The sequence below is a fragment of the Thiorhodovibrio winogradskyi genome (genome assembly GCF_036208045.1).
GTDB lineage: Bacteria > Pseudomonadota > Gammaproteobacteria > Chromatiales > Chromatiaceae > Thiorhodovibrio > Thiorhodovibrio winogradskyi.
This window is the reverse complement of the sequence record NZ_CP121472.1, coordinates 2,466,440-2,521,688: the sequence shown is the minus strand read 5'-3', so window position 1 is coordinate 2,521,688 and position 55,249 is coordinate 2,466,440. Positions and strand designations below refer to the sequence as shown.

Below are 55,249 nucleotides of genomic sequence, written 5' to 3'. Positions count from 1 at the left end.
CCTTGGCGGCGGCTTTCATGTAGCTGAAGGCCTGCAGCGGATTGGGCATCATGCCGAGCCCGTTTTGCGCCATGATCGCCATGCGATACTGCGCATCGGGGTGGCCGGCCTCGGCCAGGGGCGAGAGCAGCCCCACGGCACGGGAGAATTGCTTGCTCTCGAAAGCAGCAATGCCGCTGCTGAGTTCCATGTCCTGATCGGTCAGGGTGTCTGTCATCGGGATCTCCTGGTTTTTCATGTGTGAATAGATCCTTGAGCGCGCCTTGCACGCCAATGCGGAATGCAGCCGCGCCGCCATCAGTCCTGCCAGGGCAGGCCAACATGCTCCCACCACTGGTCAAACAGCGCCTGATGGGCCGCCGCCAGGGCCAGGCGCGGCTCGAGCGTGAGTTGCTCGGTCGATTCGGCCAGACCCGGCGGCAACAGGCGCGTCACCACTCCGGCCTCGGCCGCGATCAGACGCCCGGCGGCGTAGTCCCACAGCCGCTGTCCGCCATGGAGGTAAACCTGGGCGCGGCCAGCCGCGAGCCAGCACCAGTCGAGCGCCACCGAGCCGAGATTGCGCTGGGAGCGAAAAGCCCCTTTGCGCAGGAGGCCCGAAAGCCGCCCTGGTGGGATGCGTTTAAAATCCATCAGCGCCATGGCGTCCGCCAGCCGCTCGCAGTTCTGAGCGCTGTTAAGGGGGGTGCCATTCAGCCAGGCGCCCTGCCCCAGGCGCGCGCTGAAGCATTCATCCCGCACGGGATCATGGATGATGCCAAGCTCGACCCGGCCATTGCGGAACAATGCCAGGGAAATGGCGAAAGCCGGGAAACCGCAGGCAAAATTGCTGGTCCCATCGAGCGGGTCCAGCGCCCAGAACGCGCCCGCCTCGCCTGCGGCAGGATCCCGCGGCGAGGCCCCGGAGAGCAACCGCTGCTGCGCGCTCTGGGTCATTTCCTCGCCAAGCACCGGAATGCCCGGCGTCAGCCTCTCGAGCGCATTAATGAGACGCTCCTGCACCGCCAGATCCACCTCGGTCAGCAGGCTGCCATCGGCCTTTGACCGAGCCTGGACACGACCGAAGGCTGGGAGGATTTCAGCCCCGGCCAGCTCGCGCATCAAGGCAGCGAGCGACTTCAGCGAGGGATCTGATTGACTGGGTTCCGGTGACATGATTGCAGGTGGCTCCTGAAAATTTTTTTCATCCAAGGTGTATGACTCAGTTGCAAGATGGGCCCCGAAGCGCGTCGATCCAAATACTCGAGCGGAAAATCCCGTGATCGCGACCGCGTGCCAGCGCGCCAGCATCCCCGAACGCCCAACGCGAGCCCGGCTCGCAGGACATCTCATGCGCTATCGCAAACTCATTCTTGTTGCTCTGTTCAGCTTCAGCGGCACCCTCTTTCCGCTCGGCGTCGGCGCGACCTCCCCGGGCGAGGCGGATTTACCCGCCGCGCGTGATCGCTTCCAGCAGGCGGAATGGGCGCTCGCACAGGGTGACATGGCGCGCTTTGCTCGGCTTAGTGCCTCTTTGAAGGACTACCCGCTCGCGCCCGACCTGGCCATCGCGGCCCTGGTGCGCGGCTTGGATCAGGCACAGACCAGCGAGGTCGAGGCGCTGATTGCCGCTCAGGCCGGCACCGCGCCCGGCGAGCGCCTGCGCCGGCTATGGTTGGGACGGCTGGCGCGCGAAAAACGCTGGACCGAGTATGCGCGTCTCTATGTCGACAACGGCTCGGAAACGCGCGAATGCCTCTATCGGCGCGCATTGCTTAACACCGGGGATGCCGCTGCCGCCTTTGACGGCCTGGCCGACCTCTACCTGACTGGCGGCTCCCTGCCCGATGTCTGCGATCCGCTGTTCGCGACCTGGGCGCAATCCGAGAGCTTCAATCCAGACCTGGTCTGGCGGCGCATCGAGCTGGCACTGGCGCGCGGCAATAACAGCATCGCGCGCTTTCAGGGCAGGTATCTGCCCACGGCCGAACAACCCTGGCTTGACTTTCGGTTGGCCGCCGGGGCCAAGACCAGCCGCTTTCCGACGCCGCCTGCTGGAGAACATCCGCGCCGGGCGCGCGTCATCGCCGCTGCCCTGGCGGATTTCGCGACACGCCAGCCAGACAGCGCCCTTGATCTGCTCGCCGGGCGCTTCAGCGACCTGCCACCCGCGCGGGCCGGACTGGTCCATGCCGCCGCTGGTCTGGCACTGGCCCAGGGCGGTGAATCCGCGCGCGCCCTCGCCGAGCTCGACCGCCTGCCGCCCGGTGCCGGCAGTCTGACCCTGCAAGAGCAGCGCCTGCGCGCCGGGCTTAAACTCGGTGCCTGGCAGCTCTTGCCGGCTTGGATCTCTGCCCTGCCCGATAAAGAGCGCCGCCGCGCCCCGTGGCAATACTGGCTGGGGCGCGCGCTGGAGCAGACACAGGACACTGGGTCGCCCGATCCACTCTCCCAAGCCATCGCCGCCTATCGCCGCGCCGCCGATGATCGCAGCCTGTGGGGTTTTCTGGCCGCCGAGCGGCTCGGCATCCCAAAAAAAATCGACCACAAAGCCATCCCGATCTCTCCGCAACGACTCCAAGAACTCCTCGACTCGCCGCGCGCCGCGCGTCTGCGCGAGCTTGCCGCGCTTGAGCGTGATGTCGAGATTCGCCGCGAGTGGCGCGAATACAGCCGCGCGCTTGAGCGTGCCCATCAGGGCGAGGCACAGGCCATCGCCCTGCGTGAAGCCGCCGCCCTGGCCCAAGCCCTGGGCTTTCGGATTCAGGCCATTCTGATCCTCGCCAAAAGCGGCTATTGGGATGACCTTGAGTTGCGTTTTCCGCTGCTCCATACCGACCACGTCAGCGGGGCCGCCAGGGCCACCGGGGTGCCGGAGTCTTGGCTGCTGGCAATCATCCGCCAGGAGAGCATTTTCAGCCCGGATGCCATTTCCCCGGCCAATGCCATCGGGCTGATGCAGCTATTGCCGAGCACCGCGCGCGAGGTCGCCCGGCGGCTGGAGCTGGCGCCGCCGGCGACGGAGGATTTAATCGATCCGGCGCTCAACATTCGCTTGGGCAGTGCCTATCTTGCCCATCTCGATAAGCACTTTGGCGGGCATGACGCCCTGGCCACGGCTGCTTACAATGCCGGCCCCACGGCGGTGCGGCGCTGGTTGCCTCAGTCGCCATCACAGCAGCCAATAGCAGCGGATGTATGGATCGCGACCATTCCGTATCACGAAACCCGTGCTTATGTGGATCGGGTGCTGACCTATCGGGTGCTGTACGATCATCGTCTGGGGCATCCACTACCGATGCTGAGCGACCTGCTTGCGCCGGTGGGGCCGCGCTGAGTCAGCGCGCGGGCGTGCCTCGACCTGTGCAATTAGGAATAACAGACACCTCCCATGCTGAACATCACCGCCAGACTTGCCCACCCTGCCAATTCAAACTCCTTCCGCCCCACGCGGGCGCGCCCAAGCAGCGCGCCGAGAGGCCGCAAGCTGGCTCCAATGCTGCCCCTGATTGTGGCTGCATTCATGGCACCCCCCGCCATGGCCGAGGACGGGCGCGGCGGCACCGAACGCATGGCGGAGGCCATGACGCGCATGATGGAGGCCTTTGGCTTTGGTGACTCCTGGAGCCCATCGGACAGCCAGCCCGGCCAAGGGCTCGATGATGCCATGCCAGACATGATGAACCCGCGCGGCGTCGGTTGGGCCGCGGGCTTTGGCGATCCGGTGCGCGAGTTTGGCCTGCCAGGGCCGCTGCAACAGTTCGGGCGGGCCTTGGGCGCCCTTCAGCCAACCAGTCTCGACGGCATTTGGGAGGGGCGCGACGGCGGATTGCTGATCGTGCGCGGGTCGCGCTTCCGGCTCTATCAGCTCAATGCCGGCTTTATCGACGGCCTGATCCAGGAGCGCGGCCAGCGCATCGCGCTCTATGATCCGAACACCGACAGCGCCCGTCCCTATGAGTTCGCACTGCAATCCGGCCGTCTGGCACTGCGCGACGCGGCGGGAAAGGTCTATCTGTACCGCCGCCTGTGGTTGGAAAAAGACCTGCCGAATGACTCTTTCAGCCAGCCTGGCCCAGCAACAGACGCGCTGAAATAAGGATCAACAGGGTTCCGAAAATGCGCCGCGGCAGGCGGGTCGGCAACCGATGCGCCATGGCCGCGCCAACCGGCGCCAGCGGCACACTGCCGAGCAACAACACCAGTACCGCCGGGTAGTAGACAAAGCCCAGGCTGTGCGCGGGCAGCCCGTCCCGACCAAGCCCCGACCAGACAAAGCCGATGGCGCCAAAGAGGGCGATGGGCACGCCGCAGGCACTCGAGGTGCCCACGGCCTGGCGCATGGACAACCCCAGGCGCGCCAAAAAGGGCACTGTCATCGACCCGCCGCCAATGCCGATCACCGCCGAGACCGCACCGATGCCCGTGCCGGTCGCTGGCAGCAGCCAACCGGAGCGCGTCTGGCCCATCGCCGCGCGCGGCTCGGGGGCCGCCCGCCACATCCCAATCCCGGTGTAAAGCAAAAAGGCGCCAAACAACCGCTGCAGCCAGAATGCCAGAATGCCGGAATGGCCGCCGCGACCATGGCACCCAGCCAGGCTCCAAGCACAATGCCCGGTGCCAGGCGCGCGAACAGATCCCAACGCACCCCGTCGCGGCGCTGGTGCGCCAGGGTCGCGACCAGCCCGGTGCCAATAACAGTAGCTAGCGATGTCGCCACCGCCTGATGGGGAATCCAATCGCTCGCGGTCTGAAAGTGCGCGAACAAAAAGATCAGCGCCGGCACCATGATGGCCCCGCCACCCACGCCGAGCAGCCCAGCCATCAGGCCAGCGGCGGCGCCAACCACCAAATAGGCGATCATATAAGCGAGTTGAGCGCCAGGAATCTCCAGCAGCGGCATGGCACGGACTCCTTCAACAATCGATTACGTCGTAAACTTAACAAACTTTTCAGTCTTGTCGCTGACGCGGCTCAGAAGACAACCAGATTAAGATGCGACCAAAGGGCCACGTTAACAGGTGTCGCCACGGCTTTGCGTTATCCGCGGCATCTTCGCCGCATTAAGTTCATGGATCCAGCAACGAATAAAGAACTGGTGTTCTTAACAAACACATTTGCTTTGTCCGCATTCACGATCACAGAGCTATATCTGTAATCGCTGATACGCAGAGTTGTTTTTTTAATGGATCAAGCAACATCCGCGCATAAAAGCTTTCTTCGTTACGACTGAAAATGCAGTGAAATCGCAACTTTGAGGTGTAACGATGTCACCACGAAAGGCACAGTCTGGCCATCCTTTGTCAGGCGAGGCAGTGAGCGATGTGGCATCAGGAAGCCAGGCTCGCCTTGGGAAACCCACGCCCCATCCGTCAGCCCCAAGTCCTTCAAACTTGCTGGCTCGCACGCGCCAGGGAGCGGGCGTATTTGTCCTTCTTGTCAGGGGGGCAAAAACGGAATTTTGCACACTTAAACTGTAAAATGTACACTTTTAATGGAACTTGCATAACGACCACATCAGCTTCTGCCCGACAAGGCTCCAGTAGGGGTGTACTGCAGCGGCCGGCGCTCAGGATAAGGGCGCTACACGCGAGATGATTAAGGCGCGGATTCCAGCAGCGTCATTTCTCCCTCGAGAATTCCCGGTTGCCATGTCTTGTCGGGCAGCTCGATGGTGTATGAGATTCCGCCATCAAGAGCAATGTCAAGGGTGACAATCACACCGCTTCCCGTGCCATTGAATTCGGAATCGAACGCCACCCGATCATTGAACTTATATCGCGTGTTAACGCAAAGCCTATACCCATCACGAGTCGGTTCCAAAAGCATGTCGTTCTTCCCTCTCTGTTCCGCGGCGGTAGCGCAGGATGGATTGCCGGCGGCCAGCGCGAACAGACAAAACAGTGTTGCGGTGACACGCATCAGGATTCTCCTTTGACTTAGCAGGTTTAACGTTCTTGTATCAATAGACAGCAATGGCTATTTCGCTCAGGCTGTCATGCCATTGTAGACTTGACTCCACACTTGGTGGTGTTTATGGGGCCAGGGTCGGATAGTTTCTGTCATGCTGGCAAAACAATTCGAGCCAGGGAAAACAATTCGAGCCAGACACATTTAATTCAACCCGGCGCCTTTAATTCCCTTTAATTCTTGGCCTGATGTTCGATGCCTCGCGCATGAGACATCCTGCTTCGCCTATGCAGCCTGTGCAAGCTCAAGTCCTTTCTGAATCACCGTGTAGGCCATGATGTCGAAAATGGCGCCGGTGTCGGTGTATTTCGGATCGGTCAACTGGTCGTAGAGTTGAATTAAAGGTGCCTGGCTCGAATTGTTTTTCGAGCCACCAGTGCAAGACTCCCGCTAACCTAGCTCGTTTCGCTTAGTTTCAGGCTTTCAATATACAGCCCCCGGGCTTCGTTCCTCGGGGGCTTTTTTGTGCGGCACCGAAGTCCATGCGCGTATTCAAGCCGCTGGTGCCCCATGGGCCAGACTCACCGCCGTGCCATCCGCTACCCAGCGGAGACCAACACCAGCCACCCGATAACTCGCCGAAACAACCGAACTCTCGGTTTTGGGTCGGGTCGGGTGACGGGCGCGGGGAGTCTTGGCACCCCGGGATCTGATCGGGCGATGCCGCCATGAAGCCCACAGGGATGTATTCACGGCGTTCCCCGCGACCGTCACCCGGTCCAAAACTCATGGCTTAACGCCATTCAAGCGCCAAGATGCGGTGCTGGCAGCCATTGTCCCGCGACCACTGGCGCGCCGATCAGGACATCAGCCGGTCAGCCGCATCGCCAGGTCGCGCGCATTCACCGCTTGCAGGCCATTTCCCAGAGGGTAACTCTCCGACCCCGGATAGACGACAAAGGCTTGCTCGGCCGCGACATCTTCAATCGCCTGACGAAACCCGCGCGTGACCTTGGGTGCCGAGCTGCGTTTGATTTCAATCGCCCAGCGGTGCTGCCCAGGTAACTCGAGTAGCAAGTCGATCTCCGCGCCCGCCGCGGTGCGATAAAAAAACGCCTGGGTATGCGCGGGAGTGGCGGCCAGAATGGTCTCGATCACGCAACCCTCCCAGCTCATGCCCGCCACCGGATGGGCGAGCAAGTCTTCAAGATCGACGATGCGCAGCAGGCTATGCACCAAACCGGAATCACGGACATAAAGTTTTGGCGATTTAACCAGTCGCTTGCCGATATTCACGTGATAGGGCATTAGCCGCCGAACCAGCAGCAGGTCTTCCATCAGGTCCAGATAGGTCGCGGCCGTTTTGCCATCGATCCCCAGACTGCCCGCCAATTGCGAGAGATTGCTTAACCCGCCCTGAGCATGCGCGAGCATGGTCCAGAAGCGTCGTAATGTCGTTGCCGGAATCCGCGGGCCGAGCTGGGGAATATCCCGTTCCAGATAGGTGGCGATAAACTGCGCCCGCCATTCATTGCTCACCGCTTCGTCCGACGCCAAAAAACTGCGCGGGAAACCACCGCGCAGCCACAGTCGATCACAATCAGGAGCGCCGATCTCAAGCGCGTGAAAGGGTGTGAGCTCGCAGTAGGCAATGCGTCCCGCCAAGGATTCGCTGGACTGGCGCAGCAGATCAATCGAGGCCGATCCAAGTAGCAGGAATTGGCCTACTCCGGCTCCGCGCAGTGCTCGTTCGTCGATCAGACCGCGCAGGACTTGGAACAGACCCGGCGCCCGCTGGATCTCATCGATGACGACCAGCTTGCCCTGAATGCTGGCCAGGTAAGCGGGGGCATCGGCAAGTTTGGCGAGATCCTGGGGATTCTCGAGATCGAGATAATGCATCTCGGAATCCGGCATCAAACGGCGGGCCAGGGTGGTTTTACCAACCTGGCGCGGTCCGAGCAGGGCGACGGCCGGAAATTGTCCGAGCAGAGACGCGAGGCGGGCAGAGAGGTGGCGCGGAATCATCCTTGCATTTTCGGAGAACTGCCCCGGATTTGCAAGTTACAGAAGCCGCAATCGGCCGCAGGCAATCATATCCGCGGCTGCGCTCGGGAATCTATGGGGCCAGGGAATCTATGGGTAGACTGACTGTTGTTACTGCGAACGGCCAGGCTCGAATTGTTTTGGAATTGTTTTGAGCTGCAAAAATAAAGACTCCCGATAATCCAACCTATTTCGCGTGAATCCAGGCTTTTACCATCCAGCCCCGAGGTTCGCGCCTCGGGGTTTTTTGATTTGAGGCGCCTATAATTTATACTCGGTTCCATGATGATCTCGAACTGCCTGATGTCAAACCCTCGCAACGACGATGAGACGGGTGCTCAAGGTTCTGATGCGCCGATGGATGACGTTCCAGACAACGCCTCATCCGAGGACGGTTCTCCGGAATTAGCTAGGGCGAAGATCGTCGATTCCATCTCGATTGGCTGCATTTTCGCGCCCTATCGCCCGCGCGTCGCCGGGATGTCAAAAGCTGCCTATGCCGAATTCCTGGAAGATCTGTGAACATCGACGAGGTGCTGCGCTGGCTTGAACATGCCGACGAGGAGCTGACATTGGTCGGCGGACAAGCCGTGGCGCTTTGGGAGCATCTGCTTGGATTGCCCATCCTGACCGAGACGCTCGACATCGACTTCCTTGGCGATCCGGCGCAGGCTGAAGCCTTGGCCGAGATACTGCACTACCGCTGCCAGATTCCGGAACCGAGCGATCCGCCCCCCAACACCGCAGTGATTCTCGACGACAATAACCACGTAGTCGCCGACTTTCTCGGCATGGTCGCTGGGTTAAACGAGACGGACATTCTGCGCCGACGTGTTCCAGTTGTACTGACCGGCGGGCATCTTGTGCAGGTGCTGCATCCATTTGATTGCCTGGCCAGTCGGCTCGCCAATGTCATGCTGCTACCGGGCAAGCGTTCGCCGCGTGGCTACGATCAGCTGCGAGCGGCGATTGGCGTCTGTCGGGCTTATCTGATTCGGCTCGCTGATCAAGATCGACAGCAAGAGGCCATCAAGATGGCCAACCGTATTTTCGATCTGGCCGTCAGCGATGCTGGCAAGCGGGTCTATTTTGGGCAGCAAATCGACCTTGTGCTGGCCTTACCCGAACCGGAAGTCTTCCGCACCCCAGCCTTTACCGAAGAAAATTTTCCTCGCCAGCTCGAACGAGTGCACCAGCGCCGAGAGCGGTTTGTCTTGTTTCTCAAGCGTCGTGGGCTGCTGGGATAGAACCGCCTGGATCGATAGAGGCAGATAGGCCCATCACAAATGTGGAAACTGAATTCGAGATGCTGCGGGGAGAGCGATATCCGTGGCATTCCCTGAGCGTGTTTATGGGACCAGGGTCGGATTGTTTCTGTCATGCTGGCAAAACAATTCGAGCCAGGCACCTTTAATTGACTGGCACCATGCAAGCCTGGCCAAGCGTATGATGTCCAATCATGTCCACAGCCGAGCGAAATCCACATCCACTTCGCACTCGGGCAGCTCAATGGAGCAGCGTTCCCGATGAAAGTCGCCGACTTTGCGATAGTCGCCATCGACGAGCCGATAGACCTTGGCTTTGGCTTGCTTGGGGTACAGTAAAAGGTAATAACTCACACCTTCGTCGCGATAAAGTTGAAATTTGCTCTGCTCATCACGCCGAGCAGTGTTCGGGGAGACGACCTCGGCGATCAGCGTCGGCGCCCGCGTAATGCGATCGCCATCAAGCGGATTGCAGACCACCAGGACATCCGGGCGGGTGACGGTATCAGCCGAAAATTCGACATCAATATCATAAAATACTTCGCACTGCGGGCACTGATCGAAGGCTTCATCGAATTGACGCTGAAACCGCCGCGCGACACGCTGATGCTCGACCCCTGGCGACGGCGACATCGCCAGCGGCACGCCATGAATCAACTCCCAATCGCCCTTCCAGTGGCGATAATCGTCAAGTGTGTAGTATTCCAGCGTAGCAACTGCGGACATGGTATTGCTCCCGATTTCTTTCTCCCAGCGTGAGTGCAAGCAGAATTCGACGCGACAAGCTCTTTGGAAAACACCATCTCATCGGTCTCGCGCACGAAGTCTTTTTAGGGTTTAGGCCATCTCGGGCACCTCGCGTTGAAATATCAGGAGAAGACGCTCAAAAAGTTTGTCGCCATCGTCCTGGTGCCTATCGTGCTGGCGTGCGCGATAGTGCGCAAGTCCCTGGCGCATCCGATTCTGCTCGCTGGCAAAGAGTTCCCAGGAGCATTGCGCAGGCGTGATTCGATCCGATTGAGCACGATGACCCACACCAGATGTCTCGACGAGCTTGACCGGATAGCAGAAAACGCCCGCGAGCCTTCTGCGCTAAGGTGCTACCCATCGCCGCCTGAGTGCCGGTCATGGCAAGACGCTTCATTCCTAGCGCCTGCCAAGGCGAATATCCCGCAGTGGATCGGTAGGATATTATAGATATCATGATATCCAATTGCATGATTATTTCGTTGTTTAAGATACCTCTATATCCTTTCCAAGCATGGGCCAACTTTCCTTGTACTCGACTGTGGATGTGCAGCTTGCCTTGTCCGCTTGGATCAAGACGCAACGCAAGACGCTGAAACTCTCGCGCCAGGCGCTCGCGGCGCGCAGCACCGTGCCGGCGCCGACCATCAAGAAATTTGAAACCACGGGTCAGATCTCGCTGCGCCAATTCCTGCTCTTATGGCAAAATCAAATAAGCCAGGGTGGAATTATTTTCCAGGCAGGTAATTAACGCAGAATCAATTGCCTAACGATGGCCTCCAGTCCGACCGCTCGCTACGCTCGCGGCGGCTGAAGTCGGCCTTATGTGCGCACAGAACGATGACGAACTGTCAATTAACATAGGTTTCTTCATAGATCCTCAGACGGATGCACCGCACATCTACGAGCATCGTGTCTCTAGAGATCGAAATTGAAGAAATCTTGCACAGCCCCGCCGAAGATAGGCCTGGTAAAGATGGGTCGCGGGTCGCTCTCGGACGCACGTCAGGTGGAAGATTCTTGAGGGTCATCTATGTTCCTGATCCAGAAACAATTAGCGTCTTCGTAATCACTGCTTATGAGATCAGTGGCAAACCACTGGTTGCCTTTCGGCGCAGGCATCGGAGAAAACAGAGATGAAAGAAAATACTTTTCCTCCAGGTTGGGACACAAACCGAGTGACTAGAGTTCTCGCACACTATGAAACCCAGACTGAAGACGAAGCGCTTATCGAAGATGAGGCTGCATTCGAAATGCGTGGTCAAACAATGATGGAGGTTCCAACTGAGCTTGTTCCGGGGATAAGGCAACTTATCGCAAAACACAAGGCAGCGTGACCGCTAACAGAAAACCGAGACACATCATGTTAAATTTGCCTAACGAGTTGCACCAGCCGAAGCCGGTTTCGCTCTCGCTCAACCGGCTCGGCTGGAAAAACTGATTGCAGGCATTGAGCGCGGCATAGTAATCCTGGCGAGCGTCGCGGATCAGGCTTCCCACCGGCATGTTAACGCAATAACGCTATAGCCCTGATAGACACAATCGGCGCGTCACCTCCTTGCCCGTTTGCAAACAAAAAAAGAGCGGCAGAGCCGCTAAAGAGAGTGCCGAGGCGGAGCCTCGGCACAAGGATAACCCCCTTTCCTCCGGACTTAGCCCCCCTCTCCCACCCTATCCACCAAATCGGCTAAACTCACCCCATGACAGCCGACACCCAAGCCACTGACACCAGCGATAAACCCGACTACGACAGCCCCTGGAAAGAAGCCCTGGAGCGGTTCTTCCCGGAGTTTCTCGCGCTACTGTTCCCGGCCATCCATGCCCAGATCGACTGGAGCGTGGCGCCGGAGTTTCTTGACAAAGAACTCCAGCAGATCGGCGGCAACAGCCCGCGCGGTCGCCGCTATGCGGATAAACTGGTTCGAGTGCGCGCTAAAGATGGCAGCGATCTGTATGTGCTGATCCATGTCGAAGTTCAAGGCGATGCTGAAAGCGACTTTAGCGCACGGATGTTTCTGTATCAGACCCGCCTGCGTGATCGTTACAACATCGATGTCGTCAGCCTGGCGGTCCTGACCGACACCAGCCCCAGTTTTCGCCCCAAGTCATTTCGCCACGCTCGCTGGGGCTGCGGGATCGTCTTTCGCTTCCCCATGGTCAAACTGCTCGACTACGCTGAACCTGAGCGCTGGGCTGAGCTGGAAGCGAGCGACAATGTCTTCGCCCTGGTGGTGATGGCTCAGATTCGGGCCAAGGTCACCGATGATGCCGAGACACTGAAACGCTGGAAATTCCGCTTGATGCGTTTGATGTATGATCGCGGCCACGAGCGTGCGCTGATTGAAGAGGTGTTACGCCTCATCGACTGGATGATCCGCCTGCCCGCAGCGCTGGAGGCGGAATTACGCCAAGAACTCTATGCCTACGAGGAGCAATACCACATGCCTTATGTCACCACGTTTGAACAAGCCGGGATTGAGAAGGGGAAGATTCTGGGGATGGAGCTGGGTGTGCAGCAGGGCGAGGCCAACATCTTAATGGCCCAGCTGCAAGAGAAATTTGGTGCAGATTCACTCGACGCCCACCGCGAGCGCATCTCCACTGCCGCCCCTGAAGAACTCCTGCAATGGTCCAAACGTATCCTCCGCGCTGACAGCCCCGAGACCATCTTTCAATGAGGCTTTTGCTATTTTGTGAAAACCCGTTGAAACCCCGGGCAGACCACGTTTTCATTCATTTTGTGAATAGAATTTACCCTTGAGTATGCACCATTGGCGATCTGGTGGCTGCACGAAAAAAAACCGGGACAGACCACGTTTAATATCGCCTAAAATCAAATGGGCCAGTTCGGCCTGGCAAGGCCGCGTGTTCTAGCGGGTTAGAGTCCCGCCTGGGTAATCGTGAGCCGCGAGCCCAGTATCAAGCCTTGCGGCGCGAAGGGTAACTGACGCGACGATGCGTAGGCGTGAAAACAGGCGAGGTGCAAAGGTAACGGGTGAAGCCGACCCTGAAGGTGTAGAGCCCCGAAAATTGAATTGGAGAGTGCCGACGGGTTTGGCCCCCCGGCAGGCAACAATGCATGTCGCGTCACTGGTCAGTGGCATGGATACTCCCCGGGGTCCGAGGCCGTGTCGAGCCTTATATTGAGAGCACGTGGTAACCAGGGAGATCCGTGCATCGGTCCGCTGGAGGCGGGCACCGGCGAACAAGTGTAAAAAGCGAGGACGCCGGCGGTGGTGCACGGAAGTCGGAGCCACTCGTAAGAGCGATGACGCCCGGTAATGCGGGTCGAGCATAAGGGGTGGCGGTCTGAGATAACGTGACAGTGACACACGTCCCTACGCTGAGAGGACTAAGAGCGTGACAACCAAACTGAAACGTTTCACACTGAAGGCGCGCGAGGAACTGCGCACGCGGTTCACCTCCCTGATGGGGTTGTTGTTTGATCCCGAGGGGTTGCTTGATGAGCTTCGGACGCCAAGACGGACGCCCCGATTGGGCACAGGGCGCCCGGAGTTGATGGGGTAAGAAAGGAGGACTATGCCAAGGGCCTATTGGCTCGCTTGGAGGACTTGTCGGCACGGATACGCCGACTGGGCTATCGGCCGCAACCGGTGCGGCGAACCTACATCCCGAAAGGGGACGGACGCATGCGTCCGCTGGGTGTTCCGAGTTTTGAGGACCGTCTGGTGCAGGATCGCCTCAGCCAAATCTTGCAGGCCATCTGGGAGCCGGAGTTTCTGGACTGCTCCTATGGCTTTCGCCCTGGGCGCAGTGCGCATGATGCGCTTCGTCGGGTCGCGGAGGTCATCACCAACGAACGGACGTTGCGGGGTGGTTGAAGCTGACATCAAAGGCTTCTTCGACCACGTCTCCCATGCCCACCTGCTGCGCTTTCTAGAACATCGCATCGGCGATCCGAACCTTCCACGGATCATCGAGCGGTTTCTGAAAGCCGGCATCATGGAAGATGGCGTATTTGCAGCCAGCGTCGAAGGGACGCCGCAAGGCGGATTGGTCTCGCCCGTACTGAGTAATATCTACCTGCACTACGTGCTCGACCTTTGGTTCGAGAAGCGTTTTGCAAAGCAGTGCGCGGGCAAGGCCTACCTGATTCGCTACGCCGATGACTATGTGGCCTGCTTCACGCACGAGGTCGACGCCCGCGCCTTTCTCACCGAAATGCAAAAGCGCTTGGCCGAGTTCGATCTGGAGATCGAGCCGAGCAAGACGGCGCTGCTGCAATTTGGCAGTGCCCTGTTGACATCAAGAGGGCTTGGACGCTCGCGGGTGCAATACCAAGGACCACGCACCTTCAGCTTCCTCGGCTTCACCCATTATGTGGGTCGGAGTCGGACGGGGCGCTTCGTTGTTGGTCGCAAAACCGACGGCGAGCGCCTGCGCAAGAAGCTCAAGGCCCTCAACGACCGCCTGCGGGAGATGCGTACTGAGGGAGGGAACGCCATGGTGGCGTTTCTTGCGAGGCATCTGCAAGGACACATTCAGTACTATGGTGTCAGCGGTAACAGTCGCGGGCTGTCGAGCTACATCTACTTTGCCCAACGGCTGCTGTTTACGTGGCTAAACAGGCGAAGCCAGAAGCGCTCGCTTAACTGGAAGCAATTCTCGGCCTACATACGCCGCCTCCTGCCCAAGGCAGAAATTCGCCACAACCTTTACCCCGTCCCTTGGTGGATGACTCAGACTGGGAGCCGGATGGTGTAACACTCCAAGTCCGGTTCTGCGAGGAGCCGGGTAACAAAGCTGCGCATGGTCATAATATTGTGGCACCGCCGGGAAACCAGGCGGAAACAGAGAAAACAAACCTTGACCTAAACGCGGACAAGTTCCCGGCTTACTCTCCGGGTGGAATTATTTTCCAGGCAGGTAATTAACGCAGAATCAATCGCCTAACGATGGCCTCCAGTCCGACCGCTCGCTACGCTCGCGGCGGCTGAAGTCGGCCTTATGTGCGCACAGAACGATGACGAGCTGTCAATGAACATAGGTTTCTTCATAGATCCTCAGACGGATGCACCGCACATCTACGAGCATCGTGTCTCTGAGATCGAAATTGAAGAAATCTTGCACAGCCCCGCCGATGATAGGCCTGGTAAAGATGGGTCGCGGGTCGCTCTCGGACGCACGTCAGGTGGAAGATTCTTGAGGGTCATCTATGTTCCTGATCCAGAACCAAATAGCGTCTTCGTAATCACTGCTTATGAGATCAGTGGCAAACCACTGGTTGCCTTTCGGCGCAGGCATCGGAGAAAACAGAGATGAAAGAAAATACTTTTCCTCCAGGTTGGGACACAAACCGAGTGACTAGAGTTCTCGCACACTATGAAACCCAGACTGAAGACGAAGCGCTTATCGAAGATGAGGCTGCATTCGAAATGCGTGGTCAAACAATGATGGAGGTTCCAACTGAGCTTGTTCCGGGGATAAGGCAACTTATCGCAAAACACAAGGCAGCGTGACCGCTAACAGAAAACCGAGACACATCATGTTAAATTTGCCTAACGAGTTGCACCAGCCGAGCCGGTTTCGCTCTCGCTCAACCGGCTCGGCTGGAAAAACTGATTGCAGGCATTGAGCGCGGCATAGTAATCCTGGCGAGCGTCGCGGATCAGGCTTTCCACCGGCATGTTAACGCAATAACGCTATAACCCTGATAGACACAATCGGCGCGTCACCTCCTTGCCCGTTTGCAAACAAAAAAAGAGCGGCAGAGCCGCTAAAGAGAGTGCCGAGGCGGAGCCTCGGCACAAGGATAACCCCCTTTCCTCCGGACTTAGCCCCCCTCTCCCACCCTATCCACCAAATCGGCTAAACTCACCCCATGACAGCCGACACCCAAGCCACTGACACCAGCGATAAACCCGACTACGACAGCCCCTGGAAAGAAGCCCTGGAGCGGTTCTTCCCGGAGTTTCTCGCGCTACTGTTCCTGGCTATCTATGACCAGATCGACTGGCGCGTAGCACCGGAGTTTCTTGACAAAGAACTCCAGCAGATCGGCGGCAACAGCCCGCGCGGTCGCCGCTATGCGGATAAACTGGTTCGAGTGCGCGCTAAAGATGGCAGCGATCTGTATGTGCTGATCCATGTCGAAGTTCAAGGCGATGCTGAAAGCGACTTTAGCGCACGGATGTTTCTGTATCAGACCCGCCTGCGTGATCGTTACAACATCGATGTCGTCAGCCTGGCGGTCCTGACCGACACCAGCCCCAGTTTTCGCCCCAAGTCATTTCGCCACGCTCGCTGGGGCTGCGGGATCGTCTTTCGCTTCCCCATGGTCAAACTGCTCGACTACACCACTCCCGAGCGCTGGGCCGAGCTGGAAGCGAGCGATAATGTTTTTGCCTTGGTGGTGATGGCTCAGATTCGCGCCAAGGTGACTGATGATGCCGAAACCCTGAAACGCTGGAAATTCCGTTTGATGCGCCTGATGTATGAGCGCGGCTATGAGCGGGTGCTGATTGAAGAGCTCTTCCGCATCATCGACTGGATGGTGCGCCTGCCCGAGAAGCTGGAAGCCGAATTTCGCCAAGAACTCTATGCACTAGAGGAGCAATACCACATGCCTTATGTCACTACGGTTGAACAAGCCGGGATTGAGAAGGGGAAGATTCTGGGGATGGAGCAGGGAGTGCAGCAGGGCGAAGCCAGGACATTGCTGCGCCAACTTGATCAAAAATTCGGCCCGGAGGTCGTGCAAACGCACCGCGAGCGCATTGAACAAGCCGAACTTGCGCAACTCGACACCTGGCTGGGCCGCATTCTCAGCGCCGAGACCCCCGAGACCATCTTCCACTGAGACTTTTGCGATTAACCTGGCGCCGAGGCTCTGCCTCGGTGTCCCGTGTTGCGGCTCCGCCGCGAACGCAATAACGCTCACTATAGCCCTGATAGACACAATCGGCGCGTCACCTCCTTGCCCGATTGCAAACAAAAAAAGAGCGGCAGAGCCGCTAAAGAGAGTGCCGAGGCGGAGCCTCGGCACGAGGAAGCCCCCATTGCATTCACTTGATCCAGCATCGGGCCACGAGCAACAGGGTTCCCGCCCGGTGCTGGTGGTCTCGCCGACAGCGTTCTGACGGCTATGGGATGCCCCCCCGACAGGCAGGGATTCAGCCAATGTCCACCCGCTTGCCGTCCATGCTCAGCTTGCCCTCGGCCTGGAGGTTGGCGGTCCCTGTCTTGAGCCGGTAGGCGTCTTGCACGGTAATTCGCATCTGGGCGCAGTGGGTGGTATCCATATCGCGCACGCGACGCAGACTCTGATGCAGGTCTTGGATCAGCGAGCGCGCCTTGATGCGCATGCTGTCGACAAAAGCTCCCATCTGAGCGATGCGCGCCGTCAGGCGGGAGAGGGTCAGATCCAGATGCAGAAAGCCGACCCGCGCGCGCGCTCCAGTCAGGTCAAGCTCGGGTGCCTGCAAGGAGAGATTGGCGCCGCCTTCGAGGCGCAGACGCGGCGCCTTGAGCACCAGTTCTTCAGTGGTCTCCAAGGCGCGCTGCGTCCGCGCGGACTCCAGCACGCCGAGGACGAAGGCTTGCTTGCGGCTCGCGACATAGGTGAGCACCATGTCACCAGCCTGCGGCGGGGTGAGACAGCCATAGGCCAGCCGTGCTTCCACCAGGCGCCCATCTTGCAGGCGCACCAGGCTGTGGTTTTCACCCAGGCTTTCCACCCGTCCGTGGGTGATAGGCGGCTGTTCGCCCGAGACAAGAGCGGACGCGGGCAGGGGTTGAACGAAGGGCAAGACGGTGCAGTGTTGCATGGGGTTATCCTGTGGTATTTCGCATTTTTTAGTCATTGCCGCGCGACGGTCGAGGGGCGGATCAGGCTGGCGCGACCCAGATTTCGGCCTCGGTGAGATCCTTGTCGGCGGGGCGAATGTGGGAGAGCTTGCCTTGTCCGAGGCGGACTTGGTCGAGGTCGACGCGATGCATACAGGCCAGATAAAGCTTGGCCCCGTTGAAACGGGCACCGCTCAGATCGCCGCGAGAGAAGTCGGCGTAATCCAGGTTGGCATCGGTAAAGTCGACGCCGATGCAGATGGCGTCGCTGAACAAGGCACCCCGCAGGTGGCTGGCCGTGAATTGCGCGGCGCTCAGGTCGGCGCCGGGAAAGACCGCGCTTTCCAGATCGGCTCCGCCGAATCTCGCCTGGCTGGCACGGGTTCCGGCGAACTGAGCATAGCGCCCCTGGGTGTTCTCCAGGATCGCGCCCCTGAGGTCGGCCCCGGCAAAGAATGCCTGGGCGATAGTGAGGCCGCTAAGGTCAGCGCCGCTTAAATCAGCCTCGTCGAGCATTGCCTGGGTGAGGGTGCAACCAGGAAAACGCTGCCCGGCCAGTTTGGCTTGGCGCGCGAAAGCCAGGGTCAGATCAGTCTGCTGAAACACGGCGGCGGTCAGGTCGGTTTCCGCCAGGGCGACCCGAAATAAAAGCGCCCCGGTGAAGTCTGCATGCCCTAGGACGCAGCCGGTTAGCTCAGCACGACTCAGGTCCGCCCGGTGGAAGCGCACGCCGTCGAGCGCGGAGCCGGAGAAGTCGGCTTTCTCTGCTTTCACCTCGCTCAAATCGGCGCCATCAAGGATGCAGGAGGTAAAGCGCGCCTCCTCGAGTTCAGCCCCAATCAGGCAGGCGTCCTTGAGCGAGCAATCCTTGAACCAGGTCTCGCGCAGGTTTGCGCCGGAGAGATTGGCGCCATCAAGCCTCACCTCGGTGAGAAACAGCCCGGAGAAATCCGCCCCGCTTAGATCCTCCCCGGTCAGATCGATATCTTTGAGTTGGCCAGTGTCCCGGGCCTGGGTCAGGAGGTCAGCGTGGTTATGCGAGGGCATCAAGCATCTCCAGATCCAGCAGGGTGCGTTTGAGGTTGGCCTGATCCAGGTCCGCCCCGCCGAGAACTGTCTTGCGCAAATCCGCCGCGAAGCAATTCGCGCCGGTCAGCCGGGCTTCCCGCAGGCTCGCCAGGGCGAAAGAGGCTTCCATGAGATTAGCCAGTCGCATGTCGGCCTGGTCAAGCACGGCCTTGGAGAAGTCCGCGTTCTTGGCCAGAGAGCGGGCAAGCTTGGCCCCGCTTAACCGGGCTCGGGACAGGTCGGCGCCCGTGAGCGTGGCGCGTTCCAGGTTAGTTGCGGTCAGGTCCGCGCCGCTCCATTGGGCGCGCTCGGCCTGGCTATCGCGCAGGTCGGCGTCGCGGAAGGAGGTTTCCGCGTCGGCGCGCGACTCGCGCAACAGCGCTTGGGCGAGGACGCTGCCGCTGAGGTCAGCGCCGCCGAAACGCGCATTGACCGCCCTGGCCTGGGCGAGGTTGGCGCCGCGCAGCACGGCCTGATCGAAGTCGGCGTTGCTGAGATCGGCCTGCTCCAGCAGGGCGTCGGTGAGATCCGCCCGGCTGAAGTCGGCATCTGGAAAGCGGCTTTGGCTGGCCTGAATGCCGGTCATGCGTGCTTGATGAAAGCCAGCGCGACTCCCCTTGGCTTGACTGAGGTTGGCGCCGGCAAAATTGCCGCTGGTGAAATCCGCCTCGGCGAGGTCGGCCCCGCTAAGGTCAGCCTCCTGGAAATTGGCCCTCCAGGCATCCGCCTGGGCAAATACGGCCCCCGCGCAGCACGCCCGGGTGAACACCGCCTCGGTCAGCACCGACTCGGTAAAAAGCGCGCCGCTGAGGTTGGCACCGTCAAAGCGAGCCCGCTCCAACAGGGCGCCAGAAAAATCCCGTCCGCTCAAGTCTTGGCCAGAGAAGTCCCGCCCGGACAGGTCGCGCCCGGCCGGATCCGAGGTCGTCTCGTCCTGGCCCAAATCGCCCTCCCGCGTGCTCCCGTCTCGCGGCGCGCTTTGGTTCGCGCTTGAGGCTATCGGCTTTTCGGCGCCCATGGTCGCCAGGAAGGCGAGAAAGCCCGCGAGGGCGGCATGGGCTTCGCGCATCTGACCGGCTGCCTCGGGGGTGATTTGTCCCTTGGTCAGCATGGCGTCGATCTCCTCCAGGCTCGGCGGCTGGGGCTGATGGCGTTGCGCGGCCGCGAGCGACTCTTCCGGGGTAACGCACTGTTTCGCGGTGAAGGCTTGGGTCTGAATCCGCGCTTCCTCCAGCATTTCCTCCAGGCTCTTGTCGGGCAGGCTCTTGTCGGGCAGGCTCTTGGCCATCTCCTTGGCTTGCGCCTCGTACTTCTGAACCAATTCTGCCATCTGCTCCTGGTTGTAGCCCATCTTGGCCAGCATCTCCCGACTTTCGCTCTGAATGCGCGCCATTTCCGCGTGGAAATCCGCCATCGCCGGACTCTCCACTGGAGGCTCGGTTGGTGGCGAAGCCCCGGGTTCCGCCGCGGGCGACTGATCCGGCTGCCGCGCATCCTGGGATGCAAAGGGTTCCTCATCCGGAGGAAAGAGCGCGGCACGGGCTTGCTCCAAATAGTGATCCGCGGGCAAGGGTGCGACGGCGAGGGACTCCTGCCCAAGGATCACATAGCCAATATCATCGGCGTCTTCGTCCTCGATCATCAGGATGCCCCGATAACAGATGATGCCGATATCCAACTCGGGTAAAAACCACAGGGTGTCAGCGACCGTTTCGACTTCGCGCAACTGGTCGGGCTGCTTGCCGGGGCTGGCCACGAAGGCCCTGGTGCGCAATCCGGGCAGGGTTCCCGAGATTATCGGACGCGACGGATGCAGATGGGTGAGTTCAAAGTCCTCATCGCCGGTTAGAAAACCCTCCATCCACTGATCCGGAGATGCGCTCATGTGAACGAGCGGGTTGGTCGTCATGGGCAACTCGCGCCCGCCGGCGGCGAGCCAGCGCGCGTTGAAAGATCCAAGATGCTTGCTGCGTGAAGGCCACCAGACCGGCACCGCTTGCAGGCTGGCTGGACTTGGATCCCGGCCGGGCGACAAGGGATGCTCGGCGGCCAGGATGACATTCGGCAGCGGGCGGCGTCCGGATGCGTCCAGATCGCGTCCCTTGCCAAAGGGATTGGCGGGCATTTTCGCGCCGCCGAAGGTGCTCTGCCAACTGAGCGGAATGCGCTGGAAGGGCTCGGGCTGCCCTGGGAGCCCAAGGGCTCCCTCGCGAAATCGCTCGCCAAACACCATGAGTTCCTTGACGACCTGGCCCACCCGAACCCGAACCGGGCAGATTTCGATAGGTTTAGGCGGCACGCAGGCGCCCTGGACCAGGAACTCGGCGCGCGGCTTGGGCCGTCCGGCATCGAAGACATCTCCTTCGCCCAGCGCCGTCGCCAGGGCTTGCCAAATGTCGGCTTCTTCCATCAGCGCCGGTTGTCCATGCGCATCGCGCGCGGCGGAGAGCGGAAAGCCAGCGAATAGAGAGAGCACCAGGCGCGACTCCCCAGCAATGGCGTCAATGGTGGGAAGCAGGGAGAGGTGGTCGGGCTTGATAACCTTCATGGGCGTCTCATGCTACGGCGGAATACGTGGGAGAAAGCGGGTCTTGAACTTGCCAGGGCGCATGGCAGACGGGCTTATGCAAGATGGATGGTCTTGCCATCGATCTTAATACCTTGGCGAGCTGTTGCTTTTAGAGTATTGCATTGCTGCGTCAACTCATCGATTATCTCCTCTGAATGTTGGAGTTGAACTCGTTGGTTTTCACCGATGTGTTTAAAGTTTTCTACTGCTTGCGAAAGCGTGCCGATATGACGCGTTTCCTGTTCAATGTCTGCAATTCTATTGTTGATTTGCTCATGAAATTCAGGCCCTTGCAAAGAAATCCCTTGACCATGCACAGTGATGCTCGAAACTTCTTGTCCGACTTGGTTAAGAACTTGAATAACAACCTCTTTGGGCGATTGAATCTTCACCCCATCGACATTCAAGGTGATTCGTCCCTGTGCTTGGGGTCCGGTTTTCGCCTTCCAGTCTTTTAGAATTTTGGCGATCCAAACTGCCGTGCCAATAGTCAAGCCCACGCCCACACTGGAAAGGGTGATACCCAGGGCCGCGCCAGTTTTCTTATCCGAGATCATGCGTTTGGTATAGGGCTTGGTGAATGCATCCGTTGTCAGCACGCTGCCGGCCGCGCTGGATGCAGAGCCGAATAGTCCCAAGACCAGCGCGCCATAGGCTTGCTTCAGGGGCGCGGTCAGCGCCTGGCTGTAACCGCCGCTGATTTCGACACTTTCAAGCCCGGTAATGGTTTTTTCCTTGGAGAAATCCTCGGAACTGCCATTCCCCAAGGAAATCATATCGCCATGGTTATAGGATACGCCCGTGCCATAGCCCGCGGAGAAGTTGACGCCAACAGTGAGACTGTTGCTTGAGCCGATACTAATGCTATTGCTATAGGAACCGGAGATGCTGGTATTGGTACCGGCGAAAACGCTAAAGGCATCGCCGACACCATAAAAGACAGACTGACCCGTTGTATGTTGCACATAACTGGGTTCATCGTCGGGATCGCCCGATGGCGCACTGCCGAGGCTGATGCTGCTGTCCGAACTTGGAGAATACAGGGAAATGAATTCCTTGCCCCGTTCATCGCCCATGACAATCTCGTTGCCACCGGGCGTGCGGATAATGTTGATTGCCGCGTTCTTGTCCGTGACAACATTGGGCTTTTCGGGGTTGAACACCGCTCCCGCGATAAAGGGACGATCAATGTCGCCCTGCTCGAAGCCGATCATCACTTCCGCGCCCTTGAGCAAGGGAAAATGCAGACCGTGGCCTTCGCCAGCATAGGGAGTCATCATGCGCAGCCAGCAGGAGGCCTTGCCGCCGTCCCGCCCTGATAGATCGAAGGGCATGATGACCTTGTAGCGGCCATGTTCGTCGATTTCGGCATACTGGCCAGAGCCGGCGGCGTCGATCTTGGCGACCAGATTGCCCGGTACCACCGGCTTTTTCATGCGCACCAGCGGCCGGTACTGAATGGTGCTGGGGATGCACTCAAAGACGTTACGGTAATAGAGAGCGTCTTTGTCCTCCAACTGATCGAGACCCAGGCCACTCACCAACCAGCGCTCCTGACTGCCTTCATGGCGCACCGAGGTGGTCAAATATTGGCGGTTGAAATCCTGACGGTAATGTCCAGTCAGGGTGAACAGATAGCCGGGTCGAATCCCTGGGATGGAGGATGTTCCATGAAAGACCTTTTCCATGCATTTGAACATTTCCGCTCGGGCCTTGGCCAGATATTGGCCTCCGGCGAGATAACGAAAACGGTCAGCCCAAAGATGAATCTCGCCAAAACCCTGGTCGTCATCAATCCCCGCTTGAGCTTCCATATTCAGGCTCGGACGCATGTAGTTATAATCGTGCAGCATGACCTTTTGTGGCAAGGGCCGCTGCTTGAGCGTGAAGCTGCTGATGCCATGGTTGCCATGCGCATGCAAGCCAGCAGACGGGGAAAAACTCAAGGTTTCATAACCCGGGAGCGGCACGTGGGCGATCAGGCTATCGGAGCAAATAATTCTTTCAGCAATCGTGCCTTGCTCAAACCAATAATAAGCCCCGCCATGTTCGGCCCAGCGCGATGCAAAGTCGAAATGGGACTCGCCATATTGGCAGGCATAGTCGTAAGGCGGAAATTGCTGCGTCAGGCGGATGGCAAAATCCACTTCGGCTATAAGTCCGCCGTCCTTGAGCACGGCGGCAACGAACTCATCCGCGGGCATGTTGAGAAAGATCTGATTCTTGCGCGTAATCGTCAACCACCACATTTTTGGTCGCAGTTCCGCCCGGTAAAAAACGTAAGGACCAACTTGATGGAGTTGCTCAAAGGACGTCAGAATGCCGTGAAAAGGCTGGTCCGCGAACCCCTGTGCCCGGGATTTAATGGTCAAGGTCGCGGGGTTGGCCAAGATCGGCTCGATATCAAGATCATTTAACTCGGAAACCAAAAGAACGTCGAAGCTGTACAGGCTGGAGAGCGCCTCTTGCCCGGTAAACTTGACCACGCTAAAGGTGTTTTCCGCAAGGCCGTGGCTGATGAAGGTAAAAGCGTTCTGGGCAAGTTCTGGCATGATGAACTCCTGCGGGGGGTGGGACGGCACTTGGGCGCCCCAGCACCCGCTGATGGCGAGCGGCTTGAAACGACACGGCTTGGGATAGACGGCCAGGATAGAGAGCGCGCGATTTTAACCTTGGCTCATCTCCCAGGCGAGAAAAAACAGCCCCCAGGAGAGCAGGTATTGCCACAACTGCCACTGGTTCTGTTTCAGCACGCATCAATCGGCGGCATAATAGCGCGTCATCGGCGTCTCGCGGCCAGCCGCCAACGGATGCCGGCAGCACAACCACCGGCAGCAACCACCAAAGACTCATGAAGAAACAACTCAAGGCCTGCATTCTCGGCGGCACCGGCTTTGTCGGTCGCGAACTGGTTCAGCAACTGCTCGTGCGCGGCTACCAATGCCGACTGCCGACACGTCGCCCACATCGCCATCGCGATCTGAAGCTGTATCCCGGCGTTGTCGTCACTCCGCTCAGCAGGCTCGACACTGCCAGCCTAAGGGAGCTTTTCAACCACTGCGACCTGGTGGTCAATCTGGTCGGCATTCTCAACGAAAGCGCCCGCTCCAGCTTTCAGCAGGTCCATGTCGAGCTGGTCGAACGGATGCTTGAGGCAGCGCGCGCCGCCGAGGTACCGCGTCTGCTGCACATGAGCGCGCTCCATGCCACCGTACCCGGACAGGAAACGGCCGAGACCTCCGCCTATCTCAAGTCGAAAGGGGCGGGTGAGGCCTTGGCGCTGGCCGCGGAAACACCAAAGGCCACGGCCTTTCGACCCTCGGTGATCTTCGGTCGCGGTGACAGCCTGTTCAATCGCTTCGCCGGGCTGATCGACTGGGCACCTGGCTTTTTCCCACTCGCTTGTCCTGGCGCCCGTTTCGCGCCCGTGTGGGTGGGCGATGTCGCCGAGGCCATGGTGCGCGCGCTCGATCACCCGGAGAGCATTGGCCGCGCTTACGACCTCTGTGGTCCACGGGCACTGAGCCTGCGCGAACTGGTGGAATACACCGCCAAGGTGCGCGGGCGCCGGGTGCGCGTTATAGAGCTAAGCGACAAGGCCGCACAACGCCAGGCGCGACTGTTCGAGCGCCTGCCAGGCAAGCCCTTCACCATGGACAATTACCGCTCCCTGCAAATCGACAGCCTCTGCGCAGGGGACAATGGTCTGGTCGAACTTGGCATCGCCCCGACTGACATCGACCTGGAGGTGCCGCGCTATCTTGGCACTGGCTGACGCCCAAGGCGGCAAGGGGTTGTGCGCTGTCCACCGCTATTCCCAGGCGCCTCCCGCTGGGCCATTGACGGCTATTGTCGCGCGCCGATCCGGGGCTTAAGATGGGTTTTTGTCAGGTACCTCTGCCAGGCGGCCAATCCTGGTCCATAACCGGGTCCCATCATCCCCGCATATCATCAGGCACCGCCGTGGGAGTCCGCCGATGCAACTCGCCAGTGATTACTTCGAGCTTCAGCAGCTCACCGGCAACCGTGGTCTGATCTTTTCCTTCGTCGGCTTTTTGTCCGAGGGCATTCTCTACTCCCTCGGCGAAGCGCTGAAACAGAAAATGACCCTCGACGAAACCGACGCCAACGTCACCCGTCGTGTGTTCTCGGTCTTTGTCGAGCAGGTGCAAAATATCCTGCGCTATTCCTCCGAGCGCGTCATCAGCTCGCCGGGGCAGTCGAGCGCGCTCAGCTCCGGCATGATTTCCGTCGGCCGCGAGGCGGATGGCTTTTTTGTGCTATGCGGCAATGTCATGCGCCAGGAAGAAGCCATCACGCTGGATGAACGCCTGAGCGCCATCGCGAAACTGGACAAGGCGGGACTCAAGGCACTCTACAAGGAAAAGCTCCGCGAACCAACGGACAGCGATAGCGGCAACGGCAATGTCGGCCTGATCGAAATCGCGCGCCGTTCGAGCCGACCCATTGAATTCGACTTCATCCCGGTCGCCGAGAGCAAGACCTTTTTCTGTCTCAAGGCCTATATCTAACGCATGGACACTATTCACCGAGAAGCCACCGAACGTTCGCCCGAACTGCGCTTCGATTTCGCGAATCATCGCTTCTCCCTCGCCGGGGAGTCCTACCCCGAGGATGCGGCGGCTTTTTTTGGTCCGCCAATCAAGGCCATGGCGGATTATCTCCAGAGCCTGTCCGAGACCAGCGAGCCGGTGGTGCTCGAGTTGCGCATGCGCTACTTCAACAGCAGCAGCGCCAAGGCACTGATGAACATCTTCCAACTCCTCGAGCGCGCCGCCGCGCGCGGGGTACCAACTCATGTACGCTGGCTCTATGACCCCGAGGACGACGCCATGGAGGAATTCGGCGAGGATTTTGCCGAGGATTTCGAGCATGGGCGCTTCGAGATGGTGCCGCTCACCCAGAACGGGGGTTCATCGCCATGATCCAGTACGCGAAACCACGTGAGGACGGTGTCACCCTCTTCCCCTACGAAGAGCAAATGCTCGACCTCGCCGAAACCATGCTGCACAGCCTTGATGATGTGCCCGATGGTCTGCCGGAAGGCTTCAAGACGTTGCGCGACGCCTATCGCCAGAGCTATCGCGAGGCGCGGCGACTGCTGCGCATCAGTGACCGGCTCCAACTCGACCTGCATGACGCCAATCGACGCCTGTCCGAGCAGACCGTCCAGTTGCAAGCGCTAAACGATAAGCTGCACCAGGAGATCCAGCGGCGCAAGACACTGGAGCAGGAATTGCGACGGCTGGCAACCATCGACGAGCTGACGGATATTAGCAACCGACGCCATGTCCTCGAACTCGGCGAACACGAGGTACGTCGACATCGCCGCAGCCAAAAACCCTTGAGCCTGATGCTTTGCGATCTTGACCATTTCAAAGAGATCAACGACCGCCATGGTCATGCCGTCGGCGATGATGCCCTGCGCTTTTTCGCCCAGCTCTTCCGCGCCGAACTGCGCGAGGGCGACATCGCCGGGCGCCTGGGCGGCGAGGAATTTCTCGCCATTCTGCCGCAGACCGATCTTGACGAGGCCATGCTGGTCGCGGAGCGCCTGCGCGCGCGTCTGGCCGCCTCCCCAATCCCCGGCTCCCAAGCCAATCCTCAGGGCCCCATCAAGCTGTCGCTGAGTATCGGCGTGGCGGCCTTGACCAAAGACACCCCTCTTAACCGCGCCATAGCCCGAGCCGATCATGCGCTCTATCGTGCCAAGCATCATGGCCGCAACCAGGTGGTTGCGGACTCGCCGGACTTCCCTTGCCCGCTTGAGGCCAGTCACTAGCCGGGCACTGGCCGCTCGTGGTGGCAAAGCCGCGCGCCAACGCGGCGGTCTTGGCCAGGCGCCCGTCCAGGTGCTTGGCCTGGGCCTGTTGGCGCTGCTGGCCTGGCCGGGTTCAACGCTGGCGGCGCAACCCGAGACCTACAGCATTGGCGTCGAGGACATCGACTATCTGCCCGTCAGCGCCTATCGCGACGGCGCCTGGGTCGGCGTGCTACCAGAGTTGCTCGACGCCTTTGCCGCCGACGAGGGACTCCGCTTCGAGTATCGCCCGCTGCCGGTCTCGCGCCTGCTGCGCAGTTTTCTCAATGGTGAGATCGACTTCAAACTGCCCGACCATCCCGATTGGCAGAATGACAAGCGCAAGGATCTGGAGATTCACTACAGCCACCCCCTGCTCGCCTTCACCGATGGCACCCTGGTGCGGCCCGAACGCATGGGCGAGGACCAAGCCGCCATCCGGACCCTGGCGACCGTCATCGGCTTCACACCCTGGGCCTGGCAGGAGCCGATCAACCAGGGCCGGGTGCGCCTGCGTGAGAGCCTGGATCTGACCAGCCTCTTGCGCCAAACCCTGGCCGGGCGCGTCGATGCCGCCTATGCCAGCATTGAGGTCGCCACCTGGCAGCTCGAGCATGACCTGGACCAGGCCGGCGCCCTGGTGTTCGATCCCGGATTACCCCATGCACGCGACCATTACCATCTGTCCACGCTGAAACACCCGACCGTGCTCCGGGCACTTGATCGCTGGCTTGAGCGTTCCTCCGACAAGGTCGCCGCCATCAAGGCTGACTGGGGCATTGAGGCGGACGATCCGAACGGGACTGACCCTCGTGACAACGCCGACTAAGCCCCTGCCCCAAAGCCAGGAGCAGGATCCGCGCCCGAGCCTGATCGAGAGCCAGAGTTCAAACCAGCGCCAAAACCAGACTCGGCTCCGCGCCCGGGTCTCCTACTGGCGAGGGCTCACCTTCAAACAGGCCGCCATTACCCTGATGGCGGTTTCCTTGCTCAGCTTTTCCGCCGGCGCCCTGCAACTCTATCTGCAATGGCGCGACCTGCGCGTTGATCTCCGGGCCGAAATCGACCGCGTGCTCGCCCTGGTGCGCGGCTCGGCGACCGAAGCCGCCTACCAGATGCATCCCGAACTGGCGCGCCAGCTCATCGATGGCCTCAGCGCCCTGCCCGCCCTGGCCTCCGCCGAACTGCGGGACAATTTCGGCTCGATCCTGGCCGAAATCCAACTCGCTCCCGCCTCGCCGCCAAGCGCCCTGGCGACCACGCTGGCGCCGGCCTTTGCCGATGTCATCCACTACCGCCTTGTGTTACATGACACCGATAGCATGACTAATAGCGAGCAGGGTAGCCAGCCCGATAGCCAGCAAATCAGCGACACCCTCGGCACCCTGAGCCTGCGTCTCTCGCCGGACATCCTGGCGGACCGCTTCCTGGCCCAGGCCAGCACCAATTTGCTGGTCACCACGGTGCAAATTCTGCTGGTCTCGGCCCTGGTGGTCGCGCTCTTCTACTGGATGATCACCCGTCCCATTCTGCGCCTGTCCGACACCATCACCGCGGTCGACCCCGCCGCCCCCGGCCACTGGCGGCCGCCACGCCTGCGCGGACATGCTGGCGATGAACTCGGCATGCTGAACCAACGCATTGCCGATCTGCTGGCCGCTTTCCAACGCGGTCTGCATCAGCGCGACACCGCCGAGCGTGATCTGCGGGCACTGACCGAAGAGCTCGAGGACCGGGTGCGGCGACGCACCACCGAACTGCAGAGGGTACTTGGCGATCTGAACCAACAGAAAACCGCGCTTGAACACGCCTTTCGCGAACTCGACAGCACCCATGCCAAGCTTACCGAGACCAATGCCCAGGTGCTTGCCAGCATCGACTATGCGCGGCGCATTCAGAACGCCATTTTGCCGGCCCCCGAGCGCATCGCCCCACGCGACGCCGAGATCCTAGTGCATTGGGAGCCGCTGCAGGCCGTTGGCGGCGATTGGTACTGGTTTGAGTCCCTGCCCGGTCAGCAGAGCAACCAGCAGACCGACCAGAAGGGCCATTGGACGGCCGGTCAGCAAGGTGGGCAACAGCTGATTCTGCTCGCCGATTGCACCGGCCATGGCGTTCCTGGTGCGTTAATGACCCTTGTGGTCGCCTCGGCCCTGGAGCGCATTCTGCACGAGCAGAAGGTGTATGATCCGGTCAACATTCTCCATGCCCTTGACCATCTGGTGCGCCAACGCCTGCGCCAGGATCACGAGCACACCCAGGCCGATGATGGGCTGGAGGCCGCCGTGCTATGCCTGGACCCCGATGGCATCCACGCCAGCTTCGCCAGCGCCGGCATCGCCCTGATTCGGCTCGGCATGGATGACCAGGCGCGGGTCTATCGCGGTGCCCATGCCCAGCTTGGCTATGCCAGCCTGCCGCCACCGGGCCAGATCGAGCGGCATGGGTTCAGCCTTGCCCCCGGGGATCTATGCCTGCTGCTGAGCGATGGCATGACCGATCAGATGGGCGGCGAGCCCACCCGTCTGCTCGGGCGCCGGCGTTTTATCGAACTGCTCAAGCAAAGCCGCCAGCCCAAGCTCGCGGACTGGATCCAAGCCCTCGTCCAATCCCTTGCCGCCTATCGCGGCCACCAGGCGCGCCGCGATGACATGACCCTGATCGCCGTGCGCAAAACTCTCGAGCCTGCCAATCCCGCCGACAAGCGCCGGCCCGGATCTTCTGGGAAATCCTCTAAACATCCTCAAGCCCGCGCAGTTGCCATGTCGGTCGCGGCAGGGGCCCGGCTTGGGCGCCGCGCGCATCCGGGATAATCGGGGCGCCGCCGGCCAGGCCAGTGCCGATCAGGACCGCATCCATGCCGGCATCCAGGGCACCGCGAATATCGGTGCCTAGCTGGTCGCCGATCATCACCAGGTGTTGCACGCCGAGCAGCTCCCTGGCCTGATCGAAAATCGGCCGACAGGGTTTGCCCAGGCGCTCGAACGCCAGTGGCTGGCCGGGATCATGGGCATTAAGCACGGTCTCCAAAAGCACCGCCATGGCCCCGGCGGTCAGGCTGAAGGTATCAGGCGCGCAGGGAAAGATCAGATCCGGATTGCACAACAGCAAATGCAGTGGCTGAGCATCAGTGCGCCGACGCATGATGAGATTGAGCACGCGGTTAAAGTCCTCGGGCCAGCGCACTCCATTCTGGTCGGCAATGACCACCACCTCGGCGTCGCGGTCATCCTCGACCAGCCGCCCACCGGCGCGGGTAACATAGCCCTGGGCACTGGGTGGGCCAAGCAGCAGGCAGGAGGCGCCCGCGAGACCCTGATGGGCAAAATAAGGCTGCAGCAGCATGCCGGAGGTCAGCAGATGGCGCGCCCGCAGCGGCAGGCCCTTGGCGGTGAAATCCGCCGCGAGCTGCTCAGGCAGGCGACTGGCGGCATTGGTGACAATCAGCCAGGGCTTGCCGGCGGCATCGAGACGGGCGAGAAAATCCGCCGCCCCGGGCAGCGGACCGGTGTCGTCGAGCAGCACCCCATAGGCATCGAGCAGGAAGCCGTCGTAGCGCTCAATGAGTTGGGCCGGGGTAATCATGGCGCCTGGACCAATGCATCCGCCTCCAGCGGATCGCCCCCTGGCAGCGCGTCCCCTGGCGGAGAGCCCCCTAGCGGAGCGCATTCCACCAGCGCGCGGCTTTGAGCCGCAGGGAACCGAGCAGGCGCTCCAGCGGCTTCTTCTTGGCCTGATAGTCGACCAGATAGAGATCGGCTGTTTCACGCGCGGCGAGTAGATAATCGTCGCTGGTGCGCAGTTCATCGACCAGGCCAAGAGCCAAGGCTTGTTCGCCATGCCAGTATTCGCCGGTGGCGACCTGTTCTAGTGGCAGATCGGGGCGGTATTCCAGCAGGAAGGCTTTGAACTGCCGATGCACATCCTCAAGCTGCTCGCGCACCTTCACCCGTGCCTCCTCGGTATTCTCACCAAAGAGCGTCAGGGTGCGCTTGTACTCGCCAGCGGTGTGCAGCTCGAAGTCAATACCGTTGCGCTCGAGCCAACGATGAAAATTGGGCAGTTCCGCCACCACGCCAATGGAGCCGATGACGGCAAAGGGCGCGGCCAGAATCCGGTTGGCCACCACCGCCATCAAATAACCGCCGCTGGCCGCGACCTTGTCGACCGCGACCGTGAGCGCGACGCCCGCCTGGCGCAAACGCAAGAGTTGCGAGGCCCCCAAGCCATGCTCATGCACCGCGCCACCGGTGTTCTCCAGGCGCACCAGCACTTCGTCCTCCTTGCGCACCACCAGCAACAGCGCCGAAATCAGCTCGCGCAAGCCGCCGACCTCGGTCGCCATGATGTCCCCATGGAAGTCAATCACGAAAATCCGTCGTTTCTCGGGCTCGGGATTGGTCTCCTTGGCGCGCGCTTTGTCCGCCTTGCGCTCCGCTTTGATGAGCTGTTTGTAGGCCTTGGCCGGCAGCATGGCCTGCTTGAGCCCGAGCGCCATGTCGCGATAGCGCTCGCCAAGGTCGGTGATCTCCAGGCGCCCGTCATCCCCGCCACGCGGATCCAGGCGGGAGCGCAGCAGCGTTTGGACCACCAGGACAACAGCGATCAACAGCGTCAGGGCCTTGGCCACAAACAAGCCATATTCGATAAAGGCTTCAATAAAGGATTCAATCAACATGCGCGCTCCGGAGTCGCGGAAAATGGCGGATAGGGTGGGCTGGCGGGGACGAATTCATGCGTCCCCAATCAATTCGCCCGAATCTGCCCAAATCCACCCAGATTCGACTGATGGAATTGGCGCGGCATCTCGGGCGATGTCACTAGAACATGATAACGAGTCGAGCGAGGCAGCGGCGCCTCCTGAAAGCGACGACATCAGACCGCGATGGGCGCGCGAATGGATGGGTGCGGCTCATAGCCGACGAGGCGGAAATCCTCGGGCTGATAGTCAAACAGCGATGATGGTCGACGGCCAATCTCAAGCCGAGGCAGCGCGCGCGGCTCGCGGCGGAGTTGTTCATGCACGATGTCGTCGGTTAAGTGATTGCGGTACAAATGCACATCGCCAAAGGTATGCACCAACTCGCCAGGCTGCAGATCGCATTGTTGGGCCAGCAGATGGGTCAGCAAGGCATAGCTGGCGATATTAAAGGGCACGCCAAGAAACAAATCGGCACTGCGCTGATAGAGCTGAAGGGATAGCCGCCCGCGCTCCTCGCCCCTGTCCACATAACACTGAAACAGACAATGGCAGGGCGCCAAGGCCATGCGCCCGGCGGCGGCATTATCCGCCGGCGAGACGCCCGAGCGTGGCAGCACGGCGGGATTCCAGGCCGAGACCAGGTGGCGGCGGGAGTCCGGATCCCCGCGCAAGGCGGCGACCAGATCGCTGAGTTGATCAATGGTCTCGCCTTCGGCGGTCGGCCAACGTCGCCACTGGGCACCGTAAATGGGACCAAGCTCGCCATCGGGCGCGGCCCATTCGTCCCAGATACTCACCCCACGCTCATTCAGCCAGCGGTTGTTGGTGGTCCCTTGCAGAAACCAAAGCAGCTCAACCACCACGCTCTTGAAATGCACGCGCTTGGTGGTCAGCAACGGAAAACCGGCACTGAGATCGAAGCGCAGTTGCCGCCCGAACACCGAGCGGGTGCCAACGCCAGTGCGGTCCTCGCGAGCACTGCCGTGCGCGAGAATGTCGCGCATGAGATCGAGGTATTGTTGCACGAGTGTAACTACTGAAACCTACCGAGAAAATGCGTTGTTGTGATCGCCTATCGTTCCATGCATCACCGGGCTAACCCTAAAAAGTGACGACATCCAAGTCCCTACCCGTCAAGCGTCACCGTTCAAAGTTCAAAACTCAAACTTTATACTTTCCATCACCGCTTTGCGGGCTTGAGTAGCAGCGACTTGCCCTGCATGCCTTCGGGCACCGGCAAGCCCATGAGCGTCAGCACCGTGGGCGCGATGTCGACGATACCGCCCTCGACACTCAATATCCAAGGCATTTCATCGACCACCAGACAAGGGACAGGATAGCAGGTGTGGCGGGTATGGGGCTCACCGCTTAAGGGGTCAATCATCTCGTCGCAGTTACCATGATCGGCGGTGAGCAGCACCGAGTAGCCATTCTCGCGCGCGGCATCCGCGACCCGGCCGACTTCGCGGTCGAGCACGCTGACGGCTTCCAAAATTGCCTCGCGCACGGCGGTATGGCCGACCATGTCGCCGTTGGCGAAATTGGCGACGATGAAGGCATGTTTGCGATCATTCAGCGCGCCAATCAGGGCATCGGCGACCTCGGGGGCACTCATCTCGGGCTTCAAATCATAAGTGGCGACCTGGGGCGAGGGGATGAGAATGCGGTCCTCCTTAGGATAGGGATCGCTGCGACCGCCGTTGAAGAAAAAGGTCACATGGGCGTATTTCTCGGTCTCGGCGCAATGCAGTTGCGCCAGGCCAGCGTCGCTGATGATGCTGCCCAGGGTCACGCTGGGGGATTCGTGGTCGAAGGCCACCGGCAACCCATACCATTGGTCGTATTCCATCATGCAGGTGACCTCGGCGCGACGGAATTCACCACGATCGAATTGATCAAACTGCGTATTAAAGAGTGCCGAGACCATCTGGCGCGGACGGTCCTTGCGGAAGTTAAAAAACACCAGGCTGTCGTCCTCGCGCACCTGCTCGCCACCATCGATCATGGTCGGCGAGATGAACTCGTCGTCCTCGCCAGACTTGTAGGCCGCCTCGATGGCCGCGCGCGGGTTGGCGGCCTTGCGGCCCTGGCCATGCACCAGGGCGTCGAAGGCCATTTTGGTCCGATCCCAGCGGTTGTCCCTGTCCATGGCGTAATAACGACCGGAGACGGTAGCGATCTGCCCGTCGGCGGCGGCCAGGGATTCCTCCAGCGAGGGCAGATAGTCCATGGCGGCGCGCGGTGGGGTGTCGCGCCCGTCGGTGATCATGTGTAACACGGGCTTGGCGCCGTTGCGCTTGGCCAGTTTGATCAGCGCGGTAAGATGGCGCATATGGCTGTGGATGCCACCGTCGGAGACCAATCCCATGAGATGGAGCGGGCGGCCCGCGGCGGCGGCGCGTCGCGCGGCCGCGACCAGCGCGCGGTTGTCGAAAAAGCTGCGATCGGCAATGGCATCGTCGATCAGCACCAAATCCTGGCGAATGACACAGCCGGAGCCAAGCGTCATGTGACCCACCTCGGAGTTGCCCATCTGGCCATCCGGCAAACCCACGGCGCGACCCGAGGCCGAGAGCGTGGTGTGGGAATTCTCGGCGAACAGGGTGTCGAGCCTGGGTGTGGAGGCCAACACAACAGCGTTATGGGCTTTGCTTGGATTGACGCCGAATCCATCGAGAATGATCAAAATGACCGGGCGACGGGTCATTCCGGCTTTATTACTCATAATTGGTCCTTAGGTTGAATCCTGGTGCTTGATGAGATGGGGTGATACTTGTTCTCGATCCTGGGCTCTCGATCCTGGCGGGTTGGCGCTTGGAAAAGAGCGCAGGAATCGACCCGACATACCTGATGGACGCGACCGATGCGGGCGCTTTGGCGCGAGCCTTGGCTGGTTATTGCTAACCAAAGCCGCATTCGTGCCGACTATTGTATCCTTGTTGTGATCAGGTGCGATCATATTGTTCGCCAAGGAGATTGTGACAGAGATTATCCCAGGCAAGGCTGGTGGTGGCAAAAAGCGCGGCGTCCGGGGCTTGCCTCGATACTGCGATAGCTGTCTGCTCCGCAAAACCTTTGCTTGGCGGTTGCGCGCGACCCGCTCTGATGCGTATGCTTTCCGGTTGCAAGGGAGGGCAAGGCTGAGGCCGTGGAGCCACTCGAGCACACTGTGTCACAATGTGCTCAGCATTTCGCGAGAGGCGATGGCCAGCAGTCAGGACGGCCGCCCTGAATGGCAGCACCTTCAACCTTATTAATGGCTGCTTGGGGAAGCGCCCATCGGGCGTAATGGCCAGAGGTGACGCTCGGCATTGCCGTTTGCATCACAGCATAATTAAACACTTAAAGGCCACCGGGCGCGGCCGGGGCCAGAGAGGCACAGATGTCTGCTGACAGAATCATCGCTTTCGTCATGGCGGGCGGTCAAGGTTCCCGCCTGCAACCACTCACCTCCGCCCGTTCCAAGCCATCGGTGCCTTTCGGCTCACGCTACCGCATCGTCGACTTTGTGCTGAGCAATCTGATCAATTCCCAAATCCGCACCATCTATCTGCTGGTGCAATACAAGTCGCAATCTCTCATTGAACACGTTCGCAAGGCCTGGACCATCTCGCCGCTGCTGCAAGATCAATTCGTCACCGTGGTACCACCGCAGATGCGGGCAGGCTCGAGCTGGTTCCAGGGCACGGCGGACGCGGTGCATCAGAACATCAATCTGCTCGAAGAGCACGCGCCCGATCTGGTCGTGGTATTCGGTGCCGATCACATCTATCGCATGGACATCCGCCAGATGGTTAACTTCCACCGCGAGCGGGAAGCGGATGTGACTATCGCCGCCCTGCCGGTGCCGCTGGAAGATGCCAAGGGATTTGGCGTCATCGTCGCCGACGGGAGCGGTCGCATCAGCGCCTTTCAGGAGAAGCCCGCCGATCCGCGGCCCATGCCCAATAACCCGGACTGCGCCTTTGCCTCCATGGGCAATTATGTCTTCGATACCAAGGTGTTGCTCGACGCCCTGCACGACTCGCAGCAAGCGGGTGAAACCGACTTTGGCCAGCATGTGCTCCCGCGTCTGCTTACCAGCGGCAAGCGGCTCTTCTCCTACGATTTCGCCACCAACGAGATTCCCAATATCAAGCCCTATGAGACGCGCGTTTACTGGCGCGATGTCGGCGGCATCGATGCCTACTTCAACGCCCACAAAGACGTACTGGGCGCCGAGCCGGTGTTCGACGCCTTCAACCCCGAGTGGCCGATTTACTCCAGCAACTACCAGGGTCCGGTTGCCCGGGTGCTCGGCGGCCAGGTCAACAACTCCCTGCTTGGCGCGGCCACCGTCATCCACGACAACACCCGCATCAGCAACTCCATCATTCGGCGCGAAACGGTGATCGAGGAAGACGTGGAGCTTGAGGACTGTATCATCATGGACTATGTGCGCGTCTGCCGTGGGGCGCGGCTGCGTCGGGTCATCGTTGATCGTCACAACATCATCGAGCCCGGAACCCTCATCGGCCATGATCCCGACGCGGATCGCCAGCGTTTTCATGTAAGCCCCGGTGGCGTCACTGTGGTGCCCTCTGGTCTGGTCGGCTTCTTTGCCCGCGATGTGCGCGGCACTGGACGCGGTTACTCCGAATGATGCCGCATTTCCGCGGCGGTCAACACAGGCTTGAGGGGGACGGATGCAAAACATCCTGGTGACTGGCGGGGCCGGCTTTATCGGTGGCAATTTCGTGCATCTGATGTTGGCCGAGAGCGATGCACGCATTGTCAATCTCGACAAGCTCACCTACGCCGGCAATCTCGACACCCTGGCTAATCTTGAAGACCCCGACCCCGGACAGCCCCCGCGCCACGAATTCGTGCAGGGCGACATCGGAGATCGCGAATTGGTCGGCCGCTTATTGGCCGAGCACCACATCGACGCCGTGGTCAACTTCGCCGCCGAGAGCCATGTGGACCGCTCCATCGACGGCCCGGCGGCCTTTATCGAGACCAATGTCCTGGGTACCTTCAATCTGCTTGACCGCACTCGCGCCTATTGGGCGGAACTGCCCGCCGAGCGGCGCGATGACTTCCGCTTTCTGCATGTCTCGACCGACGAGGTCTACGGCAGTCTGGGCAGCACTGGCAAGTTCACCGAGGCCACCGCCTACGCGCCCAACTCGCCCTACTCCGCATCCAAGGCCGCGTCCGATCACCTGGTGCGCGCCTGGCACCACACCTACGGACTGCCAGTCCTGACCACCAACTGTTCCAACAACTACGGCCCCTATCAGTTTCCGGAAAAGCTCATCCCGCTGATGATCAGCAAGGCCATGGCCGGCCAGCCACTGCCGATTTATGGCGATGGCGGCAATGTGCGTGACTGGCTCTATGTGGAGGACCACTGCCGCGCTATCGCCCTGGTTCTGGAGGCCGGTCAACCTGGCGAGGTTTACAACATCGGCGGTGACAGCGAGAAGACCAACCTTGAGGTGGTCGACACCCTGTGCGATCTGCTTGACGAGGCCCTACCCGACTCTCCTTATCGCCCACATCGGCTGCTGAAAAGCTTCGTGCCCGACCGCCCCGGACATGATCGCCGCTACGCCATTGATGCAAGCAAGATCAAAGCCGAACTCGGCTGGTCAGCGCGCGAGGATTTCGCCTCCGGCATGCGCCGCACCATCGACTGGTACCTCTCCCATCACGACTGGGTGGCGCGGGTGCTCGACGGCAGTTATCGCGGCCAACGCCTTGGGCTGTCCTGAGCTGATGAATACGGGAGTCTTGATCATCAACCGGGCCAAAGGCCAAAACCAGTTAGTGCTTCCAGCCCTAATTGTGGCAAGACGGTGTGGCCCGTCCACGCAACCGGCCGACTCAGGTGGCCGAGGTTATGATCGAGACCGCTAACAGCATCAAGCTATTTCAAGCACTGCTTTGACCGCGGCGAAATTCGCTCTCACCCCACCGGGCTTGCCCCACCGGCATGGCAACAAACCCAATCAAACGACACCCTTTCTTGAACTGTCCCAGATTACGATGAACCGCAAAGGCCTTATTCTCGCCGGCGGCGCCGGCACCCGGCTGCACCCCTTGACCATCCCGGTCAGTAAACAGCTGATGCCAGTCTATGACAAGCCCATGATCTACTATCCGCTATCCGTGCTGATGCTAGCCGGAATTCGCGAGATTTTGCTCATCACCACGCCGCGGGACCAGAGCGCCTTTCGCACCCTGCTTGGCGATGGCAGCCAGTGGGGACTCGGGCTGGAATACGCCGCGCAACCAGAGCCGGGCGGATTGGCCCAAGCTTTTTTAATCGGCCGGGATTTCATTGCCGGGCAACCCTGCTGCCTGATTTTGGGGGATAACATCTTCTACGGTGGCGGGCTGACACCCTGTTTGAAAAGCGCTGCCGCCCGCGCCTCGGGGGCGACTGTCTTTGGCTATCAGGTGCGCGATCCCGAACGCTATGGCGTGGCTGAATTCAATGCCGAAGGTCAAGTGATCAGTCTGGAGGAAAAGCCTGCCAAGCCCAAATCCCAGCATGCGGTGACCGGCCTGTATTTTTACGACCAGCAGGTGTGTGACATCGCCGCGGAACTGCGCCCGTCGCCGCGCGGAGAACTCGAAATCACTGATCTAAACAACCGTTATCTGGCCGCCGGTGCGCTGTATCTGGAAAAACTCGGCCGTGGCATCGCCTGGCTTGACACTGGCACCCAGGAATCCCTGCTGCAAGCAGCCAATTTCATTCAGGCCATCGAGCAGCGCCAGGGACTGAAAATCTGCGCTCCCGAGGAAATGGCCTATCTCAACCGCTGGATCGACGCCGACCAGCTCCGCGCCCTGGCCGAGCCACTGCGCAAAAGCGGCTATGGCGACTATCTGCTCCGCCTGCTGCCCAGCGAATGACCCGCGAATATCCTCCCGATCAAGACATCATCGAGAAGCTGCCATTGTGAACATTCTCACCACAGCACTGCCGGACGTCCTCATCATCGAGCCAAAGGCATTCGGCGATGAACGCGGTTTTTTTATCGAGACCTGGCAGCGGGAGCGCTATGCGGAGGCCGGCATCGGCCCTGCCTTCGTGCAGGACAATCTGGCCTACTCCCGGCACGGAGTACTGCGCGGACTGCATCTGCAAAATCCTTATGCCCAAGGCAAACTGGTACAGGTGTTGCGCGGCGAGGTGTTTGATGTCGCGGTCGATGTACGCAGTGGCTCGCCAAGCTTCGGGCGCTGGTATGGCTGCCTGCTAAGCAGCGAGAATAAACGTCAGTTCTGGGTGCCAGCCGGCTTCGCCCATGGCTATCTGGTCACCGGCGAGGATGCGCTCTTTCATTATAAGTGTACGGCCTCCTACCACCCCGAGACCCAATTCTCGGTACGCTGGGACGACCCGGCCATTGGCATCGACTGGCCCCTGAAGAGTGAGCCCGGCAGTTCCGGCGAACCCATCCTGTCCGCGGCCGACCGCACCGCCCTGCCCCTGGCCGAGATCAACCCGGAACGCTTGCCGATTTTTGATCCATCGACGCCTGGCTGAGCAGCTTTCAATGAGCCAAACACCCCAACCCGAATCACCACTCGACTACCGCGGCGCCGGTGTCGATATCGACGCCGGCGCCGAACTCGTCGAGCGCATCAAACCGCTCGCCGCCACCACCGCGCGCGCTGGCGTTGGCAGCCTCGGCGGCTTTGGCGGCTTGTTTGAACTACCCTTGGGCCGCTACCGCAACCCTGTACTGGTCTCGGGCACCGATGGCGTCGGCACCAAGCTCAAACTCGCCATCGAAACCGGCCGCCATAATGGGATTGGCATTGATCTGGTCGCCATGTGCGCCAACGATATTTTGGTCACGGGTGCCGAGCCACTGTTCTTTCTCGACTACTACGCCACCGGCAAGCTGGAGCTGGATGTCGCCACCGCCGTGATCGCCGGCATCGCCGAGGGCTGCCGTCAGGCCGGTTGTGCCCTGATTGGCGGCGAGACCGCCGAAATGCCCGGCATGTACCAGGCCGGGGACTACGATCTGGCCGGCTTTTGTGTGGGCATGGTGGAGAAGGAGGCCCTGCTTGGGCACGAGCGCGTGCGGGTCGGCGACAGTATCATCGCGCTCGCCTCTTCCGGCCCTCATGCCAATGGTTATTCCCTCATCCGCCGGGTGCTTGAGCGCAGCGGCGCCAAACTGACCGACCCCTGCGGCGACACCAGCCTGACCGACGCCCTGCTCGCCCCCACCCGCATCTATGTGGGCGCGGTGCTGCCGCTGATCGAGGCGCTCGACATCCATGCCCTGGCGCACATTACTGGCGGCGGTATCACGGACAATCTGCCGCGCGTCATGCCGCCAGACACCAGGGCGAGCATTGACCTCTCGAGCTGGACCCCAGCCCCCATCTTCGCTTGGCTGCGGCAGCGGGGAGGTATCAAGGATGCCGACATGCGCCGTACCTTCAACTGCGGCGTGGGTCTGTTGGTGGTCTTGCCCCCTGACCGCGCGGCCGAGGCGCTGGAAGCCTTCAACCTCGCCGGCGAACAGGCCTGGGTCATCGGCCAGATTGAAGCTGGCCAGGGTGCGCCGGAAGTCACTTACACCGGCACCCCCACAGGCGCCCCGCCCTGAGGCGATTTCCAGTGCCACCCCCCATGCAACCAACCGCTGAAGGCGCATTGACTCCCGACCCCTTGGCGGTCGTGGTGCTGATTTCCGGCAGCGGCAGCAATCTGCAAGCCCTGATCGACGCCCAGCAGACCGGCGATGCGCCCATCGCCATCCGCGCCGTTATCAGCAACGTCCCCGGCGTTCGCGGCCTTGAGCGGGCCCAGGCCGCCGGCATCAGCACGGCGGTGCTCAACCACTGCCTGTTCTCCGAGCGCGCCGCCTTCGACAGCGCGCTCATGGCACTGATTGACAGCTTCGATCCCGGGCTGGTGGTTTTAGCCGGCTTCATGCGCATTCTCACGCCCGCCTTTGTGCGCCACTACCTGGGCCGACTGCTCAACATTCACCCGTCCCTGCTGCCGAAGTACCCCGGCCTGCACACCCACGCACGCGCCCTGGCCGCCGGTGACAGCGAACATGGCGCCACTGTGCATTTCGTCACCGAGAAACTCGACGGCGGTCCCCCGATTCTGCAGGCACGGGTGCCGGTGCTGCCCAGGGACGACGCCGAGCAACTCGCCGCCCGGGTGCTGAAACAGGAGCACCGGATTTACCCCGAGGTGGTACGCTGGTTCGCCAGCGGACGTCTGCGGTTGGACCCGGAAAATCGCGCCCAACTTGATGGCCAAGTGCTGACAGCCCCCGTCGAACTGCCGCCGGAGCCTTCAGGCACAAAGACGCCCGAGGTTCGCTGTCGGCACGAACCCGCGAAATGAATACGTTCTTTCATGGCCACTTTCGGGAACACTTGATAGCGTCAGCTTTCATTCACGCTATCTAGCCAAAGCAACATACGTTAATGTTCGCAGCGCCCGAGTTTCTCTCGCGCGCCTGGTAGCACCGACAACAGAAAGGTGGAGATTAGCACCACTGGGGCAAGCATGATGAGAATAAGCGCGAGCAGCAACACAATGGCCTGCAGATGCGCAACGTCTGCAGGAACGACAAAACGTGCGGCCATAAAAAGGGCGAGCGCCGCCGCGAAGAAAATTCCGGCAACAACCACGCCGTCTCGCATGGTTTCGCAACCCAGTATCAGCAGCCGATGGGACATGATGCTCTCCTTTGGTCGTCAATCTGATTGTGATGGATGCTTGAGAATGGTCTTGGGCGATTTCCGTGGATTCTTGTATTAGCCTACTTGATTCCAACGCGGCATATGCATTTGCCTCTAGGGGATTAGTTCCCGAAAAAACGTTCCTTTTCCGAATCAGGATCGTATCAGTGCCGATAGGAGCGCGGCGGCAGCTCATGCGGCATGGCTTCCTCTACCCAGAGCCCGCGGCGAGCTCTGCGGCCGATGAGTACGCAGGCCTGTTGAAAAGCCTTCTCCGCCTGGCGCGCGTGCCATTCCCAGTCGACCGGCGGGGAGTCGTTGCGCAGGTGCCAGTGGCCAATGGTCATCACCCGGCCAACGCAGATCTCGAGCGCCCAATCATGCCAAACCACATCGACATCTTCCTCGTCGGCAAACTCCTGTTCGACCAGACGCACGGAATTCTGACCCGAGTCGTCCATGGCGACAATTTGATTCAGAACCGCGTCGTTCTGAACACAGCTTTCCCATCCAGTGTGCACGGCGGTTGCAGTATCCATCAGCGTCTTTGCCAACAGCTCCGGGGTCAGGGTAATCTGCAGCGGGCTGTCCCAGTCAGGCTCGGCAAGTCCGTCGAGGCTGGTTTCAATATTCAATCTCACTCTCCATCGCAGGCTCAAATGTCAAAAACACTCTGGCACTCCAGATGCAAATGCAAAAGCGCGTGGCCGCGGCCATCATGGCTTTTCCAGACTGTAATCAGGCCCAGCATGATACTGGGATCCATATGATACTTTGACCAGCATGATATTTGGGTCACCATGATACTTGGATAAGAATAAGCCATGTCCGTTTTACTCGATCTCAGTATTTTTCCAGTCGACATGGGAACCAGCCTGAGCCCTTTCATCGCCCCGGTGGTTGAGATGATCGCCGCCAGCGGTCATGATTACCAACTCACCGCCATGGGCACCCTGATCGAGACCGACTCACTCGCCCAAGCCTTGACGCTGATCGAACGCGCCCACGCCATCCTCGCCGAGCTCGGCTGCGAGCGCGTCTATGCCACCGCCAAATTCGACATTCGCGCTCACGCCAGCCAGCGTCTTGGCGGCAAGGTCGCTTCCGTTACTCAGCGTCTAGGTCAGGGCAGCCAACAACAGACCCGGCAACCGGATACCGGGGACTCAACCAGCGGAACCACCAGCCCATGAAAGTCGCCGTCTTCTCCGATGTGCAGGGCAACATTCAGGCCTTTGAGCAGGCCGTTGACATCATCGACGCCTGGCAGCCCGATCTGGTCGCCACGGCGGGCGATCTGATCAACCGCGGACCCGACAACGACCTCTGCCTGGCGCTGTTCGAACGCCGCCGCCACCAAAACGGCTGGCTTGCTGTGCGAGGCAATCATGAAGCCTGGGTCTCGCGCTGGAGCCGCCATGGCGCGCGAACAAGCATTGAGCAGAGCATGTTCGGCTTTACCGCCTGGACGTGTCGTCAACTCGGCAATCTCTCCGCCACACTGGATGATTGGCCTGACCATCTTTGCTTTGACGCGCCGAGCGCGACAGCGGTCAAAGGATCAGCTACTGGGGCCAATCGGTGGGTTCATATTGCCCATGGCACCCTGGCAGGCAATCGCGATGGCGTCTCGGCCCGCACCAGCGACGAATCCCTGCGGGGCAAACTCCCCGAGGAGTTGGCCCTTTACATCACCGGACACACGCACAAGGTCCACCTACGCCACATCTTCGGCATGGACTTGGTCAATGTCGGCTCGGTTGGTTCACCCTTCGATGATGATCCGCGTGGCAGCTTGGGTCTGTTCAGCTTTCATCATGGTGGCTGGCACAGTGAAATCCGCCGGTTCGACTATGATCGCGACCAAACCACACGGCGTTTTGAGGAGTCCGGCTTTCTCGATCAGGGTGGACCGCTAGCACGCATCATTTTTGCCGAATGGCAGCAGGCACGCCCGCTACTCGCGCACTGGCGACACAAATACGAGGCTTCAGTCATGGCGGGTGAAACTGATATTGAATGGTCGGTCGATCAGTTTATGCGTAAGCAGGGCTAGCCCAAGTTTGAGACTTACGCCAAAACCCACACCTCACCCCCCCCGTCCCTGCTTTTTGCTCTCGAAGTAATAACTTAGCTTATCGGACACATTCAGATATTCAATTTGTTCCCGATTCAGCGAATCGACATGCAGACTCTCGCGCACCTTGAGCTCTTCCTCCAATAAATTCAGAATTACTGCCTCCTCCTTGGGTACATCGGGCTCATAGACCAGCACATTGGGCCTGGCGAGATTGTCCCGGTTCACCGAAGTCACGACTGCGATGCGTTCATCATCGAGACGCACAACAGTTCCTGGAGGGTATACGCCCAAACAACTGATAAAAGTATTCAGAACCTGCTCGTCATAGCGACCCTTTTCCTTTGCATACATCACAGAAACGGCCTGATGAGGCGATAGGCCGCGGCGAGCACCAAAGCCGTTGCAAAGATTATCGTAGCGATTCACGATACTGATGACGCGGGTCAGCAGGCCAATATCATCCCCGCGCAGGCCCTGCGGATAGCCGGTACCGTCTAGATGCTCATGGTGTTTGGCGATGATTTCAACCACCGGCTGCGGCAGCGTGGGCAGTCGCTTCACCATCTCCAAACCCAATGTCGGATGGCGACGGTAAACCATCAATTCAGGCGTGGTGAAAGGCTCCTTTTTGAGCAGAATCCGCGAAGGCACCTGCTGATGCCCCAGGTCATGAAAGAGCGCACCCAGTCCAAGCAGACGCAATTCGTTGACATTGAGCAAAAGATCCCGGCCCAGCACCAAGGCGAGCGCCACGACATTAATGGCATGAAAATAGCTATTTTCCCCTAGATGCTTTAGGTTGATCAGTTGCACCGTGGTCTCCTGATCACCGCCAAGCTCATCAATCATCCCCGACACCAGTGCGTTGGATTCGCGCAGTGCCTCGCCTGGCCTGGACTGCAACAGCGAAATTAGTTTACGCGCCAAGTTGGCCGAACTGGTATAGCGCTTGGCACATTGATTCAGCCGCGTGCGCCTTTCCTTGAGCTTCTGGATACGCTGATTTTTCTCTTCCCACAGAGCCGCCGTCTCGGCGTTCAGACGAGCACTGGACACCACCGCCGAAGCATTCTCTGCAAGCGTAACATCCGTTCCTGCCGCTAACACCTCAGAGGGTTCGAGAGGCTCGCAGTCACTGCGATCCGGGTCGACCCGCACTTGCGCAATACCGAGCGCGCGCAGCACCTTGATCTGTTTCTCGGAGCGAATCTTGAATTTGTTGGTCAGAAATGGATGCTGCATCCATGACGCGTTGAGATGAATGAACACCCCGACACGCAGTCGCTCAACAGCTACTTCAGTCAATGCCATGGGTGACAGGAGCCTCCGATTCGGCGCATAAGCTTAATACACACCCACGCAAGAACCCACCAACCCGCGGCATTTGCGCCTCCATCTCGAAAAAACCACCTGGCACCGATCAACGACCATCAGCCGAAAAGCCACCAAGTATCCATGTTAAGGCTGGCCGAAATAATCGCCAAGTTTCGAGGGTTTCAATCGCCATCTCTCTGCTCTCCGAGAGCGCCCCCTGGCTTGACTGCCGATGCCAGCACATAGTCGAGCCCGGAGAAAAGGGTCTCGGCGTCGATCTTGAGTGCCATGCGCACCGCAAATGCCAGCAACGGATGCAAGCGCTCGAGTATCTCTGGATGCTCGCGCAGATGACCATGCAACGGCCGGTACACTTGATGGCGAATGGACTCGACCTCGACCGTCGCGAACCCAGTACCCGCCAGTTTCTCCCTGTAGGTCACGAGCGGATAAGCATTGGCTTTGGGGATAGCGAACTTGCCAGCGACCAATCCCCAGGTCCAGCGCTGCAGCCAGCGCTCTCGCCCGCCCGCGACCAGCGGCATCGGGATGATATCGGCCAGCACCAAGCGTCCACCGGGACGCAGCACGCGAAAGGCCTCGGCGAAAAAGCGCTCCCGCGTCTGGAAGTGAAAGGCGCACTCGAGCGCCACGACCACATCGACCGAGCTCGCCGCCACCGGCATGGCCGTGGCTGAACCCAGCCGCAAATCAATCTGCCGCGAGAGCCCCTGCTCGGCAATGCGTGCACGCGCCACGGCCACCTGAGACGCCGTGATATTCAGTCCATTGATGCGCTTTGGCCCAAACTCGCGCCACCACAGCAGATCCTGATCGCCAAAGCCAAAGCCGACATCAAGAAGTTGATCCTTATTACACATAAAAGCACGCTCACCCACTAACCGAACGAGATCATCGCATGCCTCGTCGAGCGACTTCGCCCGCGCCCAGTAGCCCAGATTCAGATAACGCGCATGCTCTGTTGGTGACTGATCCAGCAATAGATCATAGACCGAGCGCACGTCCTTGCGTTGCAGCGGATTGAATAACCAGTTCAAAAAGCCGACACTGGCGGCCAGTTCACGCCACTTTCGCACTCTGTTGATCATCTGCAAGGCCTCCGGCCGTCATCGAATCAAACCGGGCAAAACATCCTGGTGAGGACTTGCTTACAACGCAAGTCAGACCCTTGACTGTACCACTGAATTGCCATCAGCGAGAATCATGCGCACCGCACAGGCCTGTTTTCAATGTCTATCGAGCTCCCTGCCCAGCCTGTCAGCACAAAGGCCCAAACAACTGCCAGCGCCCAGCTGAGGATGCAGCCAGGCGGACGCGCGCGGCTTGAGCTGAGTGGGAGTTGGCGCATGGACCTGGATCCGCCAGCGCCGGAACCGACAATCGCGCTCCTGCGCGCGTGCGATGATCCGCGCGAGCTGGAGCTCCATCCGCGCGACCTCGGCGACTGGGACTCCAGCCTGGCGGTCTTTATCCTAAAGGTGCGGCAGTCGTGCGAGACAGACGGCGTTGCCTGTGATCTTTCCGCACTGCCCGAGCCCTTGCGCGCGCTGCTTGACTTGGCCGGCTCCGCGCCCGAGCGGGGCGAGGCGGCCGCGGCCGAGCCCGCTCGGCCAGGCTTTCTCGGGCGCCTGGGCCGGGACTTTATCGATCTGGCCAATGCCACCGGGGAGATCATGCATTTCTTCGGCGATGGCACCCTGGCGGTGCAGCGCTTTGTGCGTGGCAAAAGCCGCTTTCGGCTCTCGGAGTTTTGGCTCATTGTCGAGTCCGCCGGGGCCGATGCCCTGCCCATCGTCAGCCTGGTGTGCTTTTTGGTCGGTATGATTCTGGCTTACATCGGCAATCAGCAACTGGCACAGTTCGGCGCGCGGATTTACATCGCCGACTTGGTCGGGCTGGCCATGGTGATTCAGATCGGCGCCCTAATCACCGCCATTGTGCTGGCTGGGCGCACGGGTGCCGCTTTTGCCGCACAGATTGGCGCCATGCAGGCCAATGAAGAAATCGACGCCCTGCGCACACTGGGGGTTTCACCGATGGAATTCCTGGTGCTGCCGCGGATGCTGGCGTTGATTCTGATGACACCGCTCCTGACTCTTTACGCCAATCTGTTCGGCATTCTTGGTGGGCTCTTTGTGGGCACCCTGGTCGCGGGTCTGACCAGCGGCGAGTATCTGATGGCGACCCGCAATGCCATCGCGCTGAATCATCTCGCCCAAGGGCTGATCAGCGCCACTGTCTATGGTGCCATTGTCGCCGCTTCTGGCTGTCTGCGCGGCATGCAGTGCGGACGCAGCGCGGCCGAGGTGGGCCGCGCGACTACCTCGGCGGTGGTCACGGCCATTTTGTTTATTGTCATCGCCGCCGCGGTGCTTACAGTGCTATTCGAGGCGATCGGATTATCCTGATGTCCATGGCTGCACCCTCGATACAACAAGACACTATGGTGGAGGTGCGCGACACGACCCTGGCCTACGGCGAGACCGTCATCCAGCAGGCATTGAACTTTGTCATCCGGCGCGGGGATATTTTCATCATCATGGGCGGCAGCGGCTGCGGCAAGAGCACCCTGATGCGCGCCTTGACCGGCCTGCTGCCACCGTCCACCGGTAGCATCCTGATCCGGGGTCAGGATCTCTGGCGTGGCAGCGGCGAGGAACGCCTGACCCTGATGCGCCGTCAGGGGGTGATGTACCAAAGTGGCGCGCTCTGGAGCGCCATGACCCTACGCGAGAACGTCAGCCTGCCGCTCGAGATTCACACGGATCTCGGCGCGGCACAAATACGCGCCATTGCCGATTACAAACTGGCACTGGTTGGTCTGGCCGGTTTCGGCGACCATTATCCTTCGGCCATCAGCGGCGGCATGCGCAAGCGCGTCGGCGTGGCCCGGGCCATGGCATTGGATCCCGAGCTTTTGTTCTTCGACGAGCCCTCGGCCGGGCTCGACCCATTGAGCGCCCGACACCTGGATGAACTCCTGCTGCAATTGCGCGCTAGCCTCAAAACCACCATGGTGGTGGTGACCCATGAACTGGCGAGCATTTTCACCATTGCCGACGACGCGGTCTTTCTCGATGCCGAGCGCCGCACCATGCTAACCACGGGCAATCCGAACTGGCTGCGCGAGCACTCGCGGATTGACGGCGTGCGGGCTTTTCTCAATCGGGGCGAGACATGAGCAAAGAAGCCAATCCGGCCGTCATCGGCGGCTTTGTGCTCGGCGCGCTGGTCATCTTTGTCGGCGCGCTCATCGTTTTTGGCAGCGGCGCCTTGCTGCGCGAGCGCATCGCACTGGTCACCTTTTTTCCAGGCAGCGTGCAGGGGCTTAATATCGGCGCTCAGGTGCAGTTTCAGGGTGTACCCATCGGGCAAGTCACCGGCATCGGCCTGAACTATCTTCCCAAGACCAACAGCTTCCGCGTTCCGGTGCGTTATGACATTTGGCCGCGGAATGTCGCAGTGTTAGGCGGAGTCGGACAAACTGATCCGCGCACCGTGATTCGCCAACTGGTTGAGAACAAGGGCCTGCGCGCACGCCTGCAATCCGTCAGCCTGGTCACCGGGCAGTATGTGGTCAGCCTGAGTCTGAACCCGAATCTGCCAGCCGAACCCAATGAACAAGACTACCTGGGCGCCATTCAGGTACCCGCCATCGAGGCCACTCGGGATCGCGTGGAGGACTTGCTCGCCACCCTGCCGCTGAATGATCTGGTCGAACAGACCACGGGCACCCTCGATGCCATCCATCGGCTGTTCGTCTCTGGCAAACTCCACGACAGCGTGGATAGCCTTGACGCCACACTGACGCAAGCCCATCAGGCACTGCGGACGTTGAACCAGAATCTCCAGCCCCTGCTGAACAGTCTGCAACAGGTGCTAACCAACACCAATAAACTCAGCATCTCGGCGCGCGAGCAAGTCGAGCAGATCGCGCCCTCCGTGGCACGGGCCGCTGAAAACACCGCCATCCTGACCGCCGACCTGCAACGCGAATGGGCACCGCTAACAGCCTCCGCCCAAGCCACGCTGACCCAGGGCACAAAAACCCTGGCCACGCTCGAGTCCTTGGTTGCCCGCGACTCCCCAACACGTTATCAACTCGACCAACTCCTGCGCGAAACCACCGATGCCGCGCGTTCCATCCGCGGCTTGGCCGATTATCTCGAGCGCCACCCGGAGGCCCTGCTCAGCGGCAAGTCGGGAGTGCCAAGGCGCTGAGCAAGCTGGGAGGGATTCATGGCGATCTTTCCCGGGAGGACCAAAGGCCAGATTATCGGCCAACAGCCCAAAGGTGACCATCAGGGCCGGTCGCTTCCGCTTCACCGTGCATTGATCGCAAGCGGTTTGCTGGAAAACTCGCCAAGCCACAGATCGCTGCTCACCCACGCATCTCCAGCAGTGCCTGAATCACTCGACAAACAATGCCCATTAGTGGCTATAATCATCATTACGCTGTTTGATTCAGCGTATTATCACCGCCTGTCCTAACGAACGACACCCGGCAGGAGCGGCTATGGAGTGCGATTTTTCCTAAGAATTCAACAGAAGCGAGAGCGTTGAATTATCAAAGTTAACATTTTCCCTTAAGTGACTGATTCAACATTTCTGATTCATCTTGCTCTGTTGCTGATTCGATGCGAAGTAGTGACAATCCGGCTTTGTTTCTTCGCATGGTTATTTTTCGCATTGTTGTGCTTCCCATGGTATCTGTTTGGCGTGCTTACCGTGAATCACATGCAATTCATTTTACGGTGTGGCACGCGCCATCAGCATATGGTTGAAACAAGAGTTTCATGCTCCCAAGGATTGGCCGGGACCGGGACGGCGTTGGCTTGGCGGTTTTTTCTGTTTTAATATGCACCAGTTTTGTGCAGGAGGTCCGAGGTCATGCGTACTCTACTTATCTCCCTGGTTGCCACAATGTTGTTCATGCCCCTGACTGCGGCGGCTGATGGTCAAGCTGCTGCCGCCATATTTGGCCAAGTCCTGGGCGCGGTCAGCAAGCAAGCAACTAGCCAGCAACAACAGCAACAGCCACAGGGGCGCGGTCGGCAGGCCCCCCAAGGTGCAAACGCGGCCGGCGGCAATCAAGCCGGTGGCGCTGATGCCGATGCAGCTGCCGCCATGTTTGGCACCATCCTTGGAATTGCCGCGTCACAAGCAACCAACAAATCTGGAAAGGGCAACCGCCCACAGCGTCCCCCGCAACGGCGTTAGAAGGTCGGCGATCATCCCCGTCATTGCAGCGGTTTGTGGACACTCATCTGTCAGGCCGGGGTCCGGCAGCGGACCCCGGGCAAGACAGCATAAGGCGTTCACGTATCTTTAAAACTGCTGATCACTGTTGGACTCTTAGCATCAGGCCCTGACATGCCACCACCCCAACCCTCTGTCACTGAGATTGCCACCGAATTGTCGCCGCACAGCGTCCCGGATGAAGGTGAAATCCTCTCCTGTCCGCAATGCCAGGCGACAAATGTCGTTCGCGAACTGCCGGCGCAAGAATATCGCTGCAGCAACTGCCGATTTGAACTCGCACATCTCGATATCACCATGTCTGGCACGGTGCGTGGTGTCATTGCTTGGATACGCTCCCCTGGGCAGGTCATCAAGGAACGTTACAAGGTTACCGGCATCCTTGGCCGCGGCGGTTTTGGAGTCACCTATCTAGTCGATGATTTGCTTGTGGAGGGCAAACGCCGGGCGCTCAAGGAAATCCCAGATGTTCTATTCGACGATTACGAAACCCGCTTGCTCGGGCGTTTGAATCATCCTGCCATTCCGGACATCACGGATCGCTTTTCGGATCAGGAAATGAACTGCCTGGTACTGGAGTTCGGCGGCAACCGGACGCTGCGAAGCGAGCAGAAGCGGCATGGCGAGCGCATCCCATTGGACGTGCTGCTGCCCTGGATCCAGCAATTGGGCGAGGCCATTCTCTACCTGCACAGTCAGGATCCACCAATCATCCACCGCGATCTCAAGCCCGACAATATCTTGCTTGACGATAATGACCGAGTGATGTTGATCGATTTTGGTATCGCGAAAGAGGCCATCGCCGACGGAATGACCCGCACCCTCGGGCGGGCGGTGAGCCAGGGCTTCAGTCCGCCCGAGCAAGTGCTCGGCACCGGAACCGACGAACGTTCGGACGTCTATAGCCTTGGTGCCGTGATCTATAACCTACTGACCGGCACCATGCCAGTCGCTGCTTACGACCGAGTCACGGGAGCGCTGCTCGAACCAATCAAAGAGGTTCTGCCCGATGTACCGCCCGAGATTGACGCAGCGGTGCTCAAGGCGCTGGAACTCAATATTAACCTTCGCCATGCCTCGATCAGCGAGTTCTTGCGGTGTCTTGATCTGAGTCAGCCAGGCGAATCAGGCTCCAAAACCGTGATGCTGGACTCTGCCGCCCTCGCCAATCTGCCGTTACCCAGATACGGCGGTGACACGTCCACAAGCACGCCGCTACCATCCCTGCGTCTGCCAACTGACCGCTCGGCACATGCAGCCTCAGATCATCATTTGGGTCCACAAGGACAACGCCGAAAGCTGTTCATTGGCGCTGGCATCATGCTGTCGATGATCGCGGCAGCGGGCGCCTGGTGGCTGACCGGTGTTCCCGGGCTTGATTTAGCTGATCGCTGGTTTTTTTCCGAGACGAGTTCCGAAACAAGCCAAAGGGTCGAGACCGCCGAGGATGTCCAGCGCATCCAGACCGAGGGAGAAGAGAGCAGCGGCGAGCAGGCCGAGGCTGAGCCGGCAGACACCAGCCCCGAAGACATCGCAAAGACAGCAGCGGCTGCCGGAATGGCTGCGGCAACAACAGCCGCGGCCGCAACCGCAGTATCCGCGGCAGCGCAGGAGACCCAAGGTGGCGCACAAAAGGTCGAACTAGACGCGAAAACACCCAGTACGGCGGCGGCACCAGGATCAGCCCCCAGCATTTTTTCCAATGAGCAAGCGCCGAGCACTCAGCGCACCAGCACGCCAACTGGCTCGCTGATGGATGTCTTTGATCAACATCGCGATACTGCAAGTGCCACTGCAAGCTCAGCATCCACGGAGCCGAAACAAAGCGCGGCCGCGAGCACCACGTCCTCTCAGACCCAAACGAGCACGACTACGGCCAAGGCGTCTAAAACGACCCGCCCTACCAAAGCCGCGGCTCCAATCAGGAAGCCAGCAGTGAAACGCGCGCCACCGCGTATCGTCAAAAAGCGACCACCCCAAGCCGCTGCAGCACGACGAGCGCCCGTCAGACGAGCACCGGTAAGAAGAGCCCCGGTCAGGCAAGCGCGACCGAGAAGATAAGGATGCTGTGCTTGGGCGTTTTGATCAGAAAAACGCCTTACTCTTCAAAATGCCCTATTCTTCGAGCAAAACTTTCTTCGCCTCGTTAATTCTGGCGGCAAGATAGTCCGAGCCCCCGCGATCGGGATGGAGCTTTTGCATCAACCGTCTGTGCGCATCCCGAACGGCGTCAGGGCTGGCACCGGTACTGAGTCCAAGAATCGCGCTCGCCTCCCCGCGCGACAACTGTCCCGACACTGGCCTGGTTTCTCCGGTGCCATCCTCGGCCTGAGCGTCAGGGTTGGTTTTTTCCAGATAAGCCCTGAGCACCGCGGCCGATTGCGCATCGCTATCCTGATAAAACTCAAGCAGGCGCGCGAGCTGGGTGCTGTCGAGCGCTGATAGGCGCTCGCCGCTGAAGGGGCCATCGCGCACGCTGCCATCCATGCGCCCGGTCCTTTGATCCAGCGTCATGTCCAGATAACGGGTGCGAATGCGGGATTGCCCCCTTGGGCCGCCAGTCTGATCGCCGGCTTGGCCGCCTGCTTGCCCAAGGGTCGTCTTGAAACCCAGCGCCTGCAGGGCCTGTTGAATCAGCGGCAGCATGGTCAGCACATTCAGCAACCGCAGCACCAGAGGCACGGCGGCGGCGAGCGCGGCAAAGAGCGGACTCAGACGCCCACTCGCCACGGCCACCAGCAGCAGGCCGATGCCACCCCAAATCAGGACGCGGCGCAGCATGCGCGCCACCTGGGACGCGGGCGCGGTGCGAAACCAATGAACCCCCCACAGCAATAGCCCTAGCAGCACAATGAGCACCAGCAAGCGGGCCATGACTCAGGCTCCTAGTTGGGCGGTGAGCAGGCGCACGGCATCGCCGTGGCGGCGGCCAAAGTCCTCGAGCGCCGGCCGACCTCCGGCGGCATAGACGGCCACGGCGCTCAGCAGATCGCGCAGCAGGTTCGGGCTCGCGCTGTCGAAGGGGCACCAGGCACCACCCGAGAGTTGGGCGATGTCTCGCAGACCTGCCAGGGCATCCGGATCGCGACCCTCCTGAAATACAAACACTGGCACGCCAAGCAGGCGCAGGCACCCAGCCTGGTCGGCAAGGCGATCACGCGGCTCCTCGCAGGCATCGCCGACAAACACCAGGGCACGCAGGGGCGCGCCTTGCGCCGGCTTGCCAGCAGGGCCGGCGGTGACGATGGCATGATCGAGCAGGCGGGCAATCTGGGTCAGGCCAGGAGCACAGCGCACGGCGGTCATGCGCGGAAGCAGTTCATCGGCGCCCCGACACCAGGGCGAGGCCTGAAACTCGCCCAGGCCGCGATAGTGGCACAGCTGGACCTCCAGCCCACCGAGCGCCTGAGTCTCCTCGAACATGGCGGCCTGAATCTGAGTGGCTCTATCCCAGGTGCGCTCGCGACTGGCGGTGGCGTCGAGCGCGAACAGCAGGCGCGCGCTGGGGCCTGTCCCGGGTTGGCGCGCGGCGGCCGGCGGCAGAGCGGCCACCTGGGCAAGAAAGGCATCGACCTCGGCGGTGCTTGAAACAGCCTCGAGTGCCTGCTCGGATTTGCCTGGCGTCCGCTTAATCCTCAAGATCCAGATTCTCCAGCGCTTTCTGAAAACGCTTGGCATGCGAGCGCTCCGTCTTGGCGAGAATCTCGAACCAGTCGGCGATTTCATCGAAACCTTCCTCGCGGGCGGTGCGGGCCATTGCCGGGTAGCCATCGGAGGACTCCTGGATTTCCCCGCTGATGGCGGAGCGCAAATTGTCCGCGGTGGCGCCGATCGGCAAGCCAGTATCAGGATCGCCGACCGCTTCGAGATATTCCAGGTGGCCATGGGCGTGGCCGGTCTCGCCCTCGGCCGCGGACCGAAAAAGCGCGGCCACATCATTGAAGCCTTCGATATCCGCCTTGACGGCGAAGTAGAGATAACGCCGGTTTGCCTTGGCCTCACTGGCAAAGGCGTCGCGCAGACTTTGCTCCGTCTTGCTCCCTTTGAGTTCCATCCCGCGCCTCTTCGTTAAGCTGTGCCAAAGCGGGCCATGGACTGCCAGGCTACCTCCTGGCAGTCGAGATCCGTGACCCGCGCCTGAGGCGGACCCTGCCTTAACCAGGCGCGCAGTTGTTGCACGGCTTCTGGCGGGCCGCAGGCAAGCACTTCGACCCGGCCGTCTGACAAATTGCGCGCCTGACCGCTTAGCCCCAAGCGCTCGGCCTGCTCGCGCGTGGATGCGCGAAAGAACACACCCTGCACCCGTCCGCTGACCAGGCAGCGATAACAGACCTGAGCTTCTTTATCATTGATCATGGCTGTCATGCCTTGCTCCTCGATCAGCTCTCCGATTTGCCCTTGCAATGATGTGCCCTTGCAAGCGGCCACTCAATCGCAACTCCAGGCGGCCCCAAAGTTACCGTGCGGAAATTGTGCGCGCGCGGGCTTGCTGTTGCAATCCCGTCGCCCCTGCCGGGTCGCGAGTCCCGGTTGCTCTTGGCGCGGGGCTTTCCTTTCGGCCCAAAGCCGCCTAAGGTGCGACCCAGATTACCCCTTGCACTTGTTACCGCGCCATGCCAGAAAGCTTTCTACTGACACTGCAAGCGCTCTTTGGGCTGCTGGTTCTGCTCAGCCTGGCCTGGCTGCTCAGCGAATCCCGGCGCGACATCTCGCCGCGGCTGGTGCTGGGTGGCTTGTCGCTGCAATTGCTGCTCGGCTTGCTGCTGCTCAAGTGGCCAATGGCACGCGAGGCCTTCTTATTACTCAATCGCCTGGTGCTGGCCTTGCAGAATGCCACCGATGCGGGAGCGCGCTTTGTCTTCGGCTATCTGGCCGGTGGCGACCCGCCCTTCGCGATCACCGCGCCCGAGCATGCCTTTGTCTTCGCCTTTCGCGCCCTGCC

The 55,249-nt window shown here is 60.3% G+C and carries 57 protein-coding genes and 1 pseudogene (2 of these 58 cut by a window edge); 34 read left to right on the top strand and 24 right to left on the bottom strand.

From position 1 onward, the window contains the following. Positions 1-217: the start of a tetratricopeptide repeat protein gene (locus Thiowin_RS11240; protein WP_328987820.1), read on the bottom strand. Its footprint begins 227 nt before the window's first position; 217 of the gene's 444 nt are visible here — the first part of the coding sequence; the start codon lies at positions 215-217; its stop codon lies beyond the left edge, outside the window. An 80-nt stretch (positions 218-297) separates the two neighbouring features. Continuing rightward, positions 298-1,155 (bottom strand): inositol monophosphatase family protein, encoded by an 858-nt coding sequence (locus tag Thiowin_RS11235; RefSeq protein WP_328987819.1) that lies wholly within the window; start codon positions 1,153-1,155, stop codon positions 298-300. Positions 1,156-1,258: 103 nt separating this feature from the next. Between Thiowin_RS11235 and Thiowin_RS11230 the strand changes: the two genes are divergently transcribed. Further along, positions 1,259-3,316, top strand: a complete 2,058-nt coding sequence (locus Thiowin_RS11230) for a transglycosylase SLT domain-containing protein (protein WP_328987818.1) — start codon at positions 1,259-1,261, stop codon at positions 3,314-3,316. 186 nt (positions 3,317-3,502) lie between these two features. Then, entirely contained in the window at positions 3,503-4,078 is a 576-nt protein-coding gene (locus Thiowin_RS11225; RefSeq protein WP_328987817.1) for a hypothetical protein, read from the top strand. Here the strand turns inward: Thiowin_RS11225 and Thiowin_RS11220 are convergent. The 4 genes from Thiowin_RS11220 to Thiowin_RS11200 form a co-directional block, all read right to left on the bottom strand. Next, on the bottom strand, positions 4,041-4,481 hold the full coding sequence (locus Thiowin_RS11220; RefSeq protein ID WP_328987816.1) for a sulfite exporter TauE/SafE family protein: 441 nt from the start codon (positions 4,479-4,481) through the stop codon (positions 4,041-4,043). The two genes, Thiowin_RS11225 and Thiowin_RS11220, sit on opposite strands and share 38 nt — an antisense overlap. Beyond that, on the bottom strand, positions 4,379-4,882 hold the full coding sequence (locus Thiowin_RS11215; RefSeq protein ID WP_328987815.1) for a sulfite exporter TauE/SafE family protein: 504 nt from the start codon (positions 4,880-4,882) through the stop codon (positions 4,379-4,381). The genes Thiowin_RS11220 and Thiowin_RS11215 overlap by 103 nt, the downstream gene beginning before the upstream one ends. A gap of 695 nt (positions 4,883-5,577) precedes the next feature. Continuing rightward, complete coding sequence (locus Thiowin_RS11205) at positions 5,578-5,901, bottom strand: hypothetical protein (protein ID WP_328987814.1); 324 nt, start codon at positions 5,899-5,901, stop codon at positions 5,578-5,580. 855 nt (positions 5,902-6,756) lie between these two features. Continuing rightward, positions 6,757-7,917 carry an ATP-binding protein gene (locus tag Thiowin_RS11200; RefSeq protein ID WP_328987813.1) on the bottom strand — a complete coding sequence of 387 codons (1,161 nt, stop codon included), beginning with the start codon at positions 7,915-7,917 and terminating at the stop codon, positions 6,757-6,759. Between the two features lie 321 nt (positions 7,918-8,238). On the opposite strand from Thiowin_RS11200, the gene Thiowin_RS11195 reads away from it, so the two are divergent. Beyond that, positions 8,239-8,457, top strand: coding sequence for a hypothetical protein (locus Thiowin_RS11195; RefSeq protein WP_328987812.1), 219 nt, complete (start codon positions 8,239-8,241; stop codon positions 8,455-8,457). Continuing rightward, complete coding sequence (locus Thiowin_RS11190) at positions 8,454-9,182, top strand: hypothetical protein (RefSeq protein WP_328987811.1); 729 nt, start codon at positions 8,454-8,456, stop codon at positions 9,180-9,182. The genes Thiowin_RS11195 and Thiowin_RS11190 overlap by 4 nt, the downstream gene beginning before the upstream one ends. Before the next feature lie 210 nt (positions 9,183-9,392). On the opposite strand, the gene Thiowin_RS11185 is transcribed toward Thiowin_RS11190, so the two are convergent. Beyond that, a complete protein-coding gene (locus tag Thiowin_RS11185; protein WP_328987810.1) occupies positions 9,393-9,926 on the bottom strand; it encodes a Uma2 family endonuclease in 534 nt (177 codons plus the stop codon). 580 nt (positions 9,927-10,506) lie between these two features. Between Thiowin_RS11185 and Thiowin_RS11180 the strand changes: the two genes are divergently transcribed. The 8 genes and pseudogenes from Thiowin_RS11180 (at position 10,507) to Thiowin_RS11155 (ending at position 15,427) form a co-directional block, all read left to right on the top strand. After that, entirely contained in the window at positions 10,507-10,698 is a 192-nt protein-coding gene (locus Thiowin_RS11180; protein ID WP_328987809.1) for a hypothetical protein, read from the top strand. A gap of 137 nt (positions 10,699-10,835) precedes the next feature. After that, positions 10,836-11,087, top strand: a complete 252-nt coding sequence (locus Thiowin_RS25290) for a DUF4258 domain-containing protein (RefSeq protein ID WP_408034191.1) — start codon at positions 10,836-10,838, stop codon at positions 11,085-11,087. Next, positions 11,084-11,284, top strand: coding sequence for a hypothetical protein (locus Thiowin_RS11175; RefSeq protein ID WP_328987807.1), 201 nt, complete (start codon positions 11,084-11,086; stop codon positions 11,282-11,284). Before Thiowin_RS25290 ends, Thiowin_RS11175 begins: the two co-directional genes overlap by 4 nt. A 363-nt stretch (positions 11,285-11,647) precedes the next feature. Further along, positions 11,648-12,625 (top strand): RpnC/YadD family protein, encoded by a 978-nt coding sequence (locus Thiowin_RS11170; protein WP_328987808.1) that lies wholly within the window; start codon positions 11,648-11,650, stop codon positions 12,623-12,625. A gap of 682 nt (positions 12,626-13,307) precedes the next feature. Further along, on the top strand, positions 13,308-13,475 hold the full coding sequence (locus Thiowin_RS11165; RefSeq protein WP_328985932.1) for a hypothetical protein: 168 nt from the start codon (positions 13,308-13,310) through the stop codon (positions 13,473-13,475). A gap of 122 nt (positions 13,476-13,597) precedes the next feature. Beyond that, positions 13,598-14,672 (top strand): annotated as a pseudogene (locus tag Thiowin_RS11160) (reverse transcriptase domain-containing protein). Between the two features lie 243 nt (positions 14,673-14,915). Continuing rightward, a complete protein-coding gene (locus tag Thiowin_RS25285) occupies positions 14,916-15,230 on the top strand; it encodes a DUF4258 domain-containing protein (protein ID WP_408034190.1) in 315 nt (104 codons plus the stop codon). Further along, positions 15,227-15,427, top strand: a complete 201-nt coding sequence (locus Thiowin_RS11155; RefSeq protein ID WP_328987807.1) for a hypothetical protein — start codon at positions 15,227-15,229, stop codon at positions 15,425-15,427. The genes Thiowin_RS25285 and Thiowin_RS11155 overlap by 4 nt, the downstream gene beginning before the upstream one ends. Before the next feature lie 39 nt (positions 15,428-15,466). Here the strand turns inward: Thiowin_RS11155 and Thiowin_RS11150 are convergent, their stop codons facing one another. Beyond that, positions 15,467-15,595 carry a hypothetical protein gene (locus tag Thiowin_RS11150; protein WP_328987806.1) on the bottom strand — a complete coding sequence of 43 codons (129 nt, stop codon included), beginning with the start codon at positions 15,593-15,595 and terminating at the stop codon, positions 15,467-15,469. Positions 15,596-15,789: 194 nt separating this feature from the next. On the opposite strand from Thiowin_RS11150, the gene Thiowin_RS11145 reads away from it, so the two are divergent. Then, entirely contained in the window at positions 15,790-16,767 is a 978-nt protein-coding gene (locus tag Thiowin_RS11145) for an RpnC/YadD family protein (protein WP_328987805.1), read from the top strand. Positions 16,768-17,080: 313 nt separating this feature from the next. On the opposite strand, the gene Thiowin_RS11140 is transcribed toward Thiowin_RS11145, so the two are convergent. From Thiowin_RS11140 to Thiowin_RS11125, 4 genes are all read right to left on the bottom strand, one after another. Next, the gene (locus Thiowin_RS11140) at positions 17,081-17,734 is read right to left on the bottom strand and encodes a DUF3540 domain-containing protein (RefSeq protein WP_328987804.1); all 654 of its coding nucleotides are present in this window, start codon (positions 17,732-17,734) and stop codon (positions 17,081-17,083) included. Positions 17,735-17,795: 61 nt separating this feature from the next. Further along, the gene (locus Thiowin_RS11135; RefSeq protein WP_328987803.1) at positions 17,796-18,800 is read right to left on the bottom strand and encodes a pentapeptide repeat-containing protein; all 1,005 of its coding nucleotides are present in this window, start codon (positions 18,798-18,800) and stop codon (positions 17,796-17,798) included. After that, on the bottom strand, positions 18,787-21,369 hold the full coding sequence (locus tag Thiowin_RS11130) for a DUF2169 domain-containing protein (RefSeq protein ID WP_328987802.1): 2,583 nt from the start codon (positions 21,367-21,369) through the stop codon (positions 18,787-18,789). Before Thiowin_RS11130 ends, Thiowin_RS11135 begins: the two co-directional genes overlap by 14 nt. A 74-nt stretch (positions 21,370-21,443) precedes the next feature. Next, positions 21,444-23,942, bottom strand: a complete 2,499-nt coding sequence (locus Thiowin_RS11125) for a type VI secretion system Vgr family protein (RefSeq protein WP_328987800.1) — start codon at positions 23,940-23,942, stop codon at positions 21,444-21,446. Positions 23,943-24,241: 299 nt separating this feature from the next. Here Thiowin_RS11125 and Thiowin_RS11120 point away from each other — a divergent pair, with 299 nt between their 5' ends. The 6 genes from Thiowin_RS11120 to Thiowin_RS11095 all read left to right on the top strand — a co-directional run bounded on the left by Thiowin_RS11120 (position 24,242) and on the right by Thiowin_RS11095 (position 30,024). Then, entirely contained in the window at positions 24,242-25,165 is a 924-nt protein-coding gene (locus tag Thiowin_RS11120) for a complex I NDUFA9 subunit family protein (RefSeq protein ID WP_328987799.1), read from the top strand. Positions 25,166-25,367: 202 nt separating this feature from the next. After that, positions 25,368-25,922, top strand: coding sequence for a SiaB family protein kinase (locus tag Thiowin_RS11115; protein ID WP_328987798.1), 555 nt, complete (start codon positions 25,368-25,370; stop codon positions 25,920-25,922). 3 nt (positions 25,923-25,925) lie between these two features. Next, positions 25,926-26,336 carry a DUF1987 domain-containing protein gene (locus tag Thiowin_RS11110; RefSeq protein WP_328987797.1) on the top strand — a complete coding sequence of 137 codons (411 nt, stop codon included), beginning with the start codon at positions 25,926-25,928 and terminating at the stop codon, positions 26,334-26,336. Then, a complete protein-coding gene (locus Thiowin_RS11105; RefSeq protein ID WP_328987796.1) occupies positions 26,333-27,193 on the top strand; it encodes a GGDEF domain-containing protein in 861 nt (286 codons plus the stop codon). The genes Thiowin_RS11110 and Thiowin_RS11105 overlap by 4 nt, the downstream gene beginning before the upstream one ends. Further along, on the top strand, positions 27,177-28,040 hold the full coding sequence (locus Thiowin_RS11100) for a substrate-binding periplasmic protein (protein WP_328987795.1): 864 nt from the start codon (positions 27,177-27,179) through the stop codon (positions 28,038-28,040). Before Thiowin_RS11105 ends, Thiowin_RS11100 begins: the two co-directional genes overlap by 17 nt. Continuing rightward, entirely contained in the window at positions 28,024-30,024 is a 2,001-nt protein-coding gene (locus Thiowin_RS11095; protein WP_328987794.1) for a SpoIIE family protein phosphatase, read from the top strand. Before Thiowin_RS11100 ends, Thiowin_RS11095 begins: the two co-directional genes overlap by 17 nt. Here the strand turns inward: Thiowin_RS11095 and Thiowin_RS11090 are convergent. From Thiowin_RS11090 to gpmI, 4 genes are all read right to left on the bottom strand, one after another. Next, a complete protein-coding gene (locus Thiowin_RS11090) occupies positions 29,945-30,796 on the bottom strand; it encodes an HAD-IIA family hydrolase (protein ID WP_328987793.1) in 852 nt (283 codons plus the stop codon). The two genes, Thiowin_RS11095 and Thiowin_RS11090, sit on opposite strands and share 80 nt — an antisense overlap. Before the next feature lie 70 nt (positions 30,797-30,866). Continuing rightward, positions 30,867-31,889: a protease SohB gene (gene sohB / locus Thiowin_RS11085; RefSeq protein ID WP_328987792.1), complete on the bottom strand. Its 1,023-nt coding sequence runs from the start codon at positions 31,887-31,889 to the stop codon at positions 30,867-30,869. Between the two features lie 197 nt (positions 31,890-32,086). Then, entirely contained in the window at positions 32,087-32,938 is an 852-nt protein-coding gene (locus Thiowin_RS11080; protein ID WP_328987791.1) for a thymidylate synthase, read from the bottom strand. 155 nt (positions 32,939-33,093) lie between these two features. Beyond that, the gene (gene gpmI, locus Thiowin_RS11075; RefSeq protein ID WP_328987790.1) at positions 33,094-34,638 is read right to left on the bottom strand and encodes a 2,3-bisphosphoglycerate-independent phosphoglycerate mutase; all 1,545 of its coding nucleotides are present in this window, start codon (positions 34,636-34,638) and stop codon (positions 33,094-33,096) included. Positions 34,639-35,295: 657 nt separating this feature from the next. On the opposite strand from gpmI, the gene Thiowin_RS11070 reads away from it, so the two are divergent. The 6 genes from Thiowin_RS11070 to purN all read left to right on the top strand — a co-directional run bounded on the left by Thiowin_RS11070 (position 35,296) and on the right by purN (position 41,292). After that, positions 35,296-36,555 carry a glucose-1-phosphate adenylyltransferase gene (locus Thiowin_RS11070; protein ID WP_328987789.1) on the top strand — a complete coding sequence of 420 codons (1,260 nt, stop codon included), beginning with the start codon at positions 35,296-35,298 and terminating at the stop codon, positions 36,553-36,555. 43 nt (positions 36,556-36,598) lie between these two features. Then, positions 36,599-37,669: a dTDP-glucose 4,6-dehydratase gene (rfbB, locus tag Thiowin_RS11065; protein WP_328987788.1), complete on the top strand. Its 1,071-nt coding sequence runs from the start codon at positions 36,599-36,601 to the stop codon at positions 37,667-37,669. Positions 37,670-37,943: 274 nt separating this feature from the next. Then, positions 37,944-38,819: a glucose-1-phosphate thymidylyltransferase RfbA gene (rfbA, locus tag Thiowin_RS11060; RefSeq protein ID WP_328987787.1), complete on the top strand. Its 876-nt coding sequence runs from the start codon at positions 37,944-37,946 to the stop codon at positions 38,817-38,819. Positions 38,820-38,865: 46 nt separating this feature from the next. Beyond that, positions 38,866-39,456 (top strand): dTDP-4-dehydrorhamnose 3,5-epimerase, encoded by a 591-nt coding sequence (gene rfbC, locus Thiowin_RS11055; protein WP_328987785.1) that lies wholly within the window; start codon positions 38,866-38,868, stop codon positions 39,454-39,456. Between the two features lie 10 nt (positions 39,457-39,466). Further along, positions 39,467-40,537: a phosphoribosylformylglycinamidine cyclo-ligase gene (gene purM, locus Thiowin_RS11050; RefSeq protein WP_328987784.1), complete on the top strand. Its 1,071-nt coding sequence runs from the start codon at positions 39,467-39,469 to the stop codon at positions 40,535-40,537. A gap of 23 nt (positions 40,538-40,560) precedes the next feature. Continuing rightward, on the top strand, positions 40,561-41,292 hold the full coding sequence (gene purN / locus Thiowin_RS11045) for a phosphoribosylglycinamide formyltransferase (protein WP_328987783.1): 732 nt from the start codon (positions 40,561-40,563) through the stop codon (positions 41,290-41,292). 80 nt (positions 41,293-41,372) lie between these two features. Here purN and Thiowin_RS11040 read toward each other — a convergent pair whose 3' ends face one another. Together Thiowin_RS11040 and Thiowin_RS11035 are read right to left on the bottom strand one after the other, a co-directional pair. Further along, positions 41,373-41,630, bottom strand: a complete 258-nt coding sequence (locus tag Thiowin_RS11040) for a hypothetical protein (protein WP_328987782.1) — start codon at positions 41,628-41,630, stop codon at positions 41,373-41,375. Positions 41,631-41,797: 167 nt separating this feature from the next. Continuing rightward, positions 41,798-42,274, bottom strand: coding sequence for a hypothetical protein (locus Thiowin_RS11035; RefSeq protein WP_328987781.1), 477 nt, complete (start codon positions 42,272-42,274; stop codon positions 41,798-41,800). 183 nt (positions 42,275-42,457) lie between these two features. Here Thiowin_RS11035 and Thiowin_RS11030 point away from each other — a divergent pair, with 183 nt between their 5' ends. Then, complete coding sequence (locus tag Thiowin_RS11030) at positions 42,458-42,826, top strand: MTH1187 family thiamine-binding protein (RefSeq protein WP_328987780.1); 369 nt, start codon at positions 42,458-42,460, stop codon at positions 42,824-42,826. Beyond that, positions 42,823-43,689, top strand: a complete 867-nt coding sequence (locus tag Thiowin_RS11025) for a metallophosphoesterase family protein (RefSeq protein WP_328987779.1) — start codon at positions 42,823-42,825, stop codon at positions 43,687-43,689. Before Thiowin_RS11030 ends, Thiowin_RS11025 begins: the two co-directional genes overlap by 4 nt. Positions 43,690-43,722: 33 nt before the next feature. Here the strand turns inward: Thiowin_RS11025 and Thiowin_RS11020 are convergent, their stop codons facing one another. Then, complete coding sequence (locus Thiowin_RS11020) at positions 43,723-45,024, bottom strand: HD-GYP domain-containing protein (RefSeq protein WP_328987778.1); 1,302 nt, start codon at positions 45,022-45,024, stop codon at positions 43,723-43,725. A gap of 185 nt (positions 45,025-45,209) precedes the next feature. Continuing rightward, entirely contained in the window at positions 45,210-46,136 is a 927-nt protein-coding gene (locus Thiowin_RS11015; protein WP_328987777.1) for an SAM-dependent methyltransferase, read from the bottom strand. 258 nt (positions 46,137-46,394) lie between these two features. On the opposite strand from Thiowin_RS11015, the gene Thiowin_RS11010 reads away from it, so the two are divergent. The 6 genes from Thiowin_RS11010 (at position 46,395) to Thiowin_RS10985 (ending at position 52,368) form a co-directional block, all read left to right on the top strand. Next, a complete protein-coding gene (locus Thiowin_RS11010) occupies positions 46,395-47,456 on the top strand; it encodes an MlaE family ABC transporter permease (RefSeq protein ID WP_328987776.1) in 1,062 nt (353 codons plus the stop codon). Further along, positions 47,456-48,229, top strand: coding sequence for an ABC transporter ATP-binding protein (locus Thiowin_RS11005; RefSeq protein ID WP_328987775.1), 774 nt, complete (start codon positions 47,456-47,458; stop codon positions 48,227-48,229). Before Thiowin_RS11010 ends, Thiowin_RS11005 begins: the two co-directional genes overlap by 1 nt. Then, on the top strand, positions 48,226-49,269 hold the full coding sequence (locus tag Thiowin_RS11000; protein ID WP_328987774.1) for an MlaD family protein: 1,044 nt from the start codon (positions 48,226-48,228) through the stop codon (positions 49,267-49,269). Before Thiowin_RS11005 ends, Thiowin_RS11000 begins: the two co-directional genes overlap by 4 nt. A gap of 18 nt (positions 49,270-49,287) precedes the next feature. Further along, a complete protein-coding gene (locus Thiowin_RS10995; protein WP_328987773.1) occupies positions 49,288-49,539 on the top strand; it encodes a hypothetical protein in 252 nt (83 codons plus the stop codon). Between the two features lie 399 nt (positions 49,540-49,938). Then, positions 49,939-50,268 carry a hypothetical protein gene (locus tag Thiowin_RS10990; RefSeq protein ID WP_328987772.1) on the top strand — a complete coding sequence of 110 codons (330 nt, stop codon included), beginning with the start codon at positions 49,939-49,941 and terminating at the stop codon, positions 50,266-50,268. A gap of 153 nt (positions 50,269-50,421) precedes the next feature. After that, positions 50,422-52,368 (top strand): serine/threonine protein kinase, encoded by a 1,947-nt coding sequence (locus Thiowin_RS10985; RefSeq protein ID WP_328987771.1) that lies wholly within the window; start codon positions 50,422-50,424, stop codon positions 52,366-52,368. A gap of 54 nt (positions 52,369-52,422) precedes the next feature. On the opposite strand, the gene Thiowin_RS10980 is transcribed toward Thiowin_RS10985, so the two are convergent. The 4 genes from Thiowin_RS10980 to Thiowin_RS10965 are packed head-to-tail and all read right to left on the bottom strand — an operon-like array spanning position 52,423 to position 54,672. Beyond that, positions 52,423-53,181 carry a J domain-containing protein gene (locus Thiowin_RS10980; protein ID WP_328987770.1) on the bottom strand — a complete coding sequence of 253 codons (759 nt, stop codon included), beginning with the start codon at positions 53,179-53,181 and terminating at the stop codon, positions 52,423-52,425. 3 nt (positions 53,182-53,184) lie between these two features. Next, positions 53,185-53,946, bottom strand: coding sequence for a VWA domain-containing protein (locus tag Thiowin_RS10975; RefSeq protein ID WP_408034189.1), 762 nt, complete (start codon positions 53,944-53,946; stop codon positions 53,185-53,187). Continuing rightward, positions 53,936-54,361 (bottom strand): rubrerythrin family protein, encoded by a 426-nt coding sequence (locus Thiowin_RS10970; RefSeq protein WP_328987769.1) that lies wholly within the window; start codon positions 54,359-54,361, stop codon positions 53,936-53,938. Before Thiowin_RS10970 ends, Thiowin_RS10975 begins: the two co-directional genes overlap by 11 nt. Positions 54,362-54,375: 14 nt before the next feature. Continuing rightward, positions 54,376-54,672, bottom strand: coding sequence for an acylphosphatase (locus Thiowin_RS10965; RefSeq protein ID WP_328988059.1), 297 nt, complete (start codon positions 54,670-54,672; stop codon positions 54,376-54,378). A gap of 248 nt (positions 54,673-54,920) precedes the next feature. Here Thiowin_RS10965 and Thiowin_RS10960 point away from each other — a divergent pair, with 248 nt between their 5' ends. After that, positions 54,921-55,249: the 5' portion of a NupC/NupG family nucleoside CNT transporter gene (locus Thiowin_RS10960; protein ID WP_328987768.1), read on the top strand. Its footprint extends 934 nt past the window's final position; the window shows 329 of its 1,263 coding nt (coding positions 1-329); the start codon lies at positions 54,921-54,923; the stop codon falls past the right edge of the window.

What these genes read in the sequence shown, in the direction of transcription:
- Thiowin_RS11235 (WP_328987819.1), bottom strand. Translation starts at nt 1,155, where the DNA reads ATGTCACCGGAACCCAGTCAATCAGATCCCTCGCTGAAGTCGCTCGCT.
- Thiowin_RS11225 (WP_328987817.1), top strand. Translation starts at nt 3,503, where the DNA reads ATGGCACCCCCCGCCATGGCCGAGGACGGGCGCGGCGGCACCGAACGC.
- Thiowin_RS11220 (WP_328987816.1), bottom strand. Translation starts at nt 4,481, where the DNA reads ATGTGGCGGGCGGCCCCCGAGCCGCGCGCGGCGATGGGCCAGACGCGC.
- Thiowin_RS11215 (WP_328987815.1), bottom strand. Translation starts at nt 4,882, where the DNA reads ATGCCGCTGCTGGAGATTCCTGGCGCTCAACTCGCTTATATGATCGCC.
- Thiowin_RS11205 (WP_328987814.1), bottom strand. Translation starts at nt 5,901, where the DNA reads ATGCGTGTCACCGCAACACTGTTTTGTCTGTTCGCGCTGGCCGCCGGC.
- Thiowin_RS11200 (WP_328987813.1), bottom strand. Translation starts at nt 7,917, where the DNA reads ATGATTCCGCGCCACCTCTCTGCCCGCCTCGCGTCTCTGCTCGGACAA.
- Thiowin_RS11195 (WP_328987812.1), top strand. Translation starts at nt 8,239, where the DNA reads ATGTCAAACCCTCGCAACGACGATGAGACGGGTGCTCAAGGTTCTGAT.
- Thiowin_RS11185 (WP_328987810.1), bottom strand. Translation starts at nt 9,926, where the DNA reads ATGTCCGCAGTTGCTACGCTGGAATACTACACACTTGACGATTATCGC.
- Thiowin_RS25290 (WP_408034191.1), top strand. Translation starts at nt 10,836, where the DNA reads ATGCACCGCACATCTACGAGCATCGTGTCTCTAGAGATCGAAATTGAA.
- Thiowin_RS11175 (WP_328987807.1), top strand. Translation starts at nt 11,084, where the DNA reads ATGAAAGAAAATACTTTTCCTCCAGGTTGGGACACAAACCGAGTGACT.
- Thiowin_RS11170 (WP_328987808.1), top strand. Translation starts at nt 11,648, where the DNA reads ATGACAGCCGACACCCAAGCCACTGACACCAGCGATAAACCCGACTAC.
- Thiowin_RS25285 (WP_408034190.1), top strand. Translation starts at nt 14,916, where the DNA reads ATGTGCGCACAGAACGATGACGAGCTGTCAATGAACATAGGTTTCTTC.
- Thiowin_RS11155 (WP_328987807.1), top strand. Translation starts at nt 15,227, where the DNA reads ATGAAAGAAAATACTTTTCCTCCAGGTTGGGACACAAACCGAGTGACT.
- Thiowin_RS11150 (WP_328987806.1), bottom strand. Translation starts at nt 15,595, where the DNA reads ATGCCGGTGGAAAGCCTGATCCGCGACGCTCGCCAGGATTACTATGCC.
- Thiowin_RS11145 (WP_328987805.1), top strand. Translation starts at nt 15,790, where the DNA reads ATGACAGCCGACACCCAAGCCACTGACACCAGCGATAAACCCGACTAC.
- Thiowin_RS11140 (WP_328987804.1), bottom strand. Translation starts at nt 17,734, where the DNA reads ATGCAACACTGCACCGTCTTGCCCTTCGTTCAACCCCTGCCCGCGTCC.
- Thiowin_RS11135 (WP_328987803.1), bottom strand. Translation starts at nt 18,800, where the DNA reads ATGCCCTCGCATAACCACGCTGACCTCCTGACCCAGGCCCGGGACACT.
- Thiowin_RS11130 (WP_328987802.1), bottom strand. Translation starts at nt 21,369, where the DNA reads ATGAAGGTTATCAAGCCCGACCACCTCTCCCTGCTTCCCACCATTGAC.
- Thiowin_RS11125 (WP_328987800.1), bottom strand. Translation starts at nt 23,942, where the DNA reads ATGCCAGAACTTGCCCAGAACGCTTTTACCTTCATCAGCCACGGCCTT.
- Thiowin_RS11120 (WP_328987799.1), top strand. Translation starts at nt 24,242, where the DNA reads ATGAAGAAACAACTCAAGGCCTGCATTCTCGGCGGCACCGGCTTTGTC.
- Thiowin_RS11115 (WP_328987798.1), top strand. Translation starts at nt 25,368, where the DNA reads ATGCAACTCGCCAGTGATTACTTCGAGCTTCAGCAGCTCACCGGCAAC.
- Thiowin_RS11110 (WP_328987797.1), top strand. Translation starts at nt 25,926, where the DNA reads ATGGACACTATTCACCGAGAAGCCACCGAACGTTCGCCCGAACTGCGC.
- Thiowin_RS11105 (WP_328987796.1), top strand. Translation starts at nt 26,333, where the DNA reads ATGATCCAGTACGCGAAACCACGTGAGGACGGTGTCACCCTCTTCCCC.
- Thiowin_RS11090 (WP_328987793.1), bottom strand. Translation starts at nt 30,796, where the DNA reads ATGATTACCCCGGCCCAACTCATTGAGCGCTACGACGGCTTCCTGCTC.
- sohB (WP_328987792.1), bottom strand. Translation starts at nt 31,889, where the DNA reads ATGTTGATTGAATCCTTTATTGAAGCCTTTATCGAATATGGCTTGTTT.
- gpmI (WP_328987790.1), bottom strand. Translation starts at nt 34,638, where the DNA reads ATGAGTAATAAAGCCGGAATGACCCGTCGCCCGGTCATTTTGATCATT.
- Thiowin_RS11070 (WP_328987789.1), top strand. Translation starts at nt 35,296, where the DNA reads ATGTCTGCTGACAGAATCATCGCTTTCGTCATGGCGGGCGGTCAAGGT.
- rfbB (WP_328987788.1), top strand. Translation starts at nt 36,599, where the DNA reads ATGCAAAACATCCTGGTGACTGGCGGGGCCGGCTTTATCGGTGGCAAT.
- rfbA (WP_328987787.1), top strand. Translation starts at nt 37,944, where the DNA reads ATGAACCGCAAAGGCCTTATTCTCGCCGGCGGCGCCGGCACCCGGCTG.
- purM (WP_328987784.1), top strand. Translation starts at nt 39,467, where the DNA reads ATGAGCCAAACACCCCAACCCGAATCACCACTCGACTACCGCGGCGCC.
- purN (WP_328987783.1), top strand. Translation starts at nt 40,561, where the DNA reads ATGCAACCAACCGCTGAAGGCGCATTGACTCCCGACCCCTTGGCGGTC.
- Thiowin_RS11040 (WP_328987782.1), bottom strand. Translation starts at nt 41,630, where the DNA reads ATGTCCCATCGGCTGCTGATACTGGGTTGCGAAACCATGCGAGACGGC.
- Thiowin_RS11030 (WP_328987780.1), top strand. Translation starts at nt 42,458, where the DNA reads ATGTCCGTTTTACTCGATCTCAGTATTTTTCCAGTCGACATGGGAACC.
- Thiowin_RS11025 (WP_328987779.1), top strand. Translation starts at nt 42,823, where the DNA reads ATGAAAGTCGCCGTCTTCTCCGATGTGCAGGGCAACATTCAGGCCTTT.
- Thiowin_RS11020 (WP_328987778.1), bottom strand. Translation starts at nt 45,024, where the DNA reads ATGGCATTGACTGAAGTAGCTGTTGAGCGACTGCGTGTCGGGGTGTTC.
- Thiowin_RS11015 (WP_328987777.1), bottom strand. Translation starts at nt 46,136, where the DNA reads ATGATCAACAGAGTGCGAAAGTGGCGTGAACTGGCCGCCAGTGTCGGC.
- Thiowin_RS11010 (WP_328987776.1), top strand. Translation starts at nt 46,395, where the DNA reads ATGGACCTGGATCCGCCAGCGCCGGAACCGACAATCGCGCTCCTGCGC.
- Thiowin_RS11005 (WP_328987775.1), top strand. Translation starts at nt 47,456, where the DNA reads ATGTCCATGGCTGCACCCTCGATACAACAAGACACTATGGTGGAGGTG.
- Thiowin_RS11000 (WP_328987774.1), top strand. Translation starts at nt 48,226, where the DNA reads ATGAGCAAAGAAGCCAATCCGGCCGTCATCGGCGGCTTTGTGCTCGGC.
- Thiowin_RS10995 (WP_328987773.1), top strand. Translation starts at nt 49,288, where the DNA reads ATGGCGATCTTTCCCGGGAGGACCAAAGGCCAGATTATCGGCCAACAG.
- Thiowin_RS10990 (WP_328987772.1), top strand. Translation starts at nt 49,939, where the DNA reads ATGCGTACTCTACTTATCTCCCTGGTTGCCACAATGTTGTTCATGCCC.
- Thiowin_RS10985 (WP_328987771.1), top strand. Translation starts at nt 50,422, where the DNA reads ATGCCACCACCCCAACCCTCTGTCACTGAGATTGCCACCGAATTGTCG.
- Thiowin_RS10980 (WP_328987770.1), bottom strand. Translation starts at nt 53,181, where the DNA reads ATGGCCCGCTTGCTGGTGCTCATTGTGCTGCTAGGGCTATTGCTGTGG.
- Thiowin_RS10970 (WP_328987769.1), bottom strand. Translation starts at nt 54,361, where the DNA reads ATGGAACTCAAAGGGAGCAAGACGGAGCAAAGTCTGCGCGACGCCTTT.
- Thiowin_RS10965 (WP_328988059.1), bottom strand. Translation starts at nt 54,672, where the DNA reads ATGACAGCCATGATCAATGATAAAGAAGCTCAGGTCTGTTATCGCTGC.